This is a genomic window from Streptomyces sp. NPDC004134 (assembly GCF_042874195.1).
Taxonomy (GTDB): domain Bacteria; phylum Actinomycetota; class Actinomycetes; order Streptomycetales; family Streptomycetaceae; genus Streptomyces.
On sequence record NZ_JBIAMS010000011.1, the window covers coordinates 56164 to 112313 of the forward strand.

The window sequence follows — 56150 nt, forward strand, 5'->3', positions numbered from 1 at the left end:
GCGGACCTACGGTCTGATGCGCGCGCAGGCAGGGGAGTTCGGGGTGGATCCCGCCGGATACACCGCCGGGCTGCGCTGCCTCCTGCTGTCGGCCGACCCCGGCTGCCGCACCCGGGTGTTCTTCGGCACCGGACCCGGCGGGCTCTTCCGGCTGCGCGGCGACGAGTGGCAGGACCTGGAGCCCGCCCCGCCGGAGGCGGAGACCCCGCCGGCCGAGACCCCGGCTCCTCGGCCCCCGGCCGATCCCCGGCTCACCGTCGACCTCGGCGTCCAGCCGCAGCGCCCCGCCCCCGCGGGCCCGCCGCCGCCCGGGTTCGGCGCGCTCGTGGACACCCCGGAGCCCGGCGAGCCCGCCCCGTTCGCCTTCCGCGCCTCGGAGGGCAGGCCCGGCGACGTACTGCTGCTGTGCAGCCCCGGGTTCGCCGAGCCGCTGCGCGGCGCGCCCGGGCTGGCGGCCGAGTTGGGGGAGCGGTGGCGCGGCGAGGAGGCGCCGCCCGGGCTCGCGGCGTTCCTCGGGGACGTCCAACTGCGCGCCAAGGGCTTCGCCGACGACCGCACCGCCGCCGTCCTCTGGGAGAGCTGAGCACGGGGGCCCGGCGCGGGCGCCGGGCCCCCTCGGCTCACCGTACGGGCCGCATCCTCAGCGTCAGGATCTGGAAGGGCCGCAGCCGCAGCGACACCCCGCCGCCCTCCTCCCGCGCCGCGTCGGACGAGTCGAGCGGGCGCTCCAGCAGATCCGTCACCTGTACGTCCCCGACCGCGAACGACGTCGTCAGCGTCCCCGACGCCCGCCCCCCGCGCGACTCGTACACCCGGACCACCACGTCCCCGCTCCGGTCCTCCGCCGGCTTCACCGACTCCACCGTGATCGCCGGGTCGGTCACCGACACCAGGGGCGCCCTGGCCGCCTTACGCGCCGTGCGCAGCGGCAGGTTCAGCGCCAGGCCCTGTTCCACCGCCGCGCCGACGTCCGCGCCCGGCAGCAGCGCGTACCGGTAGCGGTGGACGCCCAGGTCGGTCTCCGGGTCCGGGAACTTCGGTGCGCGCAGGATCGTCAGCCGCACCGTCGTGCCCAGGCCCGCCTCGTGCGCCTCGCGCGTCACGTCGTGGCCGTACGTGGCGTCGTTGAGCACCGCCACGCCGTACCCAGGCTCGCCGACGTGCAGCCAGCGGTGCGCGCAGATCTCGAACTTCGCCGCGTCCCAGCTCGTGTTGGCGTGCGTCGGCCGGTGCACGTGCCCGAACTGGATCTCGGACGTGGACCGGTCGGCGTGCACGTCCAGCGGGAACGCGGCCTTGAGGACCTTCTCCTCCTCCCGCCAGTCGACCTCGGTGGTGAAGTCCACCCGCCCGCTGTCCGCGGCCAGGCTGATGTCCTGCACGATCCGCGACCTGCCGGTGGTACGCACCACCCGCACCGCGGCGCGCAGCGGCCCCGACTCGGTGACCTCCACCGACTCGGCGTCCACGAGATCGGTGCGGGTGCGCCGGTAGAACTTGTCGATGTCCCAGGCGTCCCACTGGTTGGGGTGGTCCGGGTGGAGCTGGAGCAGGTTGGCGCGGGCGCCCGGCGCCAGCACCTCGCGGCCGGCGGTCAGGTCGCGTACGGAGGTCAGCAGCCCGTCGCCGTCGACGACGACCCGCAGCAGCCCGTTGTCGAGCACGACCTGCGCGCCGTCCTGCACCGCCGACACCTCGGCCCCGGCCGCCGCGCCCGCCGTACCCGCGCCCAGGGCCGGCGCGTTCACCAGCGCCAGCGACCGGCCGTCGCCCAGCGGCTGCGCCACCGCCTCCGGCGGCAGCGCCGTGGCCTCGCCCGCGGCCAGCTCCACGACCTCCCCCCGGTCGTACGGGGACGCGTTCAGCACCGCGAACCCGTCCCCGTCCGCGGCGCCCAGCGCGGCCACCGCCGCGGCGATGATCCCCGCCAGCTCCTCCGCCACCGCCGCGTACGTCTGCGCCGCCTCCCGGTGCACCCACGCGATCGACGAGCCCGGCAGGATGTCGTGGAACTGGTGCAGCAGCACCGTCTTCCAGATCCGGTCCAGCTCCTCGTACGGGTACGCGTACGCCGGATCCGCCAGCGCCGCCGCCGTCGCCCACAGCTCCGCCTCGCGCAGCAGGTGCTCGCTGCGCCGGTTGCCGCTCTTGGTGTCGGCCTGGCTGGTGTACGTGCCGCGGTGGAACTCCAGGTACAGCTCGCCGGACCAGACCGGCGCCGCCGCCCCGTATTCCTCCTCGGCCGCCGCGAAGAACACCGCCGGGTTGGCCACCTCCACCCGCGGCGAGCCCTCGAGCGACCGCAGCCGGCGCGCCTTCTCCAGCATCTCGCGCGTCGGCCCGCCGCCCCCGTCGCCGTACCCGAAGGGCACCAGCGACATGCTCGCCCGCCCCTTGTCGGCGAAGTTGCGCTCGGCGAGCGACAGTTCGGCGGCGTGCATGGTGGCGTTGTACGTGTCCACCGGCGGGAAGTGGGTGAAGACCCGGGTGCCGTCGATGCCCTCCCACCAGAAGGTGTGGTGCGGCATCTTGTTGGTCTGGTTCCACGACAGCTTCTGGGTGAGGAACCACCGGATCCCCGCCAGGTGCGCGAGCTGCGGGAACGCCGCGGTGTAGCCGAAGGAGTCCGGCAGCCACACCTCCTGCGTGTCCACGCCGAACTCCTCGGCGAAGAACCGCTTGCCGTGGATCAGTTGCCGGGCCAGCGCCTCGCCGCCCGGCATGTTGGCGTCCGACTCCACCCACATCGAGCCGACCGGCACGAACTGGCCGGTCTGCACGGCGGCGCGGATGCGCTCGTAGATCTGCGGCTGGTGCTGCTTGACCCAGGCGTACTGCTGCGCCTGCGAGCAGGCGAAGACCAGCTCCGGGTAGTCCCCGGACAGCGCCAGCTCGGTGACGTTCGCGAACGTCCGCGACGCCTTGCGCACCGTCTCGCGCAGCGGCCACAGCCAGGCGGAGTCGATGTGCGCGTGCCCGGTGGCGTACGCCCGGTGGGCGCTGGCCGCCGCGGGCTGCGCCAGCGCCGGGGCCAGCACCTCGCGGGCCGCGGCGGCCGTGCCGGGCACGTCGTGCAGGTCGAGCACGTCGAGCATGCGGTCCAGGGTGTGCAGGATGTCGTGCCGGCGGCCGCGGTCCACCGGCAGCTCGTGCATCAGCTCCGACAGCACCTCGATGTCGAGGATCAGGTGCCAGACGTTCTCGTCCAGCACGGCGAGGTCGGCGGAGCGGAAGGTGTACAGCGGCGCGTCGCCCGCGGTGCGCAGCTCGCCGAGCAGGGTGGGGGTGAAGTCCTGGAGCACCGCGGGGTTCGCGGCGGCCTCCAGCAGCAGCCGTACGGGCTCGCCGCCGGCCGCGGGGGAGGCGATCGGCACATGGCGGTTGCGCGGGTGCACGCCCTTGACGGGTGCCCCGTCCGCGTCGTACACCAGCCCCTCGGCCTGGAACCCCGGCATCTCGGTGCCGAACCCCGGGTCGATCACCGCCTCGACGCGCCGCCCCGCCCAGCCCGCGGGTACCGTGCCGGTCAGCCGGAACCAACTGGTCGACCACGGCGGCCCCCAGGCGGTGCCGACGGTGAAGGGCGCGTACTCCTCCGGGGGGATCTTCAGTGCCTCGTCCGCCGGCACCGGCTCACCCGGCCGGTGCCACACCGACAGCTCCAGGGGGACGCGTTCGGTGTACTGGGCGGGTCGGATGAACTGGCGCAGCGCGCGGTCCAGCCGGCCCTCTGCCAGCAGTCGGTCGTCGTGCATCGCGGCTCCTCACAGTCGTCGCTGTGATCTGCCTAACCTGCGCGCGGCCGACCGGGCAAGAGGACCCACCACCTCGATCGTCACGGGAGCACCGTCAGCGGTACTGGTTCTCCATCGCCGTGAGCTTCTGCTCCAGGGTGTCGAGCGGTGCCGTCAGCGTGTCGTCCTGGCCCACGGCTCCGGCGACGGACTTCGCCGGAGCCGGGCCGCCCGGCTGCCCGCCGGCCACCGCCGGCCTGCCCTCCGGCGCCGCGCGCGAGCGCAGCGGGAACCGCGCCGCCTCCGTGACCGGCTCCGGCGTCAGCGCCACCTGCGGCTCGGGGCGCGCCGCGGTCAGCTCGCCGGGGGCCAGCGCGCGCTGGTGCTTGCCGAGGGCCTTCATCCTGGCCCGCTCCAGCCGGGCCTGCTCGCGCTCCTCGGCCCGCCGGCGCGCCTCGTCCCTGCTGTCCTGGCGCACCTCGTCGACGGCCTCGTCCAGCGTGCGGACGCCTTCGAGCAGCATCAGCGACCACGCGCGGAACGTCTCCCGCGGTGCCCGCAGCCACCGTACGAACCGGATCTGCGGCAGCGGCCGCGGCACCAGCCCCTGCTCGCGCAGCGCCGCCCTGCGGGTCTGCTTCAGCGCCCGGTCGAAGAGCACCGCGGCCGAGAGCGACATGCCGGCGAAGAACTGCGGCGCGCCCGCGTGGCCCGTACCGCGCGGCGCGTGCACCCAGTTGAACCAGGCCGCCGCGCCCGCGAACGTCCACACCAGCAGCCGGGAGCCGAGCGCCGCGTCGCCGTTGCTCGCCTCGCGTACGGCGATGACGGAGCAGAACATCGCGGCGCCGTCGAGCCCGAAGGGGACCAGGTACTCCCAGCCGCCGGACAGGCCCAGGTTCTGCCGGCCGAAGCCGACCAGGCCGTGGAAGGAGAGCGCTGCGGCGACCGCGGCGCAGCAGAAGAGCAGGACGTACGCGAGTGTGCCGTACATCGCCTCCTTGCGGCGCCGGCGCTGCTCGCCGGCCTCCCAGGAGTCCGCGGGCTCGTCGGCCTTCTGCCGGCCGCGCACCACCACGGCAACGGCCGCCAGTACGCCGAGCAGCAGCACGGCGGCCGGGAGGGCCCAGCTCAGCGGTATCCCGTTGAATCCCATCGGATGTCCCTTGCCTCGCCAGATGACGGGTGACTCGGGGACCGATACTCGCGGAATTCCAGCGCGATTCCGGAGGAAACGAAATCAGCCACTCAATGGGATGGCTTCTGTGCTAAGAGCTTGCGACGAGACGGGCGACGCGCTCCGTGTCGCAGGTGCGCGGGCAGGTCACGCAGGTGTCCTCGGGCCGCAGCGTGTAGTACATGCAGCAGCTCGCCCGGTCCCGGGTGGCCAGGGACTGCCCGGCGGGCCCGGTGAGGGTGCGGAAGGCGGCGCCGCCCGCGTACGGGGCCGTGGCCGGTCCGCTGCCGGGCAGGAGCTGCCCGGTCTCGGCCATCGCCCGCTCCTCCTCGCCCAGCAGGTCCCCCAGGTACCACAGGCCCTCGACGATCTCGTCGGTCGCCATCCCCCACAGCGCCCGCGGTCCGCGGCGCATCCGCGGCCCGAACGCGGCGAGCACCGGCTCCAGATGCTCGGCCACGGCCGTCCGCACCTCGGCGCGCAGCGCCTCCTCGCCGCCGACGACGCGGGCGCCGGGCAGTCCGGCGGCCGGGTCGTCCGGCAGGCAGGCGAACGCGCCGCCGCGGACGGCCAGGCGCATGCGGCTGCCGTCGGCGTTGCGGTGGAGGGCCACGGCGTCCAGCGGGACGCGCGGCACGCGGCGGAGCAGGAACCAGGGGAGGGTGACCAGCAGGCAGGCGGACCAGGCGTACCGGTGCAGGCCGAAGCTGGCGACCACGTCGGGGCGGGCTTCCTCGTCGTACGTGCGGCGGACCTGCTCGGCGTCCCAGGCGAGGAAGCCGTCGAGGGCGGGGCCGCCCGCGGCGAGGTCGGCGGCGGCCACCCAGCCGGGGCCTGCGGGCAGCGGGTCCGCGGGGCCGAGTTCGGTGACGGCCAGGAAGGGCAGCACCTCGGTGAGCCGTGCGTACGCCGCGGTGACCGGGGTGCCGGCGGGCCGCGCGGGCGGGGCTCCGGCGTCGGCGACCGGCTGGGGCACTGCGGGTGCGGACATCGTGCGGTGACCACCCTGGGCTCGGCGGGGCGTGGCGTGTTCTCGACCCGTCGACGGGTTGAGGTAAGGCTAACCTTAACCCGCTTGATCGGGGAAGGGGCAAGGGGCACCGGGTTACCGTGGGGCGCGAGCGCCGCCCGGCGGGCGTACTTCTGTCGCGAATCGGGGGAAACAGTGGAGGACGTGCCGCTCCCGCCGGCGGTACCCGGCCGGCGCCGCGCCCCGGCCCGGGTGCGCCGGCACTCCGTACGCGGCCAGGTGCTCGACGCGCTGCGCGCCGCGGTGGCCGGGGGCGAACTGCGGCCGGGCGAGGTGTACTCCGCGCCCGCGCTGGGCGAACGGTTCGGCGTCTCGGCCACCCCGGTCCGCGAGGCCATGCAGCAACTCGCCGCGGAGGGCGCGGTGGAGATACTGCCGAACCGCGGCTTCCGGATCCTCGCGCCCAGCGCCCGCGACCTGGCCGAGCTGGCGGAGGTGCGCGCGCTGCTCCTCGTACCGCTGCTGCACCGGCTGGCGGCCGGGCTGCCGGCCGAGCGCCGGCTGACGCTGAGCCGGCTGACCGGCGACGACGCGGAGTTCCACGAGGCGCTGGTGGCGCTCTCCGGCAACCGGCAGTTGGCGCGCGTCGCGGGCGAACTGCGGGCCAGGGCGCGGCCCCCGGCGGCCGCGCCGGCCCGCCGGCAGGCGCTGGTCGACGCGCTGGCGGCGGGGGACGCGGCGGCGGCCGAGACGGTGCTGCGGGAGCTGCTGGGCGCCCCGGAGCGGCCCTGACCGGGACGTACGGCCGCGGGCAGCGCGCGCCGTACGCCCCGGACCGCTACACCTGCAGCCAGGCCAGCGAGGTCACCCGGTGGTCGTTCCCGCCGCCCTCGTGGCCGTTCCACCGGTAGACCTCGATGCCCTTCGGCCCGCCCCAGTGGTTGTACGACGCGAAGACCGTCGACGGCGGGCACACCTCGTCCATCAGCGCCACCGAGTACAGCGCCGGGACGGTGGCGCGGGCCGCGAAGTTGAGCCCGTCGAAGTACGAGAGCGTCCGGAACACCCGCTCGTCCGCGTCCCGTTGCGTCGCCAGGAAGAGGACCAGCTCCTGGTACGGGTCCTTGTCGGTGATCGTCACCGCCCGGCGGAAGTGGTTGAGGAACGGCACGTCGATCATCGCCGCCCGCACCCCCGGGTGCAGCCCCGCGACCGCGGTGGCGATCGCGCCGCCCTGGCTGCCGCCGCTGACGGCGATCCGGTCGCCGTCCACCGCCGGGTGCGCGGCGGCGGCGTCCACGGCCCGTACGGCGTCGGTGAAGACGCGGCGGTAGTAGTACTCCTCGGGGTCGAGCACGCCGCGGGTCATGAAGCCGGGGGTCTGCGCGTTGCCCGTGCCGTACGGGTCGGGGGTGGAGCCGGCGTTGTTGCGGTGGGCGGCGCCCTGGCCGCGGGTGTCGACGACGAAGACGGCGCGGCCGGCGGCAGGCCAGAACAGGTGGTCGTGCGGGAGCCCGCGGCCGCCGCCGTAGCCGATGTAGTGCATGACGCACGGCACGGGCCCGTCGGCGTCGCGCGGCAGGACGAGCCAGGCGGAGATCCGGTGGCCGCCCCAGCCGGCGAAGGACACGTCGTGCACGTCGACCGCGGTCAGCCCCGTCGGGTACGGGCGGAACTCCGGGGCCAGGCCGCCGGCCGCGTCCTCCGCCTCGGCGAGGGTGCGGGTCCAGAAGTCGTCGAAGTCGGCGGGCTCCTCGCGTTCGGGGCGGTAGTCGCGCAGCTCGGCGAGGGGCATGTCGAACAGGGCCATGCGGATGCTCCAGTCGGTCGTGACGGCGGTGCGGGACTGCGGGTGCGGGCGGGGGAGTGGGGGAGCGGCGCGGCGGGTACGGAACGCATCCGGCGGCGGGCGCGGGGGCGGCTGCTCCGGGTTCAGCGGGCCGGCGTTCAGCGGGCCGGCGGCGGGCCCGTGGACGCCCGTACCGTCAGCGTCGTCGCCAGCTCCACCTGCTCGGGCTGCGCCGCCCCGCCCTCGCCGTGCAGCCGGAGCATCCGGAACGCGGTGGCCGCCATCGCCTCCAGCGGCTGGACGACGGTGGTCAGCGGCGGCGCCGCCCAGGCGGCGACCGGGGTGTCGTCGAAGCCGGTGACACTCATGTCCGCCGGCGCCCGCAGCCCCCGTTCCGCCAGGGCCTGGAGCACGCCGAACGCCTGCCCGTCGTTCGCCGCGACCACCGCCGTGGGCGGCTCGGCCAGGTCGAGCAGCGCCAGCGCCCCCTCGCGGCCGTCGGGCGCGAAGAAGTCGGCGTTGCGGATCAGCTCCTCCGCGACCGGCAGCCCGGCCTCCAGCAGCGCGGCGCGGTAGCCGTCGAAGCGGGCGCGGGCGGACCAGATCGTCAGCGGGCCGGTGAGGGTGGCGATACGGCGGTGGCCCAGCTCGACGAGGTGCCGGGTCGCGGCCAGGCCGCCCTGCCAGTTCGTGCAGCCCACGGAGCGCACGCCCGCGCCAGGTTCGGCCGGCGGGTCGATGGCGACCAGCGGGATGCGCTTGGCCGCCAGCCGCGCGCGGGTCTCCGGCGCGGGCACCTGGTGGACGAGCAGGACGCCGTCGCTGCCGCGCGCCATGATGCGCTCCAGGGTGTGGCGCAGGATGTCGTCGCTGTCGGGCACGCTGTCGATGACGATCCGGCAGTCGGCCTCGGCGCCGGCCTCGACCGCGCCGGTGACCAGGGCGTCCGCCCAGGGGCTGTTGAGGCTGCCGATGACGAGGTCGACGACGCCGGCGCCGCGGGACGGCCGGTAGCCGTGGTCGGCGAGGAGCCGGGCGATGCGCTCGCGGGTGGCGGGGGCGACGTCGGTGCGGGCGTGCAGGACCTTGGAGACGGTCGACACCGAGACGCCGGCGCGGGCGGCGATGTCGCTGAGGGTGGCCTGTTCGGGCGGCATGGCGGAGTCCTTTTCGAAAACTTCGGCCAGCCTGACCGCCGACTTCCGACCCTGTCAAGGGTGTTGACGGAGGTCTGCCCGGCTTCTAGCGTCAACTGGCGAGCGAAAAATTGTCGAAAACGATCGCCGGAGGAGACCATGAGCCCGTCCCTGGGCGTGCAGCTCTACACCGTTCGCGACGAGATCGCCGCCGACCGTCCCGGCACGTTCGCCGCGCTGGCCGGCTTCGGCTACCGCCAGGTCGAGTGCTACGACGTGCTGACCGACCCCGAGGCGCTCCGCGCCGACCTGGACACGGCGGGCCTCGCGGCCGGCTCCGTCCACGCGCACCTGCTCGCCGGGCCGGAGCAGGCCGACGCCGCCTTCAGGGGCGCGCGCACGGTCGGCGCCGACACCGTCTTCGTGCCCTACCTGCCGCCGGAGCGGTTCGCCGAAGAAGAGGGGGTACGCGCCGTGGCCGGCGAGCTGGCCGAGGCCGCGCGGCGCGCCGCCGGGCACGGCCTCGCGCTCGGCTACCACAACCACGAGTTCGAGCTGAACCAGCACGTGGGCGGCGTCCCCGCGCTGGAGGTGCTGGCCGACCTGCTCGCCGGGCTCGACGCCCCGGTGCAGTTCGAGGTGGACACGTACTGGGCGGCGGTCGGCGGCCAGGACGTGCCCGCGCTGCTCGGCCGCCTCGGCGAGCGCGTCACGCACCTGCACATCAAGGACGGGCCCGTCACGAAGGACGACCCGATGACCGCCGTCGGTGCCGGCCGGATGCCCGTCGAGGCCGTGCTGGCCGCCGGTGCGGGCGCCCGCCGCCACATCGTCGAACTCGACGCCTGCGCCACCGACATGCTCACCGCCGTCCGCGAGAGCTTCGACTGGCTGGAGGGGAAGCGCCGATGACCGCACAAGAGCCCCTGGGCGTCGCCGTCGTCGGCTGCGGCACGATCAGCGACCAGTACCTGACGAACCTCACCGCCTTCCCCGACCTGCGCGTGCTCTTCTGCGCCGACCTCGACACCGAGCGCGCCGCCGCGCAGGCCGCCGCCTACGGCGTACCCGCCCACGGCACCGCTCGGGACGCCCTCGCCCACCCCGGCGTCGAACTGGTCGTCAACCTCACCGTCCCCGCCGCCCACCACGACGTGGCCGCGGCGGCGATCGACGCCGGGAAGCACGTGTGGAACGAGAAGCCGCTGACCCTCGACCCGGTCTCCGGCGCCGAGTTGGTCACCCGGGCCGCCGGGGCGGGCGTGCGGCTCGGCTGCGCCCCCGACACGTTCCTCGGCGCCGGACTGCAGACGGCGCGCCGGCTCGTCGACGACGGGGCGATAGGGGTGCCGCTGAGCGGTCTGGCGCTGATGCAGACCCCGGGCCCGGAGTCGTGGCACCCCAGTCCCGAGTTCTACTTCGTGCGCGGCGGCGGGCCGCTGTTCGACATGGGCCCGTACTACCTGACCTGTCTGGCCACGCTCTTCGGCCCGGCCGAGCGGGTCGCGGCGGTGGCCCGCAGGGCGCGCGAGACTCGGGTGATCGGGTCGGGCCCCAAGGCCGGTACGGAGTTCCCGGTCGAGGTGCCCACGCATGTCGCGGCGCTCCTCGACTACGCCGCCGGCCAGACCGCCTCGCTGGTGGTCAGCTTCGACTCCCCGCTGAACCGGCAGGGGTTCGTGGAGATCACCGGCACCGAGGCCACCCTCGCCCTGCCCGACCCGAACCGCTTCGACGGCTCCCTGCGGCTGCGCCCCACGGGCTCGGCGGAGTGGACGGAGATCGAGGCGGCGGGGGCGACCGCGGGGCGCGGCATGGGCGTGCTCGACATGGCCAGGGCGCTGGCAGCGGGCGAGCCGCACCGCGCCTCCGGCGAGCTGGCGCAGCACGTGCTGGAGACCATGGCGGCGGTCGAGAAGTCGGCGCGGGACGGGGAGTTCGTGCCCGTCCCGGGCGCCGGCTTCGCCGTGCCGGCGGCGCTGCCGGCCGACTGGGATCCGGGCGTACGGATGCGTTGACGTCCCTCCGGGGCGCGGGCACACTCCGGAACCATGGCAGAGAAAGCGCTTTCTCGACGTGGTTTGCTGGCCGCGGGCGGCGCGGGTCTCGCGCTGCCCGCCCTGGGCCCGATGGCGTACGCCGGGGGCCGCGGCCCGGTCCCGGCCGACCTGGTGGTCTACGGCGGCACCTCGGCCGGGGTGATCGCCGCCGTGCAGATGCGCCGGATGGGCGGCACCGCCGTGGTGCTGGAGCCCACCCGGCACATCGGCGGCCTGACCACCAGCGGCCTGGGCGCCACCGACACCGGCAACACCTCCGCCATCGGCGGCCTGGCCCTGGAGTTCTACCGCCGGGTGTACGCCAAGTACCACGGCACGCCGGTCACCGACGACTCCCCGGCCCGCTACACCTTCGAACCGCACGTCGCCTCCGAGGTCTTCGCCGACCTCCTCGCCGAGCACGACGTTCCCGTCGTCCTCGACGCCCGGCTGCGCTCCGTCGACCGCCGCGGCGGCCGCATCCGGCTGCTCGTGACCGACGACGGCCGCGCGTACGAGGGCGGGATGTTCGTGGACGCGACGTACGAGGGCGACCTGATGGCCCGCGCCGGCGTCGACTTCACCACCGGACGCGAGGGCAACGCCGCGTACGACGAGACGCTCAACGGCGTCCAGCACCGCGACAAGCACCAGTTCGTCCACCCCGTCGACCCGTACGTCACCCCCGGCAGCCCCGCCAGCGGCCTGCTGCCCGGCGTCGCCGCCGACGCGCTCGCGCCCGACGGCACCGCGGACGAGGCGATCCAGGCGTACTGCTTCCGGATGTGCCTCACCCAGGCCGCCGACCGCATCCCCTTCCCCAAGCCCGCCGGCTACGACCCGATGCGCTACGAACTCCTCCTGCGCTACGTCCAGGCGGGCTGGCGCGGCCCGTTCTACACCACCCACCAGATGGGTGGCGGCAAGACCGACTCCAACAACAACGGCGCGTTCTCCACCGACAACATCGGCTTCAACTTCGGCTATCCCACGGGCACGTACGCCGAGCGCGCCCGCATCCACGCCGAACATGCCGACTACCAGCAGGGCCTGATGTGGTTCCTCGCCAACGACCAGCGGCTGCCGGAGTCCGTGCGCGCCCAGACCGCCGCCTGGGGCCTGCCGCGCGACGAGTTCACCGGCCACGGCGGCTGGCCGCCGCTGCTCTACATCCGCGAGGCGCGCCGCATGGTCTCCGCGTACGTCATGACCGAGCACGACTGCCGCGGCGCGGTGCGCGCCGCGGACTCGGTCGGGCTCGCCTCGTACACGATGGACTCGCACAACTGCCGCCGCCTGGTCGTGGACGGCGTCGCGCGCAACGAGGGCGACGTGCAGGTCGGGGTGCGGGCGCCGTACGGGATCAGCTACCGCTCGCTGACGCCGAAGCGCGCGCAGTGCACCAACCTGCTGGTGCCCGTCGCGCTCTCCGCCTCGCACATCGCGTACGGGTCGATCCGGATGGAGCCGGTCTTCATGATCCTCGCGCAGTCCGCGGCGACCGCCGCGCGGATGGCGCTCGACCGCGGCGGCGTGGTGCAGCAGGTGCCGGTGGCGGCCCTCCAGGCGCGGCTGCGCGCGGACGGCCAGTTCCTGGAGTGGCCGCCGAGCGAGCCCGGCGAGATCGCCGTCGACAACGTCTCCGCCACCGGCGTCACCTCCGCCGGCACCTGGAAGAGCAGCACCGCGATCTCGAACTACTACGGCTCCGACTACGTGCACGACGACAACGCCGGCAAGGGCACGGCCTGGATGCGCTTCGGGCCCGAGCTGCCGGCCGCCGGCACGTGGGACGTCGCGCTGTGGTGGACGGCCGACGCCAACCGCGCGACGAACGTGCCGGTGGACGTGGAACACGCCGGGGGCACGCAGACGTACACCGTCGACCAGCGCTCGCGCGGCGGGCAGTGGGTGGTGCTGGGCAGACACACCTTCGCGGCGGGGACGGCCGCGGGCGTACGGATACGCAACGACGCCACCGACGGCTACGTGGTCGCGGACGCGGTCCGCTTCACACCGGCCGCGGGCGCGTCCTGACGCGGGCCCGACAGCCTGCCCGGGCCGCCACCGCTCCCACGCTCCCAGCACGGGGCGGCGACCCGCGCCGGCCCGGGCGAAGGCTGCGGTTTCGACGCCGAAAATCCGGAGATCCGTGGCTTGTCCCGCCGGCGCGCAGGCACCCGCTGCGCGGCTGACCGGAACACGGCGCGGCATTCCGCCGCCGCGGTGCCGCGCGTCGTGCGTGCAACGCGGCGGCGTGCGGCGCCCGTGTACGGGACGAGCGCCCCGATCGCCGGGGCGCGCCGTCGGTCACCGGGAGCCGCGCCATGCCCACCACCCGCCGTCAGTTCCTCGCCGGCGGTGCCGCCGCGGTAGCCACCTCGGTACTCGGAGCGGGCGCCGTGCTGACGGCGGACGGCCGCGAGCCCGCCCGCCGCCCGCCCTACGTCGTGCTGATCGTCGCCGACGACCTCGGCCGCGCCGAACTCGGCGGCTACGGACAGCGGCTCATCCGGACGCCGCGGCTGGACCGGCTGGCGGCCGGCGGCATGCGCTTCACCCGTGCGTACGCGGCGGCGCCGGTCTGCGCCCCGTCCCGCTGCGCGCTTCTCACCGGCCGGCACGTCGGCCACGGGACCGTCCGCCACAACGCCTCCCGCGGCCGGCAGCCCGCGCTGGGCGACGGTGACACCACCTTCGGGGAGGTACTGCGGGCGCGCGGCTACCGCACCTCCTGGGTGGGCAAGTGGGGCTTCGGACCGGAGCGGGGCCGGCAGCCGAGCCATCCGAACGAGCGCGGCTTCGAGGACTTCTTCGGCTACCTCACCCACCAGCACGCGCAGGACCACTACCCCCGGCACCTCTGGCACAACGACGAGCGGCACGCGCTGCCCCCGGACACGTATGCCGCCGACGCACTGGAGGCGCACGCGCTGTCGCGGATGCGCCGCCCGCTCGCGGCGGACGGCCGTCCCTTCCTGCTCGTACTGGCGCCCAACCTGCCGCACGCACCGAACGACCTGCCGGCCGCGGCCGTCTCCGCACACGGCGACTGGCCCAGGCGGCTGCCGGACCGGCGGCACGCCGCCCAGGTGGCGCGGCTGGACCGGATGGCCGGCGCGGTACTGGACGAGCTGCGGCGCCGGCGCCTCGACCGCGACACCCTCGTCCTGGTCACGAGCGACAACGGCCCCCACGAGGAGGACGGCACGGACCCCGACAGCTTCGACGCCAACGGACCGCTGCGCGGCTACAAGCGCAACCTCTACGACGGTGGCATCCGCGTGCCGCTCCTCGCCCGGTGGCCCGGCACGATCGCCGCAGGCGGGAGCAGCGGACGGCTGACGTCCCTGACGGACGTGCTGCCCACGCTGGCCGAACTGGCGGGCGGGCCGGCACCGGACGGGGGCGACGGGCTGTCCCTCGTACCGCTGCTGACGGGCGCCGGGCGGGCCGCGGAACACGACCACCTCTACTGGTACCGCGGCCCGTCCACCGCCACGCCACGGGCCGCCGCCACCGAGCCCGGGCGGCTGGGCCGCGCTGCCGAGGCCGTGGTCCGCGGCAAGTGGAAGGCGGTGCGGTACGGGGCCCCCGGGCGCCGAGGCGCACCGGAGGGGGCGGGGGACTTCGAGCTGTACGACCTGGCCGCCGATCCGGGCGAGACGACAAACGTGGCGGCCCGGCACCCCCGGCTGGTCGTCGAACTGACCGCCCTGATGCGCACCTCCTGGACCGAGCCGCGGCGCTGACCTGAGCCCCGCGGGCGCCCTGCCCCGGAGGAGCCGCGGCGGGCGGTGCAACCTCCTGGGCACCCCGTCCGTGTCAGGGGTGAGGGAGGACGACTGAGCGCATGCGCAGACACGACGAGGAATCATTCCGGGAGTTCGCGGCGGCACAGGCCCGCCCGCTGCGCCGGACCGCCTTTCTGCTCTGCGGCGACTGGCACCTGGCAGAGGACCTGATGCAGAACTCGATGATCAAGATGTACCGCTCGTGGCACCGCCTGGAGCGGCACGCCGAACTCGGGCCGTACGCCCGCCGCGTGCTGCTCCGCACCTGGCTGGACGAGCGGCGCAAGCCCTGGCGCCGCTCCGAGCAGAGCCTGCCCACCCTGCCGGACACGCCGGACGTGACGGCCGGACCCGAGGCCGTCGCGGAGCACACGGCCATGCGGCATGTCGTACGCGGGGCGGTGCTCGCCCTCCCGCCGCGGCAGCGCGCCGTTGTCGTGCTGCGCTACTTCGACGACCTGTCGGTGGCCCAGACGGCCGGCGTGCTCGGGTGCTCGGAGGGCAACGTCAAGAGCCAGGCCGCACGCGGCCTGCGCACGCTGCGCGGCCGGCTCGCCGAGGAGGGCGTACCGGCGGCAGGGAAGTGGTGCGGCGCATGAGCGAGGAGCGCATCAGGCGCGAGCTGACCGCGGCCGTCGCGGACGAACCCCCGCTGCGGCTCGGCCCGGACGGCATCGTCGCGCGGGCCCGCCAGGGGCGGCAGCGCCGACTCGCCCGGCTGAGCATGCTGGCCACGGCGGTCGCGACGATACTCATCGCCGCGGGCGCGGGACTGCTGCCCCCGATGGCCGGGGCGGGAGGCGGCTCCAAGACGCCCGCGGTGGTGCCTTCGCCGTCACTGTGGCGTGCCGGCCCGGAGGAGGCGTACGGACGGGACGAATACCGGGCGGTCACCCGGGCCGTCCTGACCCGGATTCCCGACGCCTTCGGCGCGACCGTGCCCGAGGCGAAGGTGCTCCCGGCGCACAACGCGGCGTCCTACCGGCCGGGTGCCGCCCACCAGAACTGGCACGTCGACGCCGAGTTCGTCACGCAGTCGGGGAAGCACGAGATCTCGTTCACGGCGACGCGGAAGACGGCCGGGAGGTACGAGAAGAACTGCTACGAGGAACCCCGGCGGATCACACGGTGCACCGCACTGGCCCCCCGCCCCGGGCTCGGTTCCGGGTGGTTCAAGAGCAGCGACCTCCGAACGTACGGGTGGACCGTCACGTTCACCCCCGACGCCCACCTGACGATCGGGCTCTGGGTACGCGGCGAGGACGAGCCGAGCCCCCTTGCCGAGGAACAGATGATCGACCTCGTCGAGGCCGTGCTGACCTGAGCCCGCTCCGTGGCCGGGCCGGTCAGCGGGACCAGGCCGGGGCCCAGGTCCCGGCGGGGTCCGCGGCCGCGTGCCGCGGGCCGCGGGCCGCGACGTAGTCGCGCAGCAGGGCGAGGCCGGGGTGCGCGTTGTGGGTGTGCCAGTGCAGCAGGTGCGGGTAGACGGGGGTCGGGTCGAGCAGCGGGATGCGGCACAGGTCGTAGTCGACGGGCCAGACGAGCGGGGTCCGCTCGCTGAGGAAGGTGCCCACCGTGGCGGACTCGGCGATCGTGTCGAGCAGGCTCTCGACACCGAAGTTCGGGCCCACCGAGTCGATGACGAAGCCGAACTCCACGGCCATGTCCTCGTAGTACGCGGCCCACTCGGTGCCCGGATCGTTGCCCGGCATCCAGATCCGGTGGCCGGCGAGCCGCGCGGGGCTGACGGAGCGGGCGCCGGCGAACTCGTGCGCGGGGCCGGTGACGAGCTGCACCGGCTCGTACATCACGTAGTCGACGGCGATGTCGTCGGGCAGCTTCCGGCCGGGCGGCGGCAGGGTGCGGAACGTCGCGTCGATCGTGCCGTCGCGGACCGCGTCGACGGCGGGGCCGCCGCCGTAGACCGTGACGACGTCCAGCTCCACCTCGGGGTGCGCGCGGTGGAAGTCGCGCAGCAGCCCGGCGGTGGCGACCCGGCGCCCGACCACGTCCACCCGCAGCGCCCGGCTCCCGGGCCGTACGGAGGCCGCGGCGCGCTCCGCGGCCTGGAGCAGCGCGCGGGCGTGCGGCAGGAACGCCTGGCCGTCGATGGTGAGCTTCGCGCCGCGCGCGGTACGGGTGAACAGCCGCACCCCGAGACCCTTCTCCAGCCCGGCGATGCGCTTGGAGACGGCCTGCTGGGTGAGCATCAGCTCGGCCGCCGCCTCCTGGAACTGGCCGGTGTCGGCGGCGGCGACGAAGGTGCGTACGGCATCGAGGTCCACGCCCGGCAACCCTAGCCGCCGCTACGGAACCCGGCCCCGCGCCCCGGCCCCGCCGCTGCCCTTGCCGTCGCCCTCCTCCGCGTACGCGCCGAGCCCCGGTGTCCGCGGCGGTACCGCCGTGGACTGGACGATCGACGTCGTCGTCTGCCCGTGCAGCAGGAAGCGGTCGAGCACCTCCTCGAAGGTGTCGAGGTCCGTCGCGTGCACCTTGAGCAGGAAGCAGTCCTCGCCGGTGATCCGGTGGCACTCGCTGACCTGCGGCAGGCTCCGCGCCAGCGCCGCGATCCGCGGCAACTGCCCCGGCCCGGGCCGTACCCGCACGAACGCGGCCACCGGGTAGCCCAGGGCGGCCGGGTCGACGTCCAGGCGGTAGCCGCGGATCACCCGGGACTCCTCCAGCCGCCGCACCCGCTCGCGGGCGGTGGGCACGGAGACACCGGTGCGCCGGGCCAGCTCGGCCATGGACAGCCGGGGGTCGGCGTCGAGTTCGGTCAGGATCGAGCGGTCGAGTGCATCCACCGTTTCACCTTGGCACGGGGGACGGCCGTTTCGTACCCCGGAGCGGAAAGCAAACAGCCGCCGGGCTTTCCGGTTCGCCATGGCCCGCGGGGGCGTGCGTTGCGACGATTCCCGCGTGGCCGACTCCCTGCCCCCCAGTCCCGCCGCCGCCTCCGGCGGCCGGCTCGCCCTGGCCGCCGAGCGGGTGCCGCCGCCGGCGTTCCTCGTCTCCTCCGCGGTCTTCCACTACCTGGGCCCGGCGTGCGCCGTCCTGCTCTTCGCCCGCCTCGACGTCCTCGGGGTCGCCTGGCTGCGGATCGCCTCGGCGGCGCTGGTCTTCGCCGTCTGGCGGCGGCCGTGGCGCGACTGGCGGGCTGCGACGCCGTACCAGCGGCGGCTGCTGGTGGCGATGGGCGCCGTGCTCGCCACCATGAACTGCACGTTCTATCTGGCCCTCGAACGGCTGCCGCTGGGCACGGTCGGGGCGGTGGAGTTCCTGGGGCCCGTGGTGCTGGCCGCGGCGGGGGTGCGGACCCGGCGGAACGTCGCCGCGCTGGTGCTGGTCCTCGCGGGCGTCGCGCTGCTGACCGACGTGCACCTGGTGGCGGAGCCGCTCGGGCTCGCGCTCGCGTTCGGCAACTGCGCGCTGTTCGTGCTCTACGTCGTCCTCGGCCACCGGCTCGCGGCCGACGGCGGCGCGTCCGGAGTGGGGCGGCTCGGCGCGGCGATGCTGGTGGCGGCGGTGGTCGCGGCGCCGGCGGGGCTCGCGCAGGGCGCCGCGGCCGTCACGTCGCCGGTGCTGCTGGCGGCGGCGTTCGGGGTGGGGGTGTGCTCGTCGGTGATCCCGTACGTGTGCGACCAGCTCGCCATGGCGCGGGTGCCGCGGGCGACGTTCGCGCTGATGCTGTCGCTGCTGCCGGCGACGGCGGCGCTCATGGGCGTGGCCGTCCTCGGCCAGGTGCCGGGCGCGGCGGAGGCGTCGGGCATCGCGCTGGTCGTCGCGGGCGTCGCGGTGCACCGCGAGCGGGACGCGGCGGCGGGCGCGTAGCCGCGGACACGGGCGGTGAAGACGGCCGGAAAGGGACTGTCCTTACGGCCGGACACCTGTCCGTACCGGGTCCGCCCGGCCGCTCGCCGCGGACGCCGCGGGCCGCGTCAGTCCGCCGCCGCCACCCGCCGGGGCTCCTCGCCCAACTGCTCCGCCAGCCACGACGGCACCCCGTCCAGCAGCCGCACGAGCCGCGTCGCCTCCGCCCGCAGCCGGCCCGCCTCGGGCTCCGACTCCACGTCGGCCAGCGCCATCAGCGCCGGCGCCGTACCGATCAGGTAGCCCACCTCCTCGCGCAGCCGCAGCGACTCGCGGAAGCCGTGCCGCGCCTCCGCGAGGTCGCCGTCGTCGGCCGCGAGCGAGGCCAGGTGGCGCCAGGTGAACGAGCACAGCAGCAGGTCGCCCTGCTCCACCGCGCCCGCGTGGGCGCGGCGGAACGCCGCCAGCGCCGCCGTCGCGTTCTTCGTCAGGTGCTGGGCGACGAGACCGCGCCGGAAGTCGAGCATCGGCCGGTACGGCGACGTCGGCGCCAGCAGCGCCGCGGCGCGGCCGAGCGCCGCGCGGGCCTCGTCGGAGCGGTCGCGCTCCTGGAACAGCGTCGAGGCGTACGCGAGATAGCCCCGCTCGCACGCCGTGACGCCGCGGTTCTCCCCGTCGACCGACAGCGCCTCCGCGTTGCGCACCGCGTCCTCGGCGCGCTCCCAGCCGGCGGCCGTGAACATGCACTGCTCCACCAGCAGCGCCGCGCGCTGCCGCGCCGCCTCGGCGTCGGTCCCGGCGGTGTCGTCGAGGAGCGCCGCGGCGTCGTCCCAGCAGCCGCGCGAGCGCAGCCGCCAGATCGCCCGCTCCAGCGGATCCTCCGACATCACCGATTCCGACCGTGCCATGGCGGTATCCGCCACTTTTGCCTCCCCAACGCGCCGTCGAGCCAAGGAACAACAAGAATCAACGCAGCCCAGTGTGAGTCGAATCTCAGCACGAAGTCTGCCCTGGGCCAAGAGCTTGCGTGAACGACTTCACAAGATCTTGGCCAACGGATTGCCCGCGGCGCGGGAACGACGCGCGCGAACGTTCGGCGCGGAGGGCGACGTTCGGCGCGCGGCCGGCGGGCATCGCGGCGGTGGCGGTCAGCGCATGCGCAGGGCGAGGAAGAAGTCGAGTTTGTCCTCCAGCCGGGCCAGGTCCCGGCCGGTGAGCTGCTCGATCCGGCCCACCCGGTAGCGCAGCGTGTTGACGTGCAGGTGGAGGCGGGCCGCGCAGCGGGTCCAGGAGCCGTCGCAGTCCAGGAACGCCTCCAGGGTCGCCACCAGCTCCGCCCGGTGGCGGTGGTCGTACGCGCGCAGCGGGTCCAGCAGCCGGGCGGTGAACGCGCGGCGTACGTCGTCGGGGACGAACGGCAGCAGCAGCACGTGCGAGGCCAGCTCCTCGTGGCCCGCGGCGCACACGCTGCCCGGCCGGGCGGCGGCGACCCGGCGCGCGTGCCGGGCCTCCTCCAGGGCGCCGCGCAGCCCTTCCGAGGAGTGCACCGCGGCGCTGATGCCGAGCGTGAGCCGGCCGTCGTCGGCCAGCGCGCGGGCCAGCGGCTCCCGTACGGCGGCGAGCAGCGCCGCGGCGCGCAGCCCGGTGGCGCCGGCCACCGCACCGGCCGCCGCACCGGCCGCCGCGCCGGGGCCGCCGGAGCGCCCGCGACCGGACCCGGCGCCCTCCGCGGCGCCCTTGCGGGACCGCCCGCCCGCCGCGCCGGCGTCCGCGCCGCCCGCGTCCGGCGCCCCGTCCGCCGCCACCGCCGGGACCGCGGGCAGCGGCACCAGCGCCACCGCCTCGTCGCCGGTGTGCGCCACCGCGATCCGGTCGGCCGGGTCCCGGTCCGCGCCCGCGAGCATCTCCTCCAGCATCGCCTGCGCCACCGGACCGCCCGCGATCCCCGGCTGCCCGTACGGGACCTCCCACTCGACCCGCGCCACCACCACCTGCCACTGCGGCGCCGCCCCGATCCCCGGCAGCAGCACCGGCACCGCCACCCGCAGCCGGGCCGCGATCTCCGCGGGCTGCGACCCGGCCTGCACCAGCTCCAGCACCTCCTGCGCCAGCCGCCGCCGCACCGACCGCGCGGCGTCGCGCCGCTCCCGCTCCACGGCGATCAACTGCGTGACGCCGTGCACCAGGTCCAGCCGCTCGGGCGGCCACTCCCCGGCGTCCGCCTCCACCGCCAGCAGCCAGTCGGAGAGCACCGTCTCGCGCAGGTCCCGGCCGCCGCCGACGGGGAAGAGCGAGTACGTCACGCCTCCGCCCGCCGCCGGCAGCGTCACCCGGTGCGGCCCGGGCCGGCCGCCGCGCAGCGCCCCGAGGTGCTCGCCGGCCAACTGCGCCCGCAACTGCGCCGGCAGCCGCACCCCGGCCGCACCGGCCGCGGTGCCGGCGATCTGCCGGCCGGTGGGGGAGAGCACCCAGGCGCGCAGGTCCAGATCGGAGCCGAGGAGGTCGAGCACCACGTCGGCGCCGCCGCCCGCGGGCCCGGACGACATCAGCCGGCGGTGCCGCTCGACCACGGCCGCCAGATCGCCGGCCCGCTCGCCGGAGACCTGCCGTACGACGTGCTCGGTGATGGCGGCGAACGCGACGTCCTCGTCCACCGCGAAGAGCGGCAGCCGGTGCCGCGCGCACGCGCGCACCAGGTCGTCCGGCACCCCCGCGCCCGACAGCTCCGCCTCGCCCGCCGCGAGCCCGGCGACGCCGGCCGCGGCCAGGATCCGTACGAAGGGCTCCGAGTCCTGCGGCCCGTGCCGCCAGGCGAGCCCGGTGAGGACCAGTTCGCCGCCCGACAGATAGCGGCTCGGGTCCGTCAGGTCGGTGGTCATCACGCCCCGCACCGTGCGGTCCAGCTCGTCCGCGCCGCCGAGGAGCCGCAGGCCCAGCGCCTCGGAGTCCAGGAGTGCCCGCAGCCTCATGCGCGTCCCCTCGCTGTCGGTCGTGCGTCGGCCCGCCCGCCCGTGGGCGCGGGGCGCCGGGCGGTCGTCGTGGGATGTCCCGCAGGGGAAGGATGCCCCGGACTTCGTTCGAATCTACAAGAACCGGGTTCTGGCCTGCCTCTTGCTTCATGTTTTCCGTGACTGCACCCGGACGGCGGCGTTTCTGTGTACTTGGGCCACGTTCCGTCAACAGCTCAAGCACGCACCCGCACTTTCGAGGGAAAGCCGAGAGGACCCATGGACTTCCTGCGCCCCGCCGACTGGGCGGAAGCGCTCGCCGCCAAGGCCGAGCACCCGGAGGCCGTACCGATCGCGGGCGGCACGGACCTCATGGTCGAGATCAACTTCGACCACCGCCGCCCGGAGTACCTGCTCGACCTCAACCGCATCGGCGAGTTGCAGGAGTACGAGACGGGCGCCGACACCGTGCGGCTCGGGGCCTCCGTGCCGTACGCGCGCATCGTGGCGGAGCTGGGCGGGGCGCTGCCGGGGCTGGCGCGGGCGGCGCACACCGTGGCGTCGCCGCAGATCCGCAACCGCGGCGGCGTCGGCGGCAACCTCGGCACCGCCTCCCCGGCCGGCGACGCGCACCCGGCGCTGCTGGCCGCGGGCGCGGAGGTGGAGGCCGAGTCCGTACGCGGCAGCAGGCGGATCCCGATCGACGAGTTCTTCACCGGCGTCAAGCGCAACGCGCTCGCGCCCGACGAGCTGATCAAGTGGGTGCACATCAAGAAGGCCACGGGACCGCAGGAGTTCTCCAAGGTCGGCACCCGCAACGCCATGGTGATCGCCGTGTGCGCCTTCGGCATCGCGCTGCACCCCGACGGCCGCACGGTCCGTACCGGCATCGGCTCGGCCGCGCCGACGCCCGTGCGCGCCACCGCCGCCGAGGAGTTCCTGACCGCGGCGCTGGCCGAGGGCGGCTACTGGGACAGCGGCAGGACCCTGCCCCCGGCGCTCGGCCGGCAGTTCGCCGAGCTGGCGGCGGGCGCCTGCAACCCCATCGACGACGTGCGCGGCAGCGCGCGCTACCGCCGGCACGCGGTCGGCGTCATGGCCCGCCGCACGCTCGGCTGGACCTGGGAGTCGTACCGCCGGGGTGCGGCGGGCGCCACACGAGCCGAAGGGGCCGCGTGATGCGGGTGACGTTCACCGTCAACGGCCGCGAGCAGCAGGCCGACGACGTCTGGGAGGGCGAGAGCCTGCTGTACGTGCTGCGCGAGCGGATGGGCCTGCCGGGCTCGAAGAACGCCTGCGAGCAGGGGGAGTGCGGCTCCTGCACGGTACGGCTCGACGGCGTGCCGGTGTGCGCCTGCCTGGTCGCCGCCGGGCAGGCCGAGGGCCGCGAGGTCGTCACGGTCGAAGGGCTGGCGGGGGACGGGCTCTCCGCGGTGCAGCAGGCGTTCGTCGACGCCGGCGCCGTGCAGTGCGGCTTCTGCACCCCGGGTCTGCTGGTGGCCGCGGACGACCTGCTGGAGCAGAATCCGTCGCCGTCGGACGCCGACATCCGCGAGGGCCTGTCGGGCAATCTGTGCCGCTGCACCGGCTACGAGAAGATCCTCGACGCGGTCCGGCTCGCCGCCGCCCGCCGGGGGGAGGGGGCCTGATGTCCGACGTCACCCGCATCCCGACCAGCCTCACCCAGGGTTCGCAGACCGCCGGCGGCATCGGCGAGTCCAAGCTGCGCCCCGACGGCACGCTGAAGGTCACCGGGGAGTTCGCGTACTCCTCCGACCTGTGGCACGAGGACATGATCTGGGGCCACACGCTGCGCTCGCCGTACGCGCACGCCGAGATCGTCGCCGTCGACACCTCCGCCGCCCTCGCCCAGGCAGGCGTCTACGCCGTGCTCACGTACGACGACCTGCCCGCCGCGCAGAAGAACTACGGCCTGGAGATCGCCGACACCCCCGCGCTCGCCGCCGGCCGGGTGCGCCACCACGGCGAGCCGGTGGCGCTGGTCGCCGCCGACCACCCCGAGACCGCCCGCCGGGCCGCGGCCAAGATCCGCATCGAGTGGCGGGAACTGCCGCTGGTCACCGACGAGGAGTCCGCGCTCGCCCCCGGCGCCCCGGTGCTGCACCCCGACCGCACCGACGCCCACGCGCGGCACGTACCGCACCCGAACGTCGTCCACCGCCAGCCGATCGTCCGCGGCGACGCCGCCGCGGCGGCCCGCAGGGCGGACCACATCGTCACCGGCGAGTACGAGTTCGGCATGCAGGACCAGGCGTTCCTCGGCCCGGAGTCGGGCCTCGCGGTGCCCGCAGAGGACGGCGGCGTCGACCTGTACGTCGCCACCCAGTGGCTGCACGCCGACCGGCGGCAGATCGCGCCGGTGCTCGGGCTGCCGGAGGAGAAGGTGCGCATGACGCTCTCCGGCGTCGGCGGCGCCTTCGGCGGGCGCGAGGACCTGTCGATGCAGATCCACGCCTGCCTGCTGGCGCTGCGCACCGGCAAGCCGGTCAAGATGGTCTACGACCGCTTCGAGTCCTTCTTCGGCCACGTGCACCGCCACCCGGCCAGGATCCGCTACGAGCACGGCGTCACGGCCGAAGGCCGGATCACCCACGCCCGCTGCCGCATCGTCCTCGACGGCGGCGCGTACGCCTCCTCCACCCCGGCCGTCGTCGGCAACGCGGCGTCGCTGTCCATGGGCCCGTACGTCGTCGAGGACGTCGAGATCGAGGCGGTCGGGCTCTACACCAACAACCCGCCCTGCGGCGCGATGCGCGGCTTCGGCGCCGTCCAGGCGTGCTTCGCGTACGAGGCGCAGATGGACCGGCTCGCCGCGGCGGTCGGCATGGACCCGGTGGCGTTCCGGCAGGTGAACGCCATGTCGCAGGGCTCGCGGCTGCCGACAGGGCAGCAGGTCGACTCCCCGGCGCCGGTGGCGGAGATCCTGCGCCGCGTGCAGGCCAGGCCGCTGCCGCCGGAGCGGCAGTGGGAGAGCGCGGGCGGCGCCGCGGACGTACGGGCGCTGCCCGGCGGGCTGTCCAACACCACCCGCGGCGAGGGCGTCGTACGCGGCGTCGGCTACGCGGTCGGCATCAAGAACGTCGGCTTCTCCGAGGGCTTCGACGACTTCTCCACCGCCCGGGTCCGGCTGGAGGCCGTCGGCGGCGAGCCGGTGGTCACCGTGCACACCGCGGCGGCCGAGGTCGGCCAGGGCGGCATCACCGTGCAGGCGCAGATCGCCCGTACGGAACTGGGCGTCGCCCAGGTCGTCATCGCCCCGGCCGACACCCGGGTCGGCTCCGCCGGCTCCACCTCCGCCTCCCGGCAGACGTACATGACGGGCGGCGCGGTACGGAACGCCTGCGCGGCGGTGCGCGAGCAGGTCCTCGCCCTCGGCCGGCGCAAGCTCGGCACGTACCACCCGGCGTGGGCGACGGCGGAACTGCTGCTGGAGGGGGGCAAGGTCGTCACGGACGGCGGCGAGGTCCTCGCCGCCCTGGCGGACGTGCTCGACGGCGAGCCGCCCGTGGACGTCGAACTGCCCTTCAGGCACCGGCCCACCGAGCCCTTCGACATCGAGACGGGACAGGGCTTCGGCCACGTCCAGTACTCCTTCGCCGCGCACCGCGCGGTCGTCGAGGTCGACACCGAACTCGGCCTGGTCAAGGTCGTGGAGCTGGCCTGCGCCCAGGACGTCGGCAAGGCGCTCAACCCGCTGTCCGTCGTCGGGCAGATCCAGGGCGGCACGACGCAGGGCCTGGGCGTGGCGGTGATGGAGGAGATCGTGGTCGACCCGGCGACCGGGCGGGTGCGCAACCCCTCGTTCACCGACTACCTGATCCCGACCATCCTCGACACCCCGGCCATCCCCGTCGACGTGCTCGAACTGGCCGACCCGCACGCGCCGTACGGGCTGCGCGGCGTCGGCGAGGCGTCCACGCTGTCGGCGACCCCGGCGGTGCTCGCCGCGATCCGCCAGGCCACGGGACTCGCCCTGACCAAGGCCCCCGTACGGCCGGAGCACCTCACCGGCACCTGATCCGCACCCGAACCGCAACCGGAGCCACCTCAAACGGCACCACCGCACCAGCAGTTCCGCCTTCGCCTCGGGCCGTCCCCCGGGTCGTGCAGCACCACCCATCCCAAATCCCGCAACCGCGGGTGCCCCTGTGAACCTTGGGAGAACGCATGACCCAGTCCTCCGTCGGCCGGCGCGCGGAAGCGCCGTCCCGCCGACCCGGCACCGCCGCCTCCGGCCGCACCTCGTGGCTCGACCGCTACTTCGAGATATCCCGGCGCGGCTCCACGGTCGCGCGCGAGGTGCGCGGCGGGCTCACCACCTTCATGGCGATGGCCTACATCCTGCTGCTCAACCCGCTGATCCTGGGCGGCGAGGACGCGGCGGGCAACGTGCTCGCCCAGTCGGGACTGATCACCGCCACCGCGCTGGCCGCCGCCGTCACCACGCTGCTGCTGGGGTTCTTCGGCAAGGTGCCGCTGGCCGCGGCCGCCGGGCTCAGCGTCTCGGGCGTGCTCGCCGGCCAGGTCGCGCCGCAGATGACGTGGCCGCAGGCGATGGGCATGTGCGTCGCGTACGGCGTCGTGATCATGCTGCTGGCCGTCACCGGGCTGCGCGAGATGATCATGAACGCGATCCCGCTGGCCCTCAAGCACGCCATCACCATGGGCATCGGCATGTTCATCGCGCTGATCGGCCTGGTGAACGCCGGCTTCGTGCAGGCCGGCGAGGGCAAGATCGTCACCCTCGGCGCGAACGACCAGCTCCGCGGCTGGCCCGTGCTCGTCTTCTGCCTCACCCTGCTGCTGATCTTCATGCTCCAGGCGCGCAACGTGCCCGGTGCCATCCTCATCGGCATCGTCGCCGGCACGGTCGCCGCGGTCGTCGTCAACGCGGTCGCCGATCTCAGGCCGGAGGCGTGGGCGAACGGCAGGGCGCCGGAGCTGCCGGCCGGCGGGGTCACTTCCACGCCCGACTTCGGCCTCCTCGGCGAGGTGTCGTTCCGCGGCTGGGGCGACGTCGGCGTGACGACCGTCAGCATGATCGTCTTCACGCTGGTGCTGGCCGGGTTCTTCGACGCGATGGCCACCATCATCGGCGTCGGTACGGAGGCGAAGCTCACCGACGAGCGGGGCCGGATGCCGGGACTCTCGCGGGCGCTGTTCATCGACGGCGCCGGCGGCGCGGTCGGCGGCGCCGCGGGGGCCTCCGGGCAGACGGTGTTCGTGGAGTCCGCGACCGGCGTCGGCGAGGGCGCCCGCACCGGTCTGTCGAGCGTGGTCGTCGGGCTGCTGTTCGCGCTGGGGCTGCTGTTCACCCCGCTGGCGCAGATCGTGCCAGGCAACGTGGCCGCCGCGGCGCTGGTCGTCATCGGCGCCATGATGATGGCGAACGCGCGGCACGTGGACTGGGCCGACCGGGGCGTGGCCGTGCCGGTGTTCCTGACGGTCGTGCTCATGCCGTTCACGTACTCCATCACGGCGGGCGTCGCCGCCGGCGTCATCTCGTACACGGCGATCAGGGCCGCCCAGGGCAAGTGGCGCGAGCCCGGCCCCTTGATGTGGGTGCTGACCGCCGTGTTCGTCGTCTTCTTCGCGCTCCATCCGATCGAGCAGTGGATGGGTGTCAAATAGGACCAGCGGCCTTGTGAGGAGCTGATCAGCATGCTGGACATCGCTGCCGACCTCGCCCGGTGGTGCGCGGAGGGCCGCCCCTTCGCCGTCGCCACCGTCGTGGGCACCAGCGGCTCGGCGCCGCGCGGGCCCGGCGCCGCGCTGGCTGTGGACGCCGGGGGCACGGCGGTCGGCAGCGTGTCCGGCGGCTGCGTCGAGGGCGCGGTGTATGAGCTGTGCCGGGAGGTCCTCGAAACCGGCGAGGTGGTGCTGGAGACCTTCGGCTACTCCGACGAGGACGCGTTCGCGGTGGGGCTCACCTGCGGCGGGGAGATCGACATCCTCGTCACGCCGGTCACGGCCGGCGGCGTGCTCCGTACGGCGCTGGCCGCCGCCGCGGCGGGCGAGGCCGCGGCGGTCGCCCGGGTCGTCGGCGGGCCGGCCGCGCTCGTGGGGCAGGCGCTGCTGGTACGCCCCGACGGCACGTACGACGGCCGCTTCGCGGGCCCGCTGCCCGCCCTGCCCGGCTGGGACGGCGCCCCGCTGGAGCGCACCGCCGCCGCCGAGGCCGCCGCGCTGCTGGACGCGGGGCGGACGGACACGGTGTCGGTCGGTGCGGCGGGCGCGCGCTGCGGGGAGCCGGTGACGCTGCTGGTGGAGGTGAGCGTGCCGGCGCCGCGGATGGTGGTCTTCGGCGCGATCGACTTCGCCCACGCGCTGGTCCGCATCGGCAAGTTCCTCGGCTACCGCGTCACGCTCTGCGACGCCCGTCCCGTCTTCGCCACGGCCCGCCGGTTCCCCGAGGCCGACGAGGTGGCGGTGCGCTGGCCGCACGAGTACCTGGCGGACGCGCTGGCCGATGGGGAGCTGGACGGGCGCACGGTGCTGTGCGTGCTCACCCACGACCCCAAGTTCGACGTGCCGCTGCTCACCGCCGCGCTGCGGCTGCCGGTGGCGTACGTGGGCGCGATGGGCTCGCGCCGTACGCATCTGGACCGCAACCGGCGGCTGCGCGAGGCGGGCGTCACCGACCTCGAACTCGCCCGCCTGCGCTCGCCGATCGGCCTCGACCTCGGCGCCCGCTCGCCGGAGGAGGTCGCGGTCTCCATCGCCGGCGAGATCGTCGCGGCCCGCAGGGGCGGCACGGGCGTGCCGCTGACGGGCGCGCACACGCCGATCCACCGGGAACGCGGGGCGGCGGGCCGGATCGGTGACGTGGCCTGAGACGCCTCAGCCGGACGGGGTCCTGGCCGCGACATAGCCGCTCGCGACGGCCTCGTCGTGTCCGTCGGCGGTCACGTCGAGCCCGCCCGCGGTCAGCGTCCGCGCCGCCCGCGCGGCGACCTCGCGGTGGGTCGCGGCGCTCCAGGAGGGCAACTGGAAGAACACGAAGAGCTGCCCGCCTGGCCGCAGCAGCACCCCGGCCGCGCGGGCGGCGGCGGGCTCCGTCCACAGCAGCCGCACGTTGAACGCGTACGCGAGGTCGAAGGGCTGCCCGGCCGCGAGGTCCGCGGGGAAGCCGCCGGTCCTGAACTCCGCCAGCCCGGCGGTGACGTGGGCGGCGTTCCGGCGCCCGGCCGCGGCGGTCATCTTCGCGGACCGGTCCAGGCCGACGAACCGCGGCGCGCCGTCCCGCGGCCCCGCCGCCAGCTCCGCGCAGACGTGCGACGCGGTCACCCCGTGCCCGGCGCCGATCTCCAGCACCCTGTCGCCCGGCCGTACGGACAGCGTCCGGGCGGCCCACTCGTGACGGTCCATGGGGGCCAGTATCGGCCACGGCTCAGCGCAACTGCAGTTCCACGAGCACCGCGCGGTGGTCGGTGCCCGCCAGCTCGGGGAACTCGATGTCCGCGGGGCTCAGCCGGTCGCTCACCAGCACGTGGTCGATCTGGGCGCCGAAGAGCGGCGTCGTGGACGCCGGCCAGGTGGGGGTGCGCGAGCGGCCGAGCAGCATGGCGCTGTCCCGCAGCCCGGTGTCGAGGATGTCGCGGAACGCCTCGTGGTCCTGCGAGGAGTTGAAGTCGCCGCCGAAGACCGTGGGCACCTCCCCGCGCGCCGCGGCGGCGTCGCGCAGGTGCCCCAGCTCGGTGCGCCAGGCGTCCATGGACTCGGGCGTGGGCGGCATCGGGTGCACGACCTGGAGCCGCACCCGCTCGCCCGCGACGCGCGCGGTGGCCGCGGGCATCGACAGCGTGCCGGGCACGCCGGGCTCCTCGGTCAGCGGGTATGTGCTCAGGATGGCCGAGCCCTCGGCGGGATCGCCGCCGTCGATGACGCGGTGCGGGTACGCGGCCCGCAGCGCCGGGGTGTGCAGGGCCTCGACGCAGCGGCTGTCGCACTCCTGGACCAGGACGACGTCCGGCTCGTACGTCCGCAGCGCGCTGCGCAGGGCGGGGGTGGCGTCGCCGAACTTGAGGTTGGCGGAGAGCAGCCGGAACTCCTCCTTGGGCGGAGTGGACGGCGGCTCGGCGGCGGACTCGTAGGGCCGTACGAACCAGGCGGTGCCGGCGACCGCGACGAGGGCCCACACGACACCGGCCCGGCTGCGGGCGAGCGCCATCAGCAGCAGCCCGAAACCCCCGGGCACGAGGAGCCAGGGCAGGAAGGCGGCGAGCTGCGGCAGGGGAGTCGCCCCGTCGCCGCCGCCGGCGCGGAACGCGAGCACGCAGGAGACGGCGAGCAGCGGCAGCCCGCCGGCGACACCGAGAAGGACGCGGAGGCGGCGCCCCGGCCGCCGGGCCAGAACGCGACCGCGCTGCGCGCGAGCACCGGTCTCCTCCGGCCGGGCGGGACCGGCGGCCTCCACCGCAACGCCCGCAGCTCCGCCCCCTGCCACCTCGCCCCCTGCCACGTCCCCGCCGGCCCGCGGAACGCCGGCCCGCGGAACGCCGGCCCCGGCGTCGGCGGGCGGGTCCGCGCGCCGGGCCGCCGCACCGCCGGTGCGGGCGCCGGGCTCCGCCGGCTCCTGCCCGTCACCGTCCCCGCCGCCGGCGCCGCCTTGCCGTCCGTCGAGCGTTCCCACCGTCTCCCCTGTCGTCGTCGCCGTACCCGCCGATCCTCTCAGCCCGCCCCGCGTCCCCGCCTTGCGGACAGGAGCTGTCCGCAAGGGCCCGTAGCGTGAGCGTCATGACGACGACCCGCGGGCCCGCCACCCTCTCCACCCGCCGGCTCAACCGCGCCCTCCTCGCCCGGCAACTGCTCCTCGACCGCGCCGCCATGCCCCTGGCCGACGCCGTGGACCATCTGGTCGGGCTCCAGGCGCAGGCGCCCCGGCCGGCGTACCACGCGCTCGCCGCCCGGCTGCGCGGGTTCGACCCCGCCGTGCTGTCCGAGCTGCTGACCAGCCGCGAGGTCGTGCGGCTGGTCACCCTGCGCTCCACCGTCCACCTGCACAGCCCCGCCGACGCCCTGACCCTGCGCACCTTCAGCGCCCCCGCCCTGGAGCGCGAACTCAAGACCTTCCGCGGCCGGCTCGAAGGCGTCGACCTCGACCGGCTGGTGGCGCGGACCCGGGAGGTGGCCGAGCCCGGGCCCGTCCCGCTGCGCGAGATCGGCGAGGAGCTGCGGCGCGAGTGGCCGGCGCACGACCCGCTCGCCTTGAAGGTCGCCGCGCGCATCCGGGTGCCGCTCGTGCAGGCGCCGCCGCGCGGGCTGTGGGGGAGGGGCGGGCAGGTCACGCTCGCCACCGTCCGGTCCTGGCTGGGCGCCGAGCCGGTCGCGGACCCGGACGCCGGACGGCTCGTGCTGCGCTATCTCGCCGCCTTCGGGCCCGCGTCCGTACGGGACATGCAGGCGTGGTGCGGGGTGACGCGGCTGCGGCCGCACTTCGAGGAGCTGCGGCCCCGGCTGCGTACGTTCCGGGACGAGCGCGGGACCGAGCTGTTCGACCTGCCCGGCGCACCGCGGCCGGCGGCGGACACCCCGGCGCCGGCGCGGTTCCTCGGGGAGTTCGACAACCTCACGCTCGGGCACGCGGACCGCACCCGCGTCGTGTCGGACGAGTTCCGCCGCCGCGGCTACCGGCGGGACCACAGCTTCGGCAGCTTCCTCGTCGACGGCTTCGTCCGCGGGCTCTGGCGGGTGACGCGGGACGACGGCACGGCGACGATGCACCTGGAGACGTTCGCCCCGCTGACGCGCGGCGAGCGGCCGGAGGTCGAGTCGGAGGCGGCGGGGGTGCTGGAGATGCTGGCGCCCGGCAGCCGGCAGGAGCTGCGGACCGCCGAAGCGGGCGGGTAGCGGCCCGGGAACGTCAGTGGGTCGCCGGCTGCTGCGACGTCGGAGCGGCCGGGGGCGCGGGGCGCTGCTGGGGCCGCGGCTCGCCCTGCGACCGCGGCGGGGTGAAGTGGGCGTACGGCCGGCGGGCGGTGAGCAGCGGGTCCACGGTGATCCGCTCGGCGCCCAGCGGCGCGGTCAGCGCGCGCAGCGCAGGCTCCCCGAGGCGTACCCACTTCTGCTCGGGACCGAGGGCGCGCACCAGCGCGGTCTGGCTCGTGAACGCCACCGCCGTGCGGATGCCCAGCGGCGTGCGGAACATCCGCAGCCGCATCCCGCTCCTTCCGTCCTCCACGGGAACGTACAACTGAGGTCGGCGTCGGGGAGCGAGTGCGTGTCCGGAGGTGTCCACACCTTGACGGTACGGGGCCCTGCTCCGGCTGGCACCTGTGTTCCGCGATGCGAGACCACCCCACGGGAACCTCCCGGAACAACCGCCGGTCAGAGGCGTCGAGACGGCGGAGCGGCGGGAGGCGCCGTGCCCACATGCCGGACGCCTGCCGCGCGCGGCCGCCCGTTCGCGCCCCGCCGCACCCCCCGCACTCCGGCTCCCGCCGCCCCCTCAGCCGGCCCCCCGCTTACCCGGCCCCGCTCATTCCGCCACCGTCAGCCGCCGCTGTCAGCCGCCACAAAGACGTCACCTCCGCCGCCCGGGCCGCGTGCAGCGGATCCGACGGATCGGTCGCCTTGCGGTGCCGCGGCCGGGTGTCGTGGCGGGCCGCCACCCGCAGCCCCGCCGCCTCGATCGCCCCCAGCAGCTCGCCGCGGCCGCGCAGCCCCAGGTGCTCGGCCAGGTCGGACAGCACCAGCCAGCCCTCGCCGCCCGGCTCCAGATGCACCGCGAGGCCGGCGAGGAAGCCGTGCAGCATGCCGCCGCCCGGGTCGTAGACGGCGTGCTCCAGCGCGGAGGTCGGCTTGGCCGGCAGCCACGGCGGGTTGCAGACGACCAGCGGCGCGCGCCCGGGCGGGAACAGGTTCCCCTCCACCACCTCGACCTGGTCGGCCAGGCCCAGCCGGTCGACGTTGTCGCGGGCGCAGGCCAGCGCGCGCGGGTCGGTGTCGGTCGCGACGACCCGCTCCACCCCCCGGCGCGCCAGCACCGCCGCGAGCACCCCGGTCCCGGTGCCCACGTCGAAGGCCAGCGACTTCGCCGGCAACGGGGCCTCGGCCACCAGGTCGACGTACTCGCCGCGCACCGGCGAGAACACCCCGTAGTGCGGGTGCACCCGGGCGCCCAGCGCCGGTATGTCCACGCCCTTGCGGCGCCACTCGTGAGCCCCCACCGCGCCGAGCAGTTCGCGCAGCGCCACCGCGCCCGGCTCGGTCACGGGCCCGTATGCCGCGGTCGCCGCCTCGGCCACGTCGGGCGCCCGGCGCAGCGGCACCGCCGGGCCCCGCGGGCCGGGTTCGAGCGGGACGAGCAGCATGCCGAGCACCCGCGCCCGGTGGCCCTGGGCCTGCCGGTGCCGGTGGAAGGCGTCCGCCGGGCCGGTCGCCCGGCCGCCCGCCGGTGCGGCCGGCCGCCGGCCGCGGCGGGCGGAGCGACGGTCGATGCGGCGGCCCAGCGCGGCGAGGAGCTGGCGCCCGCCGTGGTAGTCGCCCTGCCACAGCACGGCCGTGCCCTCGCACACCAGCCGGTACGCGATGTCGGCGCACATCCGGTCGTCCGCGGGCACTACGCGCCGCGGCGGCGGGGTGCCGCCCGCGGCGTACCAGCGGGCGGTCTGCGCGCGCCCGTCCGCGTTCCAGCTCAGGATGGGATGTTCGGCCACGGGTCCATTTTCCCGCCTGGCCGCCGCGGCGTCGCCCTCGGGGAGGCACGTGCTGCCGTGCGCCCCTGACGCACGCGGGCCGCCGCCCCCGCACGGGGGTGCGCGGTGTGCCCGTACGCGTGCGCCCCCGACGCCCGTCCGGCGCCCCCGACCGCCCACCGGACGCTCCCCCCGGCGCGCGGCCGCACCGGAGGGCCGCGGACGGCGCGCGGCCCGGCGCTGTCACCGCCGGCGGGTAGCCTCCGCGGCATGAGCATCAGGAGGGTCGTACCCGACATCAAGACCGAGTCCTTCGAGGCCAGCCGCGCGTTCTACGAGCGTCTCGGCTTCGAGGAGGTGATGAACCTGGGGTGGGTGATGGCCCTCGCCGCGCCCGGCAACCCCACCGCGCAGTTGATCTTCATGGAGCGGGACGCCTCCGCGCCCGTGGAGCCGGACATGAGCATCGAGGTCGCGGACGTCGACGCGGCGCACGAGGCGATGCGCGCCGCGGGCGCCGAGATCGTGCACCCGCTGACCGACGAGGAGTGGGGCGTGCGGCGGTTCTTCGTCCGCGACCCCAACGGCCAGGTGGTGAACGTCGTCGCCCACCGGGAGTGACCTGCCGGGGAGTCCTCGGGGCTACGGGAGCAGCCCCGCCCGGCGGGCGGCCGTGACCGCCTCCAGCCGGGTGTGCGCCCCGAGCTTGCGCATCGCCGAGCGCAGGTAGCTCTTCACCGTCTCGGGCCGCAGCCCCAGCCGTTCGCCCGCCGCCGCGTTCGTCGCACCCGTGGCGACGCACGCCAGCACGTCCAGCTCCCGCGGCGCCAGCACCGTCCGGTCGGGCCCGGCGCCGGCGGGCGGGACGACGGTGACGGCCGCCGAGGCCAGCCGGTCGCAGAGCGCCAGCAGCTCCGCGCGCAGCTCCTCGTCGGCTATACGCGGCGCCAGCGTGCGCAGGTCGCGGTGCGCGGTGCGGACGTTCTCCCAGGCGGCGGGGTCCGCCGCCCGCTGCGCGGTGGGCGTGGCGACGGCGAGGAGCCGGCGGGCCTCGTCGCGGACGGCGAGGGTCTGCTCCAGGTGGCGCGCCGTCTCCACCGCCGCGGTCAGCGAGCGGTCGCCCAGCGGCAGCGAGTCGCGCAGTGCGCCGTAGAGCACGGCCCGCACCCGGCCGCGTACGACCACGGGCACCGCCAGCACCGAGCGCAGGCCCTCGGCGCCCACCGGGCCGTCGTACTCGTGGCTGATGGCGCGGGACGAGGTGTAGTCGGTGACCGCGCAGGGGCGGGAGAAGGCGATGGCCTTGCCGCCGAGCCCGTTGCCCGTGGCCACCCCGAGTCCCTGGAGGGAGAGCGTCACCGTTCCGCTCAGCTCGCTGATCCGCAGCTTGCGCCCGCCGTCCGTGAGCAGCCCGCCGAAGGCGACGGGCACGCCGCCGAACCGGCGCAGCCGGGCCAGCGCGCCGCGCACCTCCGCTGCGTCCGCGGTCTCCGGCATGTCGCTCGCTCCCTGGTGCTGACGGGGGATCGCCGGCGTGGCCGGCGGCAGGGCACCCCCGTATGGGGGTAGTGAGGCGTAGGTCACTCGCAGCACGATGCTAGCGAGCCGCCGCCGTACGAGGAGGACATGTGACGGCATCGAATCCGACCGCGGACTTCCGGTCCGCGCGGGACTTTCTGCTCGCGCGGAGGGAGGACTACGCAGCCGCCCGGGAGGGCTTCTCCTGGCCCAGGCCGGAGCGCTTCAACTGGGCACTCGACTGGTTCGACGCCATCGCCGAGGGCAACGAGCGCACGGCCCTCCACATCGTGGAGGAGGACGGCCGCGAGACGCGGTTGAGCTTCACCCGAATGAGTGAGCGCTCGAACCGGGTGGCGAACTGGCTGCGCGCCCAGGGCGTACGGGCCGGCGACCGGATCGTCGTCATGCTCGGCAACCAGGCCGAGTTGTGGGAGACCGCGCTCGCCGCGATGAAGCTGCGCGCCGTCGTCATCCCCGCCACGCCCCTCCTCGGCCCCGCCGACCTCGCCGACCGCATCGAGCGCGGCCGGGCCGCCCACGTGCTCGTACGGGCCGCAGACGAGGCCAAGTTCGCCGAGGTGCCCGGCGACTACACCCGCATCTCGGTGGGCGGCAGCGGGGCCGGCTGGCTCCCGTACGAGGACGCGTACGAGGCCCCCGCGAGCTTCACGCCCGACGGGCCGACGGCCGCCGGCGACACCCTGATGCTGTACTTCACCTCGGGCACCACCGCCCTCCCCAAGCTCGTCGAGCACACCCATGTCTCGTATCCCGTGGGCCATCTGGCGACGATGTACTGGATCGGCATCCGCCCCGGCGACGTGCACCTGAACATCTCCTCGCCCGGCTGGGCCAAGCACGCCTGGTCCAACCTCTTCGCGCCCTGGAACGCGGAGGCGACGGTCTTCCTGTACAACTACACGCGCTTCGACGCCGGGGCGCTGCTGGGCGCCATGGCCCGCGGCGGCGTGACAACTTTCTGCGCCCCGCCCACCGTCTGGCGGATGCTCGTGCAGTCGGATCTGAGCGCTCTCGCCACCCCGCCGCGCGAGGCCGTCGCCGCAGGTGAACCCCTCAACCCGGAGGTCATCGAGGCCGTCAGGCGGGCCTGGAAGCTGACCATCAGGGACGGCTTCGGCCAGACCGAGACCGCGGTGCAGATCGCCAATTCCCCCGGGCAGCCCGTCAAGCTGGGATCCATGGGCCGTCCCACTCCCGGATACGACGTCGTGCTCCTGGACCCCGTCAGCGGCAAGCCCGCCGACGAGGGCGAGATCTGCCTCGACCTGACCGAGCGCCCCGTGGGCCTGATGACCGGCTACGAGGGCGACCCGGCCCGCACCGCCGAGGCCATGGCCGACGGCTACTACCGCACCGGCGACATCGGCGCCCGCGACGCCGGGGGCTACATCACGTACATCGGGCGCAGCGACGACGTCTTCAAGGCGAGCGACTACAAGATCAGCCCCTTCGAGCTGGAGAGCGCGCTGCTGGAGCACGAGGCGGTCGCCGAGGCCGCCGTCGTGCCCGCGCCCGACCCGGTGCGGCTCTCCGTGCCCAAGGCGTACGTGGTGCTCGCGGCCGGCTGGGAGCCGGGCGCCGCCGCCGCGGAGGCGATCTTCGCGCACTCCCGCGCCGTGCTCGCCCCGTACAAGCGCGTCCGGCGGCTGGAGTTCGCCGACCTGCCCAAGACCGTCTCCGGCAAGATCCGCCGCGTGCAACTGCGCGAGGCGACCGCCGCCGGATCCGCCGACGAGTACCGCGAGGAGGACCACACATGACCGCAGAGCCGTCCTACACCGGCGGCACCGGCACCACCGCCCTGCTGGGCGACACCATCGGTGCCAACCTGGACCGCGCCATCGCCGCCCACCCCGACCGCGAGGCCCTTGTCGACGTGGCCTCCGGGCGCCGCTGGACCTACGCCGAGTTCGGCGCCGCCGTCGACGAGGTGGCGCGCGGGCTGCTCGCCCGCGGCGTCGCCAAGGGCGAGCGCATCGGCATCTGGGCGGTCAACTGCCCGGAGTGGGTGCTGGTGCAGTACGCCTCGGCCCGTATCGGCGCGGTGATGGTCACCATCAACCCCGCCTACCGGGTGCACGAGCTGGAGTACGTCCTCAACCAGTCCGGCATCTCCCTGCTGGTCGCCTCGCTGGCGCACAAGAACAGCGACTACCGCCGGATGGTCGAGCAGGTGCGCGGCAGTTGCCCCGCCCTGCGCAACGTCTTCTACATCGGCCACGCGGGCTGGGGCCGGCTCATCGAGGCCGGCCGCGCCGTGCCCCCGGAGCGGGTCCGCGAGCGCGAGGCGCTGCTGTCCTGCGACGACCCGGTCAACATCCAGTACACCTCCGGCACCACCGGCTTCGCCAAGGGTGCGACGCTGTCGCACCACAGCATCCTCAACAACGGCTTCTTCGTCGGCGAGACGCTGGGCTACACCGAGCAGGACCGGGTCTGCATCCCCGTCCCGTACTACCACTGCTTCGGCATGGTCATGGGCAACCTCGCGGCGACCAGCCACGGCGCCTGCATGGTCATCCCCGGGCCCTCCTTCGACCCCGCCGCCGCCCTCGCGGCCGTCGAGCAGGAGCGCTGCACCTCCCTCTACGGGGTGCCCACCATGTTCGTCGCCGAGCTGGCCCTGCCCGACTTCGCCCTGTACGACCTGACGTCGCTGCGCACCGGGATCATGGCCGGCTCGCCGTGCCCCGTCGAGGTGATGAAGCGGGTGGTCAACGAGATGCACATGGCGGAGGTGACCATCTGCTACGGCATGACCGAGACCTCCCCCGTCGCCACCCAGACCCGGCGCGAGGACGACCTGGAGCGCCGCACCGCCACCGTCGGCCGCGTCCTGCCGCACATCGAGGTCAAGGTCGTCGACCCGGTCACCGGCGTCACCATGCCCCGCGGCACCACCGGCGAACTGTGCACCCGCGGCTACAGCGTCATGCAGGGCTACTGGGAGCAGCCCGAGCGCACCGCCGAGGTCATCGACGCCGGCCGCTGGATGCACACCGGCGACCTGGCGCGGATGCGCACGGACGGCTGCGTGGAGATCGTCGGCCGGATCAAGGACATGATCATAAGGGGCGGCGAGAACGTCTACCCGCGCGAGATCGAGGAGTTCCTGCACACCCACCCCAAGATCGCCGACGTGCAGGTGGTGGGCGTGCCGGACGAGACGTACGGGGAGGAGATCCTCGCCTGCGTGATCCTCAGCGATCCGGGGCACGCGCTCTCCCGGCGCGAGCTGGCCCACTACTGCGAGAACCGGCTCGCCCACTACAAGATCCCGCGGCATCTGCGGATCATGGAGGAGTTCCCGATGACGGTCAGCGGGAAGGTGCGGAAGGTCGAGCTGCGGGAGCAGTTCAGTGCTGCGGAATAGCGGCGGCCCGCGGGTACTTGGGACTGCTATGACGATCTTGCACTACGTCGGCGGTCCCACCGCGCTCCTCCGGCTCGGCGGGGTCCGGCTGCTGACCGACCCGACGTTCGATCCGCCCGGCGAGTACCCCGTGGGCGGGCGGCGGCTGGTGAAGACCGAGGGCCCGGCGATAGCCCCGGCCGACCTCGGCCCGGTCGACGCGGTGCTGCTCTCGCACGACCAGCACCCGGACAACCTCGACCGGGCCGGGCGCGAGTGCGCCGCCGCCGCGCCGCTGGTGCTCTCCACGGCGTCGGCGGCGGAGCGGCTGCGCGGCCCGGTGCGGGGGCTGCCGGCGTGGGAGTCGTACGCCGTCGGCCCGGTCCGCGTCACCGCGGTGCCCGCGCTGCACGGCCCGCCCGGCACCGAGCATCTGACCGGCGAGGTCACCGGGTTCGTGCTCACCGGGGACGGGCTGCCCACGGTCTACGTCAGCGGCGACAACGCCTCGCTCGACGTGGTCCGTACGATCGCCGCCCGCCTCGGCCCCGTCGACATCGCCGTGCTCTTCGCCGGCGCCGCGCAGACCCCGCTGCTCGGCGCCGCGCACCTTACCCTCACCAGCGAGCACGCCGCCGCGGCGGCCGCGGTGCTCGGGGCGCACGACGTGGTGCCGCTGCACTTCGAGCACTGGGGGCACTTCACGCAGGGTGCCGACTCGCTGGTCGCCGCCTTCGACGCGGCGGGGCTCGGCCACCGGCTGCGGCTGCCGCGGCCGGGGGAGGCGGTGGAGCTGTAGCCGCCCGTCAACCCGCCGCGGGCGCCGCGATCTTCAGCTCCGCCAGCCTGCGGAAGGACTCCAGCCGGGCGTCCTCGTCGGGCGTGTGCAGGGAGACCAGCAGCTCGTCGGCGCCGCTGCGGGCGACGAGGTCGCCGAGGGCGGCGGCCACCTGCGGGCCGGTGCCGGACACCTGGGACTGGCGCGCCTCGTCGAGATAGCGGGCCTCGCGCTCGGTGAGCGTACGGGCCCGTATCTCCTCCGCAGGCGTCAGCGGGGGGAACTCCCCGCGGGTGCGCGACCAGACCGTCGCCCACGCCTCCGGCAGCAGCAGATCGGCGGCCTCCTCCGCCCCGTCGGCCACCGCGGCGGCGACCGCCACGACGACGTACGGCACGGCCTGCTGCGCCGAGGGCGTGAACGCCTCGCGGTAGCGCCCGACGGCCCGCAGCAGCTTCTCCGGGCGCCGGCCCGCGCCGATCACCAGCGGCAGCCCGTGCGCGGCGGCGACGTCGGCGCCGCCGTCGATGGCCAGCACGTACGCCGGCACCCGCAGCCCCTCCGCCGGTACGGCGTGCACCCCCGGGTACGCCGGCTGCGCGCCCTCGAACCAGCGCAGCAGCTCCGCCAGCGCCGCGCCGAAGTCCCCCGCGTCCGCCATCCCGTGGCCCAGCGCGCGCCGGATGCCGTCGGTGAAGCCCAGCGAGCGGCCGAGGCCCATGTCGATCCGGTCGGGGAAGAGCGAACCCAGCACCCCGAACTGCTCGGCGACGACCAGCGGCCGGTGGTTGGGCAGCATCACGCCGCCGGTGCCGACCCGGATCCGGGACGTGGCGGCGGCGACGGCGGCGGCCAGCACGGTCGGCGCGGAGCCCGCGACGCCGGGGACGCTGTGGTGCTCGGAGACCCAGAAGCGGCGGAAGCCGTACCCCTCCACCCGCTGCGCGAAGCGGACGGTGCCGCGCAGCGCGTCGGCCGGGTCCTGGCCTTTGCGCCGCAGTGACCGGTCGAGCACGGAGAGGGGGATGTCCATGATCCGTACAACACCACGGACCGCTCAGGATTCCCTTGCGTCGTGGACGAGAAGGGCGATCTGGACACGGTTGTTGAGGTCGAGCTTGGTGAGGATGCGCGAGACGTGGGTCTTCACGGTCGGCACGCTCATGTACAGCTCGGCGGCGATCTCCGCGTTCGACCGGCCGCGGCCGACCGCCACGGCGACCTCCCGCTCGCGCTCGCCGAGCGCGGCGAGACGGCGGCGGGCGTGCTCCTCGGCGCGTGCGGGTCCCTCGGTGCCGGCGCCGGAGACCTGGGCGATGAGCTGCTGGAGCACCGCGGGCGACAGCGCGGGCTCGCCGGCGGCGACCTTGCGTACGGCCGCGACGATCTCCCGGGGCGGGGTGTCCTTGAGCACGAATCCCGCGGCGCCCGCGCGCAGGGCCCGCAGCACGTGCTCGTCGGTGTGGAACGTCGTCAGCACCAGCACCTCCGGCGGCTCCGCGCGCCGTCGCAGTGCCTCGGTGGCGGCGAGGCCGTCGAGGTGCGGCATACGGATGTCCATGAGCACGACGTCGGGCGCGTGCGCGGCCACGAGCGCCGGGACCTCGCCGCCGTCCGCGGCCTCGCCCACGACGTCGATGTCGCCCGCCCCGCCGAGCATCAGCCGCAGCCCGGCCCGGACGAGGGGGTCGTCGTCGACGAGGAGGACGGCGATACGGGCAGCGGGATCCGCGGAGTCCGCGGGATCGGCGGTCTGGTCGGGCACGCGCCCACCCTAGCGGCGCGGGCCGACGGGGCTCATTCCGTACGGGACGGGCGGCCCCACGGGAGCCAGGCGCGCAGGTGGAAGCCGTCGCCGTCGGCCGTGTGCACCAGCCGCCCGCCGGCCAGCGCGGCCCGCTCGGCCAGCCCGATGAGGCCCTGCCCGGCCCCGGGGATGGGGCCGGCCGCGGCGCCGTGCACGGCGCCGCCGGGCCCGGGCACGACCGGCTTCGCCGCGCGGGCGGGCCCGGGGTGCACGACGGCGGCGGAGCCGTGGCTGCGCCTGGCCGCCGGGTACGGGCCCGCCGCAGTCCGGACGCGAGGGGAAGGACCGGTATCGCCGTCGACGGCGCGGTGCCCGGCCCCGGCGTGGCGGGGCACCGCGGCGGCGGGCCGGCCGCCGCCGCGCGGGCCCGCGCTCTGCCCGTTCGCACCTGCCCGGCCGCCGGAGGCGGCACCCGCGCCCGCCCCCCTCGGACGTCCGGCCGCCCGCAGCGCCGCGCCCGGTTCCGCCTCCGCCTCCCTGCCCGCCTCCCTGCCTGTCTCCCCGGCCGCGCCCGGCAGCGGGTTGCTCACCTCAACCGTCAGGCCCTTCTCCGGGCTGCCCGTCAGCGTCACGGTCACCTTCGTGCCCGCCGCGTGCTTGCGGGCGTTCGTCAGGCCCTCCTGCACGATGCGGTACGCCGTGCGCCCCGTCGCCGCCGGGACCGCCTCCGGAGCGGCGACGTCCGGTTCGTACGCGATGCGCATGCCCGCCCCGCCGGCCTCCGCCACCAGCCGGTCCACGTCCCCGAGCGTCGGCTGCGGACGCCCGGCGCCCGCGCCCGAGTCGGCCGGTGCGCGCAGCACGCCGATCACGTCCCGCAGGTCCTGCAGTGCCTCGTGCGCGCTGTCGCGGATCACGCCCGCCGCGCGGGCGACCTCCGCCGGCGGGGCGCCCGGGTGGAACTCCAGCGCCCCCGCGTGCACGCTCAGCAGCGACAGCCGGTGCGCCAGCACGTCGTGCATCTCCCGCGCGATCTCCTCCCGGGCCCGCCGCTGCGCCTGCTCCGCGCGCAGCGCCGCGTCGGCCTCCGCCTGCTCGGCGCGCTCGCGCAGCGAGGCGACGAGCTGCCGGCGGGAGCGCCGGTAGAGGCCCCAGACCACGGCCGCCGTGACCAGCGAGAAGTACGCCACTCCCGCGCCGGTCCGCGGGTCCTGCGGGTCCGGGACGCTGGCGAGGAAGCCCACGAGCCGGGCGCAGACGAGGGCCGCGATCCAGCCGGTGGCGCGCAGCGGGCGGTGCGCCGCGACGGTGAAGACCGCCACCAGCGTCGGGCCGATGAAGAAGTGGCCGAAGGAGTCGGCGACGAGCAGCGCCACCGCCAGCGGCACCGGCCAGCGGCGCCGCAGCAGCAGCGCCAGGCAGGCCACCCCGGCGGCCAGGGCCTCGGCGAAGAGCACGTTCTCCGAGGCGCGGGCGCCGTCCTCCGGCAGCGCGGAGTCGGCGGACAGGAGCGAGAAGGCCCCGGCGAAGAGGACGAGGCCGGCGTCGGCGAGCCGGTCCCGCCGGGTGCTGCCGGCGGCGCGGGTCTCGGAGGCGGTACGGGGCATACCGGCCAATCTACGGTCGTCCGCCCGCCTCGGCGCCCCCCGAGGACCGCACCGAGACCTTCGTACGACCGCGGCGGCCCGCCCGCATACTTTGGTCGCCGCCCCCGGACCGCCCCGTCAGCCGCGCCGGGCGGCGCCCGTGCGGATCAGCTCGTCCCCCGGGTCGTTGACCGGCTGCGGGGTGCCCGTGAGGTCCATCACGTACAGCGGCAGCCGCAGCTCGTCGGCCCGGGTACGGGCCTCGCGGGTGTAGCCGGCGAGGGAGAAGAAGACGGCGAGCGCCGAGGAGTTCAGCCCGCTGAGCCACACGCACTCGACGTGCCGCAGCGCCGTGGGCGTCGTCGTCGGGTCGACGTGGGCGACCACGCCCGCGCCGCGCACGTCGACGCCGGAGGCGGGCCGGTCCTCGTTCTTCACCAGGTCCGTGAAGCCCAGCCAGCGCAGGTACTGCGCCGCGGCCGTCACCGCGTCGCCGGTGTTGCGGATGGTCACGGGGCGGAACGCGGGCCGCCGCGGCGCCGCCGGCCGGGGCGGAACGCCGGCCGGGGCCGGCGCGGGCGGTGCGGCCGCCGGTGCGGGCGGGACCGGCGGCACCGGCGGGGCGGCGGGCCGGGGGCGGCGGGACTGCGCCGGGGCCACCGGCAGCCGTACCACCGCGCCGCAGTCGCACGACAGCTCCGGCCGCGGCCACTCGTCGCGCCGGTCGCAGACGGGACAGCGCACCGTCACCCACGAGTCCTGCCACGTGCGGTGCTTGAGCTCCACCGGCACCCCGCCGCGCAGCAGCGGCAGCGTCAGCGGGGCGCCGCAGGCGCAGGGGAACGTGCTCGGGGTGTACGCGTGCTCGCGCCGGCAGGCCGGGCAGCGCACCGGCACGCTCTCTGGCATGGGAAGTGCTCCTGGTTCTGGGCCCCGTGGTGGGTTCCGCCCTCCAGCATCCCTTACGCATCGGGCTCTTGACGCCGACTTGACCCGCTTCTAGATTGCTTCCATATAGCAGAACTCAAATTCCGTAATACGGAAAAGCTCAGGGAAGAAGCAGGTGCACGCGATGCCTCGTATGACAGCCGCGCGCGCGGCGGTGGAGATCCTCAAGAAGGAAGGCGTCCAGGTCGCGTTCGGCGTCCCGGGAGCGGCGATCAACCCGTTCTACGCGGCCCTCAGGGCGGCCGGCGGCATCGGCCACGTGCTCGCGCGGCACGTCGAGGGCGCCTCGCACATGGCCGAGGGCTACACCCGCGCCCGGGCGGGCGGCATCGGCGTGTGCATCGGCACCTCGGGCCCCGCCGGCACCGACATGATCACCGGGCTGTACTCGGCGATCGGCGACTCCATCCCGATCCTGTGCATCACGGGACAGGCGCCGACGCCCGTGCTGCACAAGGAGGACTTCCAGGCCGTCGACATCGCGGCGATCGCCGCCCCCGTCACCAAGAAGGCCACCACCGTGCTCCAGGCCGCGCAGGTGCCCGGCGTCTTCCAGCAGGCGTTCCACCTGATGCGCTCCGGCCGCCCCGGGCCCGTGCTCGTCGACCTGCCCACCGATGTCCAGCTCACCGAGATCGAGTTCGACCCGGACACGTACGAGCCGCTGCCCGTGTACCGGCCCGCCGCCACCCGGGCGCAGGCGGAGAAGGCCGTCGCGATGCTGTGCGCCGCCGAGCGCCCGCTGATCGTCGCCGGCGGCGGCGTCATCGGCGCCGACGCCTGCGCGGAGCTGGTGGAGTTCGCGGAGCTGACCGGCACCCCCGTCGTACCGACCCTGATGGGCTGGGGCGCCCTCCCCGACGACCATCCGCTCAACGCCGGCATGGTGGGGCTGCAGACCTCCCACCGGTACGGCAACGAGAACTTCCTCGCCGCCGACTTCGTCCTCGGCATCGGCAACCGCTGGGCCAACCGCCACACCGGCTACCGGCTCGACGTCTACACCGAGGGCCGCACCTTCGTCCACGTCGACGTCGAACCCACCCAGATCGGCCGGATCTTCGCCCCCGACTACGGCATCGCCTCCGACGCCGGCGCCGCGCTGCGGCAGTTCACCGAGGTCGCCCGCGAACGGAGCGCCGCCGGCCGGCTGCCGGACCGCGCCGCGTGGGCCGCGGCCACCCAGGAGCGCCGGGCCCGGCTCCAGCGCCGTACCCACTTCGACGACGTGCCGATGAAGCCGCAGCGGGTCTACGAGGAGATGAACAAGGCGTTCGGCCCCGGCACGCGCTACGTCACCGCCATCGGCCTCTCCCAGATCGCCGGCGCCCAGATGCTCCACGTCTACCGGCCGCGGCACTGGATCAACTGCGGCCAGGCAGGGCCGCTCGGCTGGACCGTGCCCGCCGCCCTCGGCGTCGCCACCGCAGAACCGGAGGCGCTGGTCGTCGGGCTCTCCGGGGACTACGACTTCCAGTTCCTGGTGGAGGAGCTGGCGGTCGGCGCCCAGCACCGCATCCCGTACGTGCAGGTGCTCGTCAACAACTCGTATCTCGGCCTGATCCGGCAGGCCCAGTTGGGCCTGGACATGAACTTCCAGGTCAACCTGGAGTTCGAGAACGTCAACTCGCCTGAGCTGGGCGGCTACGGCGTCGACCACGTCAAGGTCGCCGAGGGGCTGGGCTGCAAGGCGATCCGGGTCACCGAGCCGGGCGAACTGGGCGCCGCGTTCGCCCATGCGCGCAAGCTGGCGGCGGAGCACCGGGTGCCGGTGGTGGTGGAGGCGATCCTGGAGCGGATCACCAACATCTCCATGAGCACCACGGCGGACATCAGCGACGTCCGCGAGTGGGAGGACCTGGCCACCGAGCCGTGGCACGCCCCCACGTCGATCCTGCCGCTGAAGAGCTGACGGCGGCCACCCGCGAGCGGACGGCCCTCGCCCCGGACGGGGGGCGAGGGCCGTCCTCTGCCTTCTGTCTCTGCCGTGTGCGCCTTCCGGCTGCGGCTGCGGCTGCGGCTGTGCCTGCGACTGCGTCTACGGCTGTGCCTGCGACTTCGTCCTCGTACGGGGTCCGCGTCAGACCTCGCCGCCGGAGAGGCGCTCCACCCCGCGCAGCAGCGCGGAGTGGTCGAGGCCGCCGTCGCCCTGCGCGCGCAGCGCGGCGACGAGCTGGGCGACGACCGCGCCGACCGGCAGCGCGGCGCCGACGTTCCGGGCGGCGTCCGTGACGATGCCCATGTCCTTGTGGTGCAGGTCGATGCGGAAGCCGGGCCGGAAGTCGCGGCCCAGGAAGTTGTCCTTCTTGCGGGCCAGCACGGTGGAGCCGGCCAGGCCGCCGCCGAGGACGTCGAGCGCGGCCGCCAGGTCCACGCCGGACTTCTCCAGGAAGACCACGGCCTCGGCGCACGCCTGGATGTTGACCGCGACGATCAACTGGTTGGCGGCCTTGACCGTCTGGCCCGCGCCGTGCGGCCCGCAGTGCACGATCGTCCGGCCCAGCGCCTCGAAGACCGGCCCGGCCCGCTCGAAGTCGGCCTGCTCGCCGCCGACCATGATGGACAGCACCGCCTCGACCGCCCCGGCCTCGCCGCCGGAGACGGGGGCGTCGAGCACCCGGATCCCGCGCTCGGCGGCGTTCTTCGCCAGGTCCACGGAGGTCTGCGGGGTGATCGAGGACATGTCGACGAGCAGCGCGCCGCTCCGGGCGTGTGCCAGGATCCCGTCCGGCCCGTACGCGACGGCCTCCACCTGCGGCGAGGCGGGGACCATCGTGATGATCACGTCCGCGTCCGCGACGGCCTCGGCGATCGAACCCGCGACCGTGCCGCCGGCCTTGGCCAGCCGGTCGAGCTTGTCCTGCTCCAGGGTGTAGCCGGTGACCCGGTAGCCCGCCGCGATCAGGTTCTCGGACATGGGGGAGCCCATGATGCCGAGGCCGATCCAGGCGATCGCGGGCAGACCGGCCCCGGGGGCCGCGGAGTTGGTGGTCATGGGGTGGTGCCTTTCTGCTCTGGCCGCGAGCGCGGGGGTACGGGACGCGCGGGCGGCGGGCGGCGGGTCAGCGGGGGAGCCAGCCGAAGGACTCGGCGCTCGGCCGGTCGCCCGGCTTGTACTCCAGGCCCACGTGTCCGTCGTACCCGGCGGCGGTGAGCCGGTCCAGCAGCGCGGCCAGCGGCAGGGCGCCGGTGCCGGGGGCGCCGCGGCCGGGGTCGTCGGCGATCTGGACGTGCCCGGTGCGCCCGGTGTGGGCGTCGATGACCTGCTCCAGGTCCGCGCCGTTCCTCGACAGGTGGTAGAGGTCCATCAGGAAGCGGGCGTTGCCCAGGCCCGAGGCGGCGTCGACCTTGTCGGCCACCGCGACCGCCGCGGCCGCGTCGAGCAGCGGGTAGTGCGGGGACTCGGGCTCGTTCAGCGCCTCGATCAGCAGGACGGCGCCGGCCCGGTCGGCCGCGCGGGCGGCGAGCACCAGGTTCTCCAGCGCGAGCAGATCCTGCTCGGCGGCTGTGACGCCCTCGACGCGGTTGCCGTAGAGGGCGTTGAGCGCGGTGCACCCGGTGGCGGCGGCGAAGCCGGCGGCCACGTCGACGTTCGCGCGGAACCGCTCGGACTCCGCGCCGGGCACGGAGAGCGCGCCGCGGTCGGGGCCCGGCAGCCGGCCGGCGTAGAAGTTGAGTCCGGTCAGCCGGGTGCCTGCCGAGTCGAGCGCGGCGCGCAGGGCGTCCAGCTCCGCCTGTTCCGGGACGGGCGCGTCGGGCCAGGGCCACCACAGCTCGACGGCGTCGAAACCGGCCGCGGCGGCCGCGGCCGGGCGTTCGAGCAGCGGAAGCTCGGTGAACAGGAGCGAGAGGTTCACTGTGAAGCGCTGATCGCCGAAGCCCATGAGGGTCCGCACTCCTTCCGCATCTCGGAAGTATCCTTCTGAATAACGGAAACTCTGCCGGTTCGGTGCGAGCACTGTCAAGGCGGCGGCCTACGCGAGGGGAAAGTCGAAGTAGGTGTCCGGATAGGGCTCGTCGTTCAGGGTGTAGTGCCACCACTCGCACGCGTAGGAGCTGAAGCCGCACGTCTCCATGAGGGAACGGAGCCTGGCACGGTTTCCCGCCTCGCGTTCCGTGATCCCCGGTGCGCCGTGGTGCGAGCGGGGATCCATCAGGTCGTGGTCGCCGCCCATGGGGGCGAGTTCACCGGTGCCGAGATGGAAGAGAGTGAGGTCGACGGTGCTGCCCCGGCTGTGGCCCGACCGGGCGGCGACGTAGCCCCGCTCGAACATCTCGGCCCGCCCGATGTTCGGGTAGTGCCGCTGCTTGGTGCGTCCGTCCTCGGGCTCTGCCGACCAGCGCAGGAAGCGGTCCACGGCCCGCTGCGGACGGTAGCCGTCCCAGAGCAGCAGGCCGAAGCCGCGGGCCGCCGCCTTCTCCCGCACCCTGCCCAGGGCCGCGCCCAGGGCCCTGGTGCCGGCGATGCGGTTGACCAGGTATCCGTCCACCGGCCTCCCGGTGAAGTTGTCCCAGGTGGCGTACTTGGCATCCCATCGCAGCCCGGGTACCAGCTCGTCCAGGAACGCGAAATCGTCGTTCACCGCGCATGTCCCGTCAGGGCAAGGGAGATCAGGCGGTCGGTCACCTGGGAGAGCGGCAGCCCCGCGGCCGCCATCATCCTCGGGTACCGGCTGTAGGAGGTCATGCCGGGAAGGGTGTTGACCTCGTTGAGGACCACCTCTCCCTCGTTCGTGAGGAACAGGTCGACGCGCGCCAGCCCCCTGCATCCCAGGGCGCGGTACACGGCCTTCGCGGTGTCCCGGACGAGCGCGCGCGATTCCGCCGGGATGTCCGCGGGCACGACGGGCGTGGAGTTCTCGGAACCGCTCTCCGGATCCGCCTCCTGGTGGATCTTGAAGAAGCCGTGCGACAGCGCGATCCGGTCCACCTCGCCCGCGATCAGATCCAGGTCGTTGCCCAGGATCGCGCACCCCACCTCGCTGCCGGCCACCGCCTCCTCGATCAGCACCTTCGCGTCGTACTGCCGTGCCGTCTTCACCGCACTCGGCAGCTCCGCGGGCCCGGACACCTTGCTGACGCCGAAGGACGAGCCGGACCGGGCCGGTTTGACGAAGACGGGATACGTCAGCCGGCCGGGGTCGACGGCGTCGTCCGCCGTGACCGTCCAGAACTTCGGCGTGGCGATTCCCGCGCTCGCGACGACGCGATAGGCGAGCGATTTGTCCATGCACACGGCGGAGCTCTGGACGTCACAGCCGACGTAGGGGATGCCGGTGAGTTCCAGCAGACCCTGGATCGCGCCGTCCTCGCCGAGCCTGCCGTGCAGCACGGGCAGGACGACGTCCAGGCCGATCGTGCCGTATCGTCCCTGCTCCAGCACGAGGAGTCCGCCCACGCCGCGGTCGGGTGACAGCAGCGCCGGCCGGCAATTGCCCTTCTCCCAGTCCTGGCCGGGTCCTTCGCAGAGCTTCCAGGCGCCGCTCTGTGTGATCCCGACGTAGAACGGCTGGTACTTTTCGAGATCGAGGCTCCGGGCGACCTGCTGCGCGGATTTCACGGAGACGGGGTGCTCCTCCGAGCTGCCGCCGAAGACGATTCCGACCTTGATCTTAGCCACGCTGATTCCTGCTTTCGAAGGCAAGGCAATTGGTGAGGGAATTCTCGACCGTGTCGCTCAGGGCGTGGTCGGTGTAGTAGGCGGTGTGCGGGCTGATGAGCACGTTCGGAAGTTCCTGGAGCCGCGGCAACGGACCGGTGGCGACGGGTTCTTCTCTGCGGTCGGCATAGAAGATTCCTTCCTCGCCTTCCACGACGTCCAGCGCGGCACCGCCCAGCCTGCCGTCCTCCAACGCGGACAACAGGGCCCCGGTTTCCAGCAGTGACCCGCGTCCGGTGTTGACGATGACGGCACCGTGCTTCATCACCTTGATGCGCCGGTGGTCGAGGAGATGGTGGGTATCCGGGGTGAGCGGTGTATGCAGCGTCACCAGGTCGCTCAGCCGCAGCAGTTCGTCGAGCGGAACGTAGTCCGCGGCGGTGCCGGCACGGGTGTCATGGGCGAGGATCCGGCAGCCGAAGCCCCGCAGCCGGTCGATGACCGCCGTACCGATGCGCCCCGTCCCGACGACCCCGACGGTCAGATCGCGCAGTTCCCTCCCGCGCACCTCATGCAGCCTGTAGTCGTGGGCATCGGTACGGCGGATGGTGGACTTCGCGTGCCGCACCGCCATCAGCATGAGCATGAGGGTGTAGTCGGCCACGCTGTCGGGCGAATAGGCGACGTTCTCCACGGAGATGCCGACGCTCTCCGCATACTCGACATCGATGTGGTTGCATCCGATGCTTCTGGTCGAGACGTAGGCGACGCCGGCCCGGCTGAGCGCACGAAGAAGGGAACCGGTGACGCGGGTCTTGTGGTCGACGCTGATGCACCGGTTTCCGCGGGCGAGTGCTGCGTTGGCCTCCGAGAGCGCCGCCGCGGTGAGGGTCGGCACCACGCCCAGGCGCGGCGCCAGCTCCCGGACCAGCATTTCCTCGTCGCGCCCGCAGCCGTAGAACGTGATACCCGCCGTGGCGACGGCCGGCGGTTCGCTGTAGGTCATGCCTGCAGTCAAAGAGACCGGGTGTTGCCGGGGCGTATCCTCTTTCCCATATCCCGGCGATATGTTACTGGTTGGTGTCGGCCGGGGCATATCGTCGGCATATCGAAATCCGCATACGCGCCCGCAACACCGTGCTTCCTTGACTGGACGCGTGACCCACAGCGAACGAGCCTCTTCCTATCTCTATCTCTCCGGCCTCGCTCCCGCTGCCCGGCTTCCGCGTCGCGCGGGTATCGTCCCGCTCGGCCTCCGCGAGATCGCCGCGGTCGTCGGCGGGACGATCGAGGGCGACGGTGCCGTGACGGTGACCGCCCCGGCCGTGCTCGACGGGCGGCAGGCCGAGCCGGGCGGCCTCTTCGTCGCCGTCGCCGGGGAGCGTGTCGACGGCCATGACTACGCCGGGCAGGCCGGCCGGGCCGGTGTGGTGGCCGTGCTCGGTTCCCGGCCGACGCCGCTGCCCACCGTCGTCGTCGAGGACGTCCAGGCGGCGCTGCAGCGGCTGGCCGCCCACGTCGTGGCCCGGCTGCGCCGCGGGCTGACCGTCTTCGGGCTGACCGGCTCTCAGGGCAAGACCGGCACCAAGGACCTGCTGGCGGCCGTGCTGTCCGGCACCGCGCCGACGACCGCCACGATCGGCTCGCTCAACAACGAGCTGGGGGTGCCGCTGACCATGCTCCGCGCCGACCTCGGCACCCGCTTCCTCGTGCTGGAGATGGGCGCCCGCCGCATCGGCGACATCGCCGCGCTCACCGGCCTGGTCGCCCCCGACGTCGCCGTCGTCCTCAACGTCGGCCAGGCGCACCTCGGCGAGTTCGGCTCGCGCGGGGCCATCGCCACGGCCAAGGGCGAGCTGGTGCAGGGGCTCGCGCCCGGCGGCACGGCCGTCCTCAACGCCGACGACCCGCGGGTCGTCGCGATGCGCGCGCTCACCGACGGCCCCGTGCTCACCTTCGGCCGGGCGGAGCACGCCGACGTGCGGGTGGTCGACCTGTCGCTGGACGCGTACGGCCGGCCGTCCTTCACCATGCGGACCGCCGCTGCCTCGGCGCGCGTCACGCTGCCGCTCGTGGGCGCCCACCAGGCGCTGAACGCGTCCGCTGCCGCGGCGGCGGGACTGGCGGCCGGCGTCCCCCTCGACGTGGCCGCGCAGGGGCTGGCCACCGCGTCGTTGTCGAAGTGGCGCATGGAACTGCGCGAACTCCCCGGCGGCGTGACGCTGCTGAACGACTCGTACAACGCCAACCCCGACTCCGTCCGCGCGGCCCTGGACGCGCTGTCGGCGATCGAGGGCGGGCGCCGCGTCGCCGTCCTCGGCGAGATGCTGGAGCTGGGCGAGGAGAGCCGGGCCGCGCACCGGGCCGTCGGCGCGTACGCCGCTTCCCGGGCCGACCTGGTGCTCGCGGTCGGCGAGGCCGCCCGGCCGATCGCCGACGGCGCGGGGGAGCGGGCGGTGGCGCTGGCCGGCAACGACGCCGCCGTCGACTGGCTGCGCGGCAACCTCATCGCCGGTGACGTGGTGCTCGTCAAGGCGTCCCGCGGGGCGGGACTCGACGAGGTCGCCGCCGCGCTCGCGTAGCGGGTGGGGCGAGCCGGGAGATCCGTGCCGCCCCGCCGCCGTACGGACGCCCCGGTCACGGCGGGCCGGCGGCCGGATCCGGGCCCGGGCCCGGGAGTCGGCCGTGGCTCACGCCCGCCCCCGCCGCCTGCGGGACTCGCGCCGCTTCAGATAGAGGTCGAAGGCCCGGTAGACCATCGGCCGCAGCGGCAGATCCCACTCGCCGACGTACCGTACGGCCTGACCGCCGGTGCCGGCCTTGAACTGGACCAGCCCGATGTGCGGGTCGTCCGCGTCCAGGGTCGGGGTGATGCCGCGCAGGTCGTAGACGTCGCAGCCGGCCGCCAGCGAGTCGCGGATCATCGCCCACTGGCAGGCGTTGGAGCCGCGCACGTCGCGGTGCCGGGTGGAGGAGGCGCCGTAGGCGTACACCGCGTGGGCGCCGACGCGGACCAGGACCGCGGCGGCGACCAGGTCGCCCCGGTGCCGGGCCAGATAGAGCCTGATGCGCTCGGGGTCCTCGGCGCTCAGCGCGGCGAACATGGTCGTGAAGTAGCCCGCCGGCCGCGGTGTGAAGCGGTCCCGCTCGGCGGTGTGGGCGTACAGGTCGTGGAACGCCGCGAGGTCCTCGGGCCCCTCGCCGGCCGTGACCTCGACGCCCGCCTTGGCCGCCTTCTTGATGTTGCGGCGCCAGAGCTGGTTCATGCCCGCGAGCAGGTCGTCCTCGGTCCTGCCGGCCAGCGGGATCTCGAACTTGAACTGCGGATGCCCGGTCCCGAAGCCGTCCTCGGGGCTCTGCGGCAGCCAGCCGGCGTCCCGGAGCCGGCCGGCCACGCGGGTGCCGACCGGGTCGGCCCACTGCCCGGACACGTCGGTGAGGCGCTTGACGCCCGGGTCGGCGATGCCCTCCTTGACCTGGTCCGCGTTCCAGGTGGCGGTACGCACCGGAGGGCCGAGCCGGATCGCGAACGCGCCGTCCGCCTTGAGCCGGGCGGCCAGCGGGTCGAGCCACGCGCCGATCTCGCCGGTCCAGTCCACGGCCGGGCCCTCGGGCAGGTAGGCCAGCGTGAAACGGTCGAGCCGCGGCACCGGCCGGTGCAGGACGAGCCCGGCGCCGACCAGCTCCCGGCCGGCGTACCAGCCCAGGGACTCGCTGCGCCACTCGGTCTTGACGCGGCCCCACGCCGGGGTCTGCAGGAAGCTGGCCGACCGCTGCCGCCGTACGAACGCCAGGTGCTCGGCGGCGGTGATCGGCCGGACGGTCAGGCTCGGGCCCGGGACTCCCGGCCCTTGTCGGTGCGCGGTTCGGCCCGGCTCGCTGGAGGACATGCGGCCAGCCAAGACGGCCCGGTGTTGCCCGCACGTATGGGGTTTTCGATACGCCGGCGACATGTTCGGGCAGGTAGGGTCACGGGTCCGCCGGCCGGACGCGGGCGGTTTTCCATATCCGGACGATATGCCCCGACTCCTAGCATGAGTGCCATGCACGTTCTGACAGCCGAGGGCCGGCCCGGTCCGGCAGCGGGTGCGGCACCCGGCGCCGGACGGGAGAGGCGTGGCCGTGACTAGGCGGCCGGGGCTGAGCGTCCGCGTCAAACTCACCCTCAGCTACGCCGGGTTCCTCATGCTCGCGGGTGCCCTGCTGCTCGCCGCCATCGGACTGTTCCTCGTGCGGGAGGGGTGGCTGCAGACCAACGCGGAGGGGGCCTGGAGGGCGACCCCGGGCACCACCTTCGTACGCGGCTTCGCCCCCACCGCCGCCGCGGTCATGGTGTTCCTCCTGGGGTTCGGCCTCCTGGGCGGATGGATCCTCGCCGGCCGCATGCTCGCGCCGCTGACGCGCATCACCGACGCCACCCGCATGGCCACGAACGGATCGCTCTCCCACCGGATCCGGCTGCCGGGCCGCAGGGACGAGTTCCGCGAACTCGCCGACGACTTCGACACGATGCTCGCCCGGCTCGAAGCCCACGTGGCCGAGCAGCGGAGATTCGCGGCCAACGCCTCCCACGAGCTGCGTACGCCGCTCGCGATCTCGAAGTCTCTCCTCGACGTGGCCCACAACGATCCGACGCACGAGCCCGGCAGACTCGTCGACCGGCTGCGTACCGTCAACGCCCGCGCGATCGACCTCACCGAGGCGCTGCTCCTGCTCAGCCGGGCCGAGCAGCGGTCCTTCACCCGGGAGCACGTCGACCTGTCCCTGCTCGCGGAAGAGGCCACCGAGGCGCTGCTCCCCCTCGCCGAGAAGCGCGGTGTCACCCTCGAGACCTCCGGCGACATCGCCCCGGCGCTCGGGTCCCCGGCGCTCCTGCTGCAGTTGACCACGAACCTCGTGCACAACGCGATCGTCCACAATCTGCCCGCAGGGGGAGTGGTCCGGGTGCACACGCGCGTCCACCCCACCGGTGCGGTGCTCACCGTCGAGAACACCGGCGAGCACATCTCCCCGGAGCTGGCCCCGACGCTCACCGAACGGTTCCAGCGCGGCACCGAGCGCGTCCACGGCGACCGCGCGGGCGTCGGCCTCGGCCTGGCCATCGTCGAGACCCTCACCCACGCGCACGACGGAACGCTCACCCTCACCCCGCGCGCCGCCGGCGGGCTCCGGGTCACGGTGGAACTGCCGCCGGCAGCCCCGTACTCCCGCACCTGACGCACCCGGAGTCTCCGGGCCCCCGGATGTCACCGACCGTGCCGCCGTGCCTATCGTGCGTGAGGATGACCTACTCGGGAAGGAGGCGCATGGCACCCCGTGCCCTCTATGGTCCTCCCGTGCAGAGCGACGGAAGCGACGGCGGCACAGCCCGGCACCACCGACCGCGGCGGCGCGGCCGGGTGGTGCCGCCGGACCTGCTCGCCGCCGCCGGCTTCGCGGGGCTGACGGTGCTCACCGCGCTCGCGCCGCTGCCCGTACGCTCCCACCCGCCCGGCTGGCTCGTCGCCGCCGTCGCCGCGGCCACCGCCGTCGCGCCCGCGCTGCGCCGCTTATACCCGCTGCCCGCCTGCTGCGTGAGCCTGGCCGTCGCGGTGGCGGCGTGGCCGCTGGGCTGGGGGGCGGCAGGGTTCGCCGCCGTCGCGTACACGCTCTACCCGGTGGCGCTCACCCAGCCGCGCCGCGACGTGGCCGTGCGCGTCGTGGCCGCCGTGCTCGCCGCCGGGCCGCTGTGCCTGGCTGCCGCCGGGCTCTTCGGCGACGTACCCGTCCACCCCCAGACGCTCGGCTTCGCCGTGCTGCTGCCCGCCGGCGCCTGGGCCGCCGGGCGCGTGGTACGGGACCGGCGGCTGGCCGCCGCCCGCGCCGCGGAGGAGCTGGCGCTGCGCGCCGTCGCCAGTGAACGGCTGCGCGTGGCCCGCGAACTGCACGACGTCGTGACGCACAGCATCGGGCTCATCGCCGTCAGGGCGTCGGTGGCCAACCACGTGGCCGCCGAGCGCCCCGCCGAGGTCGTCGAGTCGCTGCGGGACATCGAGGCCATCAGCCGCGAGGCGCTGGCCGAACTCCGCAGCATGCTGCGGCTGCTGCGCGTCGACACAGGCGCCCCCGCCGACCCCCGCCCGGGCCCGCGCAACCTGGACCCGCGCAACCTGGACCCGACGCCGGGCGTCGGGGGACTCGGCGCGCTCGCCGACCGGGTGCGCGCCGCGGGCGTCGCGGTGGAGCTGACGACCCGCGGGCTCGACGACGTGCCCGCGGGCGTGGGCCTGTCGGTCTACCGCATCGCGCAGGAGTCGCTGACCAACGTGGTCAAGCACGCCGGGGTGGCGACCTGCCGCGTCGACGTCGAGGCCGACGGCAAGGACGTACGGATCGAGGTGACCGACGACGGCCGCGCCGCACACGACCGGGAGGCGCGGCCCGACGGCGGCCACGGGCTCGTCGGCATGCGCGAACGCGCCGCCATGTACGGCGGCGTGCTCGACGCGGGCCCGACGGCCGCCGGCGGCTACCGGGTGGTGGCCCGGCTGCCGTACGAGCCGGCGCCGGGAACCGGAGTCCGGTTGGGCGTGCCGGGACCCTGAGCCCGGGGAACGGTGACACGCACAGGCAGCGGGGGGGAAGCGATGGTGACACGGTGGAGACCCATGCCGTGGTGAAGGAGTGCCCCGAGCGGGGCGTCCAGGCCGCGTTGCGCTTACTCGCCGCACGGATACGCGACGACGTGCGGCCGGCGGAGGCGGTCACGCTGGCGTGCGAGCTGGCGGTCGCCCACCTCGGCGCCGCCGGCGCCGCCCTGCGTACGCTGCGGCGCGGCGCCGCGGCCGGCTGCCGGGCCCGGGCCGGCGAGCCCGCGGCCCCCGCGGTGCGCCGGCCGCTGGTCCACCAGGGCGAGGTCTACGGGGTGTTCAGCTTCCACGCGCCGCCGCGCGGCTGCGGCCTCGACACGTACGTGGACCAACTGGCCCCGATGGTCGCCGCACTGGTGCTGCGCGAGGAGCTGCGCCGCCGCGGCGACCAGGTCGTCGCCGCCCGGGAGGCGGAGCGGCACCGGCTCCGCCGCGACCTGCACGACGGCCTCGGCGGCAACCTCGCCAGCATCCGGCTGCGCCTGGAGACGGCGGCCGACCTGCTCGTGCACGAGCCCCGGGGCCGCCGCCTCGTCGCCGACGCCGCCCGCACGGCGGCCGGCATCAACGCCGAGATCCGCTCGGTCATCGACGACCTGCGGCCCCCCGACCTCGCCGAGGCCGGGCTCGCCGGCGCACTCGTCCGGCTCGCCGCGCGCCACGACGGCAGCGGCACGGAGGTACGGGCCCGGGTGCCGCGGCGGCTGCGCGCGCTGCACCCGGCGGTGGAGGTGGCCGCGTACCGGATCGCCGCCGAGGGGCTGACCAACGCGCTGCGGCACGCCGCGGCCCGTACCGTCCAGCTCGGGGTCTGGACCTCGGCCACGGCGCTGCGCCTGGACATCGCGGACGACGGCCCGGGCCGCCCGCCGCGGCGCCCGCTGGGCCTGGGCATCGCGTCGATGGCGCGGCGCG

48 protein-coding genes (2 of these 48 only partly in view) are annotated in these 56150 nt (G+C 74.9%); 24 read left to right on the top strand and 24 right to left on the bottom strand.

Annotation, left to right across the window (positions count from 1 at the left end; genetic code table 11):
* Positions 1–583, top strand: the final stretch of a protein-coding gene (locus ACFYVJ_RS16125) for a protein phosphatase 2C domain-containing protein (protein WP_388891499.1). The gene continues 1583 nt to the left of window position 1, outside the view; 583 of the gene's 2166 nt are visible here — the last part of the coding sequence; its start codon lies beyond the left edge, outside the window; it ends in the stop codon at positions 581–583.
* Positions 584–620: 37 nt separating this feature from the next.
* On the opposite strand, the gene ACFYVJ_RS16130 is transcribed toward ACFYVJ_RS16125, so the two are convergent.
* From ACFYVJ_RS16130 to ACFYVJ_RS16140, 3 genes are all read right to left on the bottom strand, one after another.
* On the bottom strand, positions 621–3755 hold the full coding sequence (locus ACFYVJ_RS16130) for an alpha-mannosidase (protein WP_388891502.1): 3135 nt from the start codon (positions 3753–3755) through the stop codon (positions 621–623).
* 94 nt (positions 3756–3849) lie between these two features.
* The gene (locus ACFYVJ_RS16135; RefSeq protein WP_388891505.1) at positions 3850–4890 is read right to left on the bottom strand and encodes a DUF2637 domain-containing protein; all 1041 of its coding nucleotides are present in this window, start codon (positions 4888–4890) and stop codon (positions 3850–3852) included.
* Between the two features lie 112 nt (positions 4891–5002).
* Positions 5003–5902 (bottom strand): (2Fe-2S)-binding protein, encoded by a 900-nt coding sequence (locus tag ACFYVJ_RS16140; RefSeq protein WP_388891508.1) that lies wholly within the window; start codon positions 5900–5902, stop codon positions 5003–5005.
* 183 nt (positions 5903–6085) lie between these two features.
* Between ACFYVJ_RS16140 and ACFYVJ_RS16145 the strand changes: the two genes are divergently transcribed.
* Positions 6086–6673 carry a GntR family transcriptional regulator gene (locus ACFYVJ_RS16145; protein ID WP_388891511.1) on the top strand — a complete coding sequence of 196 codons (588 nt, stop codon included), beginning with the start codon at positions 6086–6088 and terminating at the stop codon, positions 6671–6673.
* A gap of 46 nt (positions 6674–6719) precedes the next feature.
* Here ACFYVJ_RS16145 and ACFYVJ_RS16150 read toward each other — a convergent pair whose 3' ends face one another.
* Positions 6720–7691 (bottom strand): acetylxylan esterase, encoded by a 972-nt coding sequence (locus ACFYVJ_RS16150; RefSeq protein WP_388891514.1) that lies wholly within the window; start codon positions 7689–7691, stop codon positions 6720–6722.
* Between the two features lie 137 nt (positions 7692–7828).
* Complete coding sequence (locus ACFYVJ_RS16155; protein WP_388891517.1) at positions 7829–8827, bottom strand: LacI family DNA-binding transcriptional regulator; 999 nt, start codon at positions 8825–8827, stop codon at positions 7829–7831.
* 138 nt (positions 8828–8965) lie between these two features.
* Between ACFYVJ_RS16155 and ACFYVJ_RS16160 the strand changes: the two genes are divergently transcribed.
* From ACFYVJ_RS16160 to ACFYVJ_RS16185, 6 genes are all read left to right on the top strand, one after another.
* Complete coding sequence (locus ACFYVJ_RS16160; RefSeq protein ID WP_388891520.1) at positions 8966–9718, top strand: sugar phosphate isomerase/epimerase family protein; 753 nt, start codon at positions 8966–8968, stop codon at positions 9716–9718.
* Positions 9715–10824, top strand: coding sequence for a Gfo/Idh/MocA family protein (locus ACFYVJ_RS16165; protein WP_388891523.1), 1110 nt, complete (start codon positions 9715–9717; stop codon positions 10822–10824). The genes ACFYVJ_RS16160 and ACFYVJ_RS16165 overlap by 4 nt, the downstream gene beginning before the upstream one ends.
* 33 nt (positions 10825–10857) lie before the next feature.
* Entirely contained in the window at positions 10858–12882 is a 2025-nt protein-coding gene (locus ACFYVJ_RS16170) for an FAD-dependent oxidoreductase (protein WP_388891525.1), read from the top strand.
* A gap of 290 nt (positions 12883–13172) precedes the next feature.
* Entirely contained in the window at positions 13173–14597 is a 1425-nt protein-coding gene (locus tag ACFYVJ_RS16175; protein ID WP_388891528.1) for a sulfatase-like hydrolase/transferase, read from the top strand.
* A gap of 101 nt (positions 14598–14698) precedes the next feature.
* Positions 14699–15238, top strand: coding sequence for an RNA polymerase sigma factor (locus ACFYVJ_RS16180; protein ID WP_388891531.1), 540 nt, complete (start codon positions 14699–14701; stop codon positions 15236–15238).
* Positions 15235–15963 (top strand): hypothetical protein, encoded by a 729-nt coding sequence (locus tag ACFYVJ_RS16185; protein WP_388891533.1) that lies wholly within the window; start codon positions 15235–15237, stop codon positions 15961–15963. The genes ACFYVJ_RS16180 and ACFYVJ_RS16185 overlap by 4 nt, the downstream gene beginning before the upstream one ends.
* 22 nt (positions 15964–15985) lie before the next feature.
* On the opposite strand, the gene ACFYVJ_RS16190 is transcribed toward ACFYVJ_RS16185, so the two are convergent.
* Both ACFYVJ_RS16190 and ACFYVJ_RS16195 read right to left on the bottom strand, forming a co-directional pair.
* The gene (locus tag ACFYVJ_RS16190) at positions 15986–16924 is read right to left on the bottom strand and encodes a LysR family transcriptional regulator (protein WP_388891536.1); all 939 of its coding nucleotides are present in this window, start codon (positions 16922–16924) and stop codon (positions 15986–15988) included.
* Positions 16925–16945: 21 nt separating this feature from the next.
* Positions 16946–17443: an Lrp/AsnC family transcriptional regulator gene (locus ACFYVJ_RS16195; RefSeq protein WP_388891539.1), complete on the bottom strand. Its 498-nt coding sequence runs from the start codon at positions 17441–17443 to the stop codon at positions 16946–16948.
* 115 nt (positions 17444–17558) lie between these two features.
* Here ACFYVJ_RS16195 and ACFYVJ_RS16200 point away from each other — a divergent pair, with 115 nt between their 5' ends.
* Entirely contained in the window at positions 17559–18470 is a 912-nt protein-coding gene (locus tag ACFYVJ_RS16200; RefSeq protein WP_388891541.1) for a DMT family transporter, read from the top strand.
* A 107-nt stretch (positions 18471–18577) separates the two neighbouring features.
* Here the strand turns inward: ACFYVJ_RS16200 and ACFYVJ_RS16205 are convergent, their stop codons facing one another.
* Together ACFYVJ_RS16205 and ACFYVJ_RS16210 are read right to left on the bottom strand one after the other, a co-directional pair.
* Positions 18578–19357 (bottom strand): hypothetical protein, encoded by a 780-nt coding sequence (locus tag ACFYVJ_RS16205; protein WP_388891544.1) that lies wholly within the window; start codon positions 19355–19357, stop codon positions 18578–18580.
* A 240-nt stretch (positions 19358–19597) separates the two neighbouring features.
* Positions 19598–21418, bottom strand: coding sequence for a PucR family transcriptional regulator (locus ACFYVJ_RS16210; RefSeq protein ID WP_388891547.1), 1821 nt, complete (start codon positions 21416–21418; stop codon positions 19598–19600).
* 258 nt (positions 21419–21676) lie between these two features.
* On the opposite strand from ACFYVJ_RS16210, the gene ACFYVJ_RS16215 reads away from it, so the two are divergent.
* From ACFYVJ_RS16215 to ACFYVJ_RS16235, 5 genes are all read left to right on the top strand, one after another.
* Positions 21677–22576: an FAD binding domain-containing protein gene (locus ACFYVJ_RS16215; protein ID WP_388891550.1), complete on the top strand. Its 900-nt coding sequence runs from the start codon at positions 21677–21679 to the stop codon at positions 22574–22576.
* A complete protein-coding gene (locus ACFYVJ_RS16220; RefSeq protein WP_388891553.1) occupies positions 22576–23046 on the top strand; it encodes a (2Fe-2S)-binding protein in 471 nt (156 codons plus the stop codon). Before ACFYVJ_RS16215 ends, ACFYVJ_RS16220 begins: the two co-directional genes overlap by 1 nt.
* Positions 23046–25436 (top strand): xanthine dehydrogenase subunit D, encoded by a 2391-nt coding sequence (gene pucD / locus ACFYVJ_RS16225; RefSeq protein ID WP_388891556.1) that lies wholly within the window; start codon positions 23046–23048, stop codon positions 25434–25436. The genes ACFYVJ_RS16220 and pucD overlap by 1 nt, the downstream gene beginning before the upstream one ends.
* 149 nt (positions 25437–25585) lie before the next feature.
* Positions 25586–27049 carry an NCS2 family permease gene (locus ACFYVJ_RS16230; RefSeq protein ID WP_388891559.1) on the top strand — a complete coding sequence of 488 codons (1464 nt, stop codon included), beginning with the start codon at positions 25586–25588 and terminating at the stop codon, positions 27047–27049.
* A gap of 30 nt (positions 27050–27079) precedes the next feature.
* Positions 27080–28252 carry an XdhC family protein gene (locus ACFYVJ_RS16235; RefSeq protein ID WP_388891561.1) on the top strand — a complete coding sequence of 391 codons (1173 nt, stop codon included), beginning with the start codon at positions 27080–27082 and terminating at the stop codon, positions 28250–28252.
* Positions 28253–28258: 6 nt separating this feature from the next.
* Here the strand turns inward: ACFYVJ_RS16235 and ACFYVJ_RS16240 are convergent, their stop codons facing one another.
* Positions 28259–28786, bottom strand: coding sequence for an SAM-dependent methyltransferase (locus tag ACFYVJ_RS16240; protein WP_388891564.1), 528 nt, complete (start codon positions 28784–28786; stop codon positions 28259–28261).
* A 22-nt stretch (positions 28787–28808) separates the two neighbouring features.
* Entirely contained in the window at positions 28809–29879 is a 1071-nt protein-coding gene (locus tag ACFYVJ_RS16245; protein WP_388891823.1) for an endonuclease/exonuclease/phosphatase family protein, read from the bottom strand.
* Between the two features lie 275 nt (positions 29880–30154).
* Here ACFYVJ_RS16245 and ACFYVJ_RS16250 point away from each other — a divergent pair, with 275 nt between their 5' ends.
* Positions 30155–31267: a winged helix DNA-binding domain-containing protein gene (locus ACFYVJ_RS16250; protein ID WP_388891566.1), complete on the top strand. Its 1113-nt coding sequence runs from the start codon at positions 30155–30157 to the stop codon at positions 31265–31267.
* A 13-nt stretch (positions 31268–31280) separates the two neighbouring features.
* Here the strand turns inward: ACFYVJ_RS16250 and ACFYVJ_RS16255 are convergent, their stop codons facing one another.
* A complete protein-coding gene (locus tag ACFYVJ_RS16255; protein ID WP_388891569.1) occupies positions 31281–31598 on the bottom strand; it encodes an SAV_915 family protein in 318 nt (105 codons plus the stop codon).
* Positions 31599–31881: 283 nt separating this feature from the next.
* On the bottom strand, positions 31882–33075 hold the full coding sequence (locus tag ACFYVJ_RS16260; protein WP_388891571.1) for a methyltransferase: 1194 nt from the start codon (positions 33073–33075) through the stop codon (positions 31882–31884).
* A 249-nt stretch (positions 33076–33324) separates the two neighbouring features.
* On the opposite strand from ACFYVJ_RS16260, the gene ACFYVJ_RS16265 reads away from it, so the two are divergent.
* Complete coding sequence (locus tag ACFYVJ_RS16265; protein WP_326799205.1) at positions 33325–33675, top strand: VOC family protein; 351 nt, start codon at positions 33325–33327, stop codon at positions 33673–33675.
* 21 nt (positions 33676–33696) lie between these two features.
* On the opposite strand, the gene ACFYVJ_RS16270 is transcribed toward ACFYVJ_RS16265, so the two are convergent.
* On the bottom strand, positions 33697–34551 hold the full coding sequence (locus ACFYVJ_RS16270) for a LuxR C-terminal-related transcriptional regulator (RefSeq protein ID WP_101420755.1): 855 nt from the start codon (positions 34549–34551) through the stop codon (positions 33697–33699).
* A gap of 131 nt (positions 34552–34682) precedes the next feature.
* Between ACFYVJ_RS16270 and ACFYVJ_RS16275 the strand changes: the two genes are divergently transcribed.
* The 3 genes from ACFYVJ_RS16275 to ACFYVJ_RS16285 are packed head-to-tail and all read left to right on the top strand — an operon-like array spanning position 34683 to position 38747.
* Positions 34683–36356, top strand: a complete 1674-nt coding sequence (locus tag ACFYVJ_RS16275; RefSeq protein ID WP_388891575.1) for an AMP-binding protein — start codon at positions 34683–34685, stop codon at positions 36354–36356.
* On the top strand, positions 36353–37969 hold the full coding sequence (locus ACFYVJ_RS16280; protein WP_388891578.1) for an AMP-binding protein: 1617 nt from the start codon (positions 36353–36355) through the stop codon (positions 37967–37969). Before ACFYVJ_RS16275 ends, ACFYVJ_RS16280 begins: the two co-directional genes overlap by 4 nt.
* A 28-nt stretch (positions 37970–37997) precedes the next feature.
* Entirely contained in the window at positions 37998–38747 is a 750-nt protein-coding gene (locus ACFYVJ_RS16285; protein WP_388891580.1) for an MBL fold metallo-hydrolase, read from the top strand.
* Positions 38748–38754: 7 nt separating this feature from the next.
* Here the strand turns inward: ACFYVJ_RS16285 and ACFYVJ_RS16290 are convergent, their stop codons facing one another.
* The 4 genes from ACFYVJ_RS16290 to ACFYVJ_RS16305 all read right to left on the bottom strand — a co-directional run bounded on the left by ACFYVJ_RS16290 (position 38755) and on the right by ACFYVJ_RS16305 (position 42968).
* Positions 38755–39759, bottom strand: coding sequence for an MsnO8 family LLM class oxidoreductase (locus tag ACFYVJ_RS16290; protein WP_388891583.1), 1005 nt, complete (start codon positions 39757–39759; stop codon positions 38755–38757).
* A 24-nt stretch (positions 39760–39783) separates the two neighbouring features.
* On the bottom strand, positions 39784–40491 hold the full coding sequence (locus tag ACFYVJ_RS16295; RefSeq protein WP_388891586.1) for a response regulator: 708 nt from the start codon (positions 40489–40491) through the stop codon (positions 39784–39786).
* Between the two features lie 32 nt (positions 40492–40523).
* On the bottom strand, positions 40524–42080 hold the full coding sequence (locus ACFYVJ_RS16300) for a histidine kinase (RefSeq protein ID WP_388891589.1): 1557 nt from the start codon (positions 42078–42080) through the stop codon (positions 40524–40526).
* Between the two features lie 117 nt (positions 42081–42197).
* On the bottom strand, positions 42198–42968 hold the full coding sequence (locus ACFYVJ_RS16305) for a hypothetical protein (RefSeq protein WP_388891592.1): 771 nt from the start codon (positions 42966–42968) through the stop codon (positions 42198–42200).
* A 172-nt stretch (positions 42969–43140) separates the two neighbouring features.
* On the opposite strand from ACFYVJ_RS16305, the gene gcl reads away from it, so the two are divergent.
* Entirely contained in the window at positions 43141–44919 is a 1779-nt protein-coding gene (gene gcl / locus ACFYVJ_RS16310) for a glyoxylate carboligase (RefSeq protein WP_388891595.1), read from the top strand.
* Between the two features lie 168 nt (positions 44920–45087).
* Here gcl and ACFYVJ_RS16315 read toward each other — a convergent pair whose 3' ends face one another.
* The 5 genes from ACFYVJ_RS16315 to ACFYVJ_RS16335 all read right to left on the bottom strand — a co-directional run bounded on the left by ACFYVJ_RS16315 (position 45088) and on the right by ACFYVJ_RS16335 (position 49612).
* On the bottom strand, positions 45088–46002 hold the full coding sequence (locus ACFYVJ_RS16315) for a 2-hydroxy-3-oxopropionate reductase (protein WP_388891598.1): 915 nt from the start codon (positions 46000–46002) through the stop codon (positions 45088–45090).
* Between the two features lie 67 nt (positions 46003–46069).
* Complete coding sequence (locus ACFYVJ_RS16320) at positions 46070–46891, bottom strand: TIM barrel protein (RefSeq protein ID WP_388891600.1); 822 nt, start codon at positions 46889–46891, stop codon at positions 46070–46072.
* Between the two features lie 90 nt (positions 46892–46981).
* Positions 46982–47590: a D-Ala-D-Ala dipeptidase VanX gene (vanX, locus tag ACFYVJ_RS16325; RefSeq protein ID WP_388891602.1), complete on the bottom strand. Its 609-nt coding sequence runs from the start codon at positions 47588–47590 to the stop codon at positions 46982–46984.
* A complete protein-coding gene (vanA-Sc, locus tag ACFYVJ_RS16330; protein ID WP_388891605.1) occupies positions 47587–48627 on the bottom strand; it encodes a D-alanine--(R)-lactate ligase VanA-Sc in 1041 nt (346 codons plus the stop codon). Before vanA-Sc ends, vanX begins: the two co-directional genes overlap by 4 nt.
* Positions 48620–49612 carry an NAD(P)-dependent oxidoreductase gene (locus ACFYVJ_RS16335; RefSeq protein WP_388891607.1) on the bottom strand — a complete coding sequence of 331 codons (993 nt, stop codon included), beginning with the start codon at positions 49610–49612 and terminating at the stop codon, positions 48620–48622. Before ACFYVJ_RS16335 ends, vanA-Sc begins: the two co-directional genes overlap by 8 nt.
* A gap of 232 nt (positions 49613–49844) precedes the next feature.
* Between ACFYVJ_RS16335 and murF the strand changes: the two genes are divergently transcribed.
* Positions 49845–51188, top strand: coding sequence for a UDP-N-acetylmuramoyl-tripeptide--D-alanyl-D-alanine ligase (gene murF / locus ACFYVJ_RS16340; RefSeq protein WP_388891826.1), 1344 nt, complete (start codon positions 49845–49847; stop codon positions 51186–51188).
* A 108-nt stretch (positions 51189–51296) separates the two neighbouring features.
* Here the strand turns inward: murF and ACFYVJ_RS16345 are convergent, their stop codons facing one another.
* A complete protein-coding gene (locus ACFYVJ_RS16345) occupies positions 51297–52496 on the bottom strand; it encodes a lipid II:glycine glycyltransferase FemX (RefSeq protein WP_388891610.1) in 1200 nt (399 codons plus the stop codon).
* Positions 52497–52728: 232 nt separating this feature from the next.
* Here ACFYVJ_RS16345 and ACFYVJ_RS16350 point away from each other — a divergent pair, with 232 nt between their 5' ends.
* The 3 genes from ACFYVJ_RS16350 to ACFYVJ_RS16360 form a co-directional block, all read left to right on the top strand.
* Positions 52729–53823 (top strand): sensor histidine kinase, encoded by a 1095-nt coding sequence (locus tag ACFYVJ_RS16350; protein ID WP_388891829.1) that lies wholly within the window; start codon positions 52729–52731, stop codon positions 53821–53823.
* 119 nt (positions 53824–53942) lie between these two features.
* Positions 53943–55190 (top strand): sensor histidine kinase, encoded by a 1248-nt coding sequence (locus ACFYVJ_RS16355; RefSeq protein ID WP_388891613.1) that lies wholly within the window; start codon positions 53943–53945, stop codon positions 55188–55190.
* 53 nt (positions 55191–55243) lie between these two features.
* A protein-coding gene (locus ACFYVJ_RS16360) for a sensor histidine kinase (protein ID WP_388891616.1) crosses the window boundary here: on the top strand, positions 55244–56150 show its 5' portion. The gene runs 95 nt beyond the window's last position; the window shows 907 of its 1002 coding nt (coding positions 1–907); its start codon is at positions 55244–55246; its stop codon lies off the right edge, out of view.

Excerpts from the sequence above, each read along its gene's own strand:
- ACFYVJ_RS16130 (WP_388891502.1), bottom strand. The coding sequence starts at position 3,755 with ATGCACGACGACCGACTGCTGGCAGAGGGCCGGCTGGACCGCGCGCTG.
- ACFYVJ_RS16135 (WP_388891505.1), bottom strand. The coding sequence starts at position 4,890 with ATGGGATTCAACGGGATACCGCTGAGCTGGGCCCTCCCGGCCGCCGTG.
- ACFYVJ_RS16140 (WP_388891508.1), bottom strand. The coding sequence starts at position 5,902 with ATGTCCGCACCCGCAGTGCCCCAGCCGGTCGCCGACGCCGGAGCCCCG.
- ACFYVJ_RS16150 (WP_388891514.1), bottom strand. The coding sequence starts at position 7,691 with ATGGCCCTGTTCGACATGCCCCTCGCCGAGCTGCGCGACTACCGCCCC.
- ACFYVJ_RS16155 (WP_388891517.1), bottom strand. The coding sequence starts at position 8,827 with ATGCCGCCCGAACAGGCCACCCTCAGCGACATCGCCGCCCGCGCCGGC.
- ACFYVJ_RS16160 (WP_388891520.1), top strand. The coding sequence starts at position 8,966 with ATGAGCCCGTCCCTGGGCGTGCAGCTCTACACCGTTCGCGACGAGATC.
- ACFYVJ_RS16165 (WP_388891523.1), top strand. The coding sequence starts at position 9,715 with ATGACCGCACAAGAGCCCCTGGGCGTCGCCGTCGTCGGCTGCGGCACG.
- ACFYVJ_RS16170 (WP_388891525.1), top strand. The coding sequence starts at position 10,858 with ATGGCAGAGAAAGCGCTTTCTCGACGTGGTTTGCTGGCCGCGGGCGGC.
- ACFYVJ_RS16175 (WP_388891528.1), top strand. The coding sequence starts at position 13,173 with ATGCCCACCACCCGCCGTCAGTTCCTCGCCGGCGGTGCCGCCGCGGTA.
- ACFYVJ_RS16180 (WP_388891531.1), top strand. The coding sequence starts at position 14,699 with ATGCGCAGACACGACGAGGAATCATTCCGGGAGTTCGCGGCGGCACAG.
- ACFYVJ_RS16185 (WP_388891533.1), top strand. The coding sequence starts at position 15,235 with ATGAGCGAGGAGCGCATCAGGCGCGAGCTGACCGCGGCCGTCGCGGAC.
- ACFYVJ_RS16205 (WP_388891544.1), bottom strand. The coding sequence starts at position 19,357 with ATGGCACGGTCGGAATCGGTGATGTCGGAGGATCCGCTGGAGCGGGCG.
- ACFYVJ_RS16210 (WP_388891547.1), bottom strand. The coding sequence starts at position 21,418 with ATGAGGCTGCGGGCACTCCTGGACTCCGAGGCGCTGGGCCTGCGGCTC.
- ACFYVJ_RS16215 (WP_388891550.1), top strand. The coding sequence starts at position 21,677 with ATGGACTTCCTGCGCCCCGCCGACTGGGCGGAAGCGCTCGCCGCCAAG.
- ACFYVJ_RS16220 (WP_388891553.1), top strand. The coding sequence starts at position 22,576 with ATGCGGGTGACGTTCACCGTCAACGGCCGCGAGCAGCAGGCCGACGAC.
- pucD (WP_388891556.1), top strand. The coding sequence starts at position 23,046 with ATGTCCGACGTCACCCGCATCCCGACCAGCCTCACCCAGGGTTCGCAG.
- ACFYVJ_RS16230 (WP_388891559.1), top strand. The coding sequence starts at position 25,586 with ATGACCCAGTCCTCCGTCGGCCGGCGCGCGGAAGCGCCGTCCCGCCGA.
- ACFYVJ_RS16235 (WP_388891561.1), top strand. The coding sequence starts at position 27,080 with ATGCTGGACATCGCTGCCGACCTCGCCCGGTGGTGCGCGGAGGGCCGC.
- ACFYVJ_RS16240 (WP_388891564.1), bottom strand. The coding sequence starts at position 28,786 with ATGGACCGTCACGAGTGGGCCGCCCGGACGCTGTCCGTACGGCCGGGC.
- ACFYVJ_RS16250 (WP_388891566.1), top strand. The coding sequence starts at position 30,155 with ATGACGACGACCCGCGGGCCCGCCACCCTCTCCACCCGCCGGCTCAAC.
- ACFYVJ_RS16265 (WP_326799205.1), top strand. The coding sequence starts at position 33,325 with ATGAGCATCAGGAGGGTCGTACCCGACATCAAGACCGAGTCCTTCGAG.
- ACFYVJ_RS16270 (WP_101420755.1), bottom strand. The coding sequence starts at position 34,551 with ATGCCGGAGACCGCGGACGCAGCGGAGGTGCGCGGCGCGCTGGCCCGG.
- ACFYVJ_RS16280 (WP_388891578.1), top strand. The coding sequence starts at position 36,353 with ATGACCGCAGAGCCGTCCTACACCGGCGGCACCGGCACCACCGCCCTG.
- ACFYVJ_RS16285 (WP_388891580.1), top strand. The coding sequence starts at position 37,998 with ATGACGATCTTGCACTACGTCGGCGGTCCCACCGCGCTCCTCCGGCTC.
- ACFYVJ_RS16290 (WP_388891583.1), bottom strand. The coding sequence starts at position 39,759 with ATGGACATCCCCCTCTCCGTGCTCGACCGGTCACTGCGGCGCAAAGGC.
- ACFYVJ_RS16300 (WP_388891589.1), bottom strand. The coding sequence starts at position 42,080 with ATGCCCCGTACCGCCTCCGAGACCCGCGCCGCCGGCAGCACCCGGCGG.
- ACFYVJ_RS16305 (WP_388891592.1), bottom strand. The coding sequence starts at position 42,968 with ATGCCAGAGAGCGTGCCGGTGCGCTGCCCGGCCTGCCGGCGCGAGCAC.
- gcl (WP_388891595.1), top strand. The coding sequence starts at position 43,141 with ATGACAGCCGCGCGCGCGGCGGTGGAGATCCTCAAGAAGGAAGGCGTC.
- ACFYVJ_RS16315 (WP_388891598.1), bottom strand. The coding sequence starts at position 46,002 with ATGACCACCAACTCCGCGGCCCCCGGGGCCGGTCTGCCCGCGATCGCC.
- ACFYVJ_RS16320 (WP_388891600.1), bottom strand. The coding sequence starts at position 46,891 with ATGGGCTTCGGCGATCAGCGCTTCACAGTGAACCTCTCGCTCCTGTTC.
- ACFYVJ_RS16335 (WP_388891607.1), bottom strand. The coding sequence starts at position 49,612 with ATGACCTACAGCGAACCGCCGGCCGTCGCCACGGCGGGTATCACGTTC.
- ACFYVJ_RS16345 (WP_388891610.1), bottom strand. The coding sequence starts at position 52,496 with ATGTCCTCCAGCGAGCCGGGCCGAACCGCGCACCGACAAGGGCCGGGA.